Consider the following 57,671-nt stretch of genomic DNA (forward strand, 5'->3'; position numbering starts at 1 on the left):
AATTCGGTTGCTTTAGAGCCGATAAGATCTTACGAATTTTCTCATACTTCGATAAATGCTTCATATCTATCTCCCTTTAAACGGAGAAAACGCAAAAAAGCACCAGCTCACCGGTGCTTTTTTGCGTACATTAACCTAACTATACCTATACAGAAATAAGAGACTACCTATAAATAAGTCATGAACTGTATATATGCATAGAAGGATAAAGTTCCGGTATCTGATTTGTTATTTTGTGAACCTGATCAAACATCGCCTTTAATGACAGGTTCACATGTACATCTACAATTTCAGAAGCAGTCATCACTTTATCCCTCCCATTCAAATCATCATTGTAATCACATAAAAAACTTAACACAATTTATAACTTACGGTCAAGGAGTGTTATTTACGTTATATCTCTGCCTTCTTTGGTTCTGGCAATATGTAGAGACGCAATAAATGAAAGCTTCGCCTACAATTTAATCAACACTTCCGTGCCGTCCTGAGTCTGGACATCGACCAGAACCGTCCCTTTGCAACCTTGCAACTCCTTGATGAGCTGCCTGATCGCTTGCTTCGTGCTTTCGTTTTCGAGAATCGACTGCACCAGTTCAATCCCAAACCGGCTGCAGTCCGAATCGAAATCATCCTTCCGGCTCAAGTGCTCACCCGCATGTCCGTCGTGCTTGCTCAGCCAATCCTTCATTTTGCGTTGGACTAAATTGGAAGTCAGGATACCGCTCCCTATACGCAATACGGCATATGGGACTGGAATCGTAAAAGCGTGCTCCTTGCTCTTAACCTTCACAATTATCATAACCTATCACTCAATCACTACAGTGACGGTATCCTTATCACCGGAGCGGATGTCAACGATTTGCCCGTCAAGCTCATTCTCGATTGCATCGATCAGCAGATCAATATCGATATCCTTCACATATTTCGCGGCCTGCGGAATATTGGACGCAATGCTGTGCCCCGCTCCGAGAACAGCCTTTACCAGTTTAATCGGCAAATTGATGTTGACATTATCGTTCTCTTGGGAGCTTACCCGTATTTTCAACGTTTTGTCTAAATAACCGCCGGATGAAGGTGAGAATTTCTTCGAATAGTCGGGTTTCCCCAGCACCTGCACGGCATGTGATGGATGAGCCGTTTGCTTTTCCTTTAGCGCGTCGATCAACTCCGAAGCCTTGTCAGAATCAATTTTGCCTTCCTGCATCATGGACAGCACTTTACTGATTTCTTCTTTCATCGTTTCTTCCTCCTAAAAGTTTTTGTGAACGATGCTTCCTGAATCGGCTTCGTAAAAACTCGCTTCGGAAGCATAGGCTCATTCATCCTTCAACATTTTGACCGCTTCATCCGCGGTGATATCGCCATTCTCCAGCATGGAAATGACTTTCTTCTCATCAACTTCCGGCTTCTTCCGCGTATCATATCCGAGGGCTGTAATGATATCATTGAGCTTGCCCCGTACCGTCGGGTAAGATATGCCCAGCTCTTTCTCCACTTCCTTTATATTGCCTCTGTTTACTAGAAAGGTGATCACAAAATGGAGTTGTTCGGGCGAGAGTAGAGCCAGCTTTGATAATTCAAACGTGTTCTCAATCGTCGTTCGGCAATGTCCGCATTCCAGCTTAACGGCGTGCAGTTGGTGGTCACATACAGGACACTGTGTGATGATGGGATATTTCATGCTCTACTCCTTTCTTTTTTTGAATTATAAATCAATATATTCAATTTGTAAATGCATATAAAATCAATTTAATTAATTTCTAGATTAATTTTATTCATTACAAGAGCTGGAATCCCAAAAAAATTAAAATTCTTTATTAATAAAGAAAGCCTCAACGAATCCATCGGGATGGAGCCCAGTTTCAACCCGGTTCATCCCTATCAACTCGATGTGACTCTTTTTCAAAACCTCCATCACTTAAGTGGAACTATTCTTTTAACAAAAAAGCTGCGAGTTCGCGACTCCTAAAGCTACATGTTCTTATCCTCCGATAAAAAACGGATTGGTCTGCTGAATCATCTTTGATATGCTGATATCAAACATTGGATACGGGAGATGAACATGAGTGTATAAAATACTGATCGTGGACGATGAAGCGGATCTTCGAAAGCTGCTGACCGATTACTTTGAAATCAACGGGTATTTCGTCATGACGGCCAAGGACAGCCGGGAGGCCCTGCGTAAAGTGGAACAAGGACCCGATCTCGTTTTGCTGGATATCAACATGCCTGGGCAGAACGGTCTTGAAGTATGCGAAATCATCAGAGATTTTGTCTCGTGCCCAATCTTATTTTTAACCGCTCGAGTCGAAGATGCCGATAAAGTAGCCGGCTTTCGAGCAGGAGGCGATGACTATATCCTGAAACCCTTTAGTATTCGCGAGCTCGGCGCCAGGGTCGAAGCGCATTTGCGCAGGGAACAGCGAATTCAAACGAAAACCTCGGTGCGGTTTAACAATGATTTGATCCTTAACTATACGTCCCGGGAACTCTATTATCAGGATACACGCATTTCTATGGCTAAAAAAGAGTTCGAGATCATCGAATTGCTGTCCTTGAATCCCGGCACGGTGTTCGAGAAGGAGCGCATTCACGAAAAAATCTGGGGTCTTGACGATGAAGGCGATAGCAGCGTTATCGCGGAGCATATTCGGCGAATTCGCGCCAAATTAAAGGAATACAGCTGCGACGATCGAATCGAGACGGTTTGGGGCGTAGGATACAAATGGTCGAGATCATGAATAGGCTACTGCTAAAACGACTTACCTTGCTGCAATCGTTTATCCTGTTATGCGTTCTCACGATCTTGGCCGTACTGGCCATCATCACGATGGAGTTCGCCTGGGCAGAGAACCTGAGGCAGCGTTTTGGTGAGACCGATTGGATTCTGCCCTGCCTCGTCGCGGCGGTGCTGCTCACCGTGGCAGCCGGAATTGTCACCATGGCTATTCTATTTTACAGATGGAAACTAAAACGTCCGCTGGAGATATTGAAGCAAGCATCCGTGAATATTTCGGCCAACGATCTAGACTTCAGCATATCCTATGACAGCCGGGACGAGATGGGCGAGCTGATCACCATTTTTGAAATCATGCGCTCACAATTGGAAAAAAATATTAGGACAATCTGGCGATCGGTTGAGGAGCGCAAACAGCTCAATGCGATTTTCGCCCATGATCTGAGGACGCCCCTATCTGTGCTGAAAGGGTACGCGGAGTTTCTCGCCACCTATTACCCCGAAAAGAAATTGTCAGAAGAAAAGGTGCTGGACCTGATCCATACCATGAACCTTCACATCGTTCGCCTGGAAAACTATGCGGAGGCCATGAACTCGATTCAGAAGCTGGAGGACGTCCCGGTGCATCGCCAACCGATGGATATGATCCCGTTGACGGTTTTGCTGAACGACAGTGCCGAACAAATTGCTAGGCAGCTCGGCAAAAGCTTCGTCTCTTCCATCGAAAACGCAAATACCATAATAAACGTGGATGCCCATGTCGTCATGCAGGTTTTCGAGAATCTGGTAGCCAATGCGGCGCGATACGCAACCAGTCAGGTGAACGTTTGTTATGTCATCCAGGATGACTCAATCCATATTACCGTCACAGACGACGGACCCGGTTTCTCGGACGATGCCCTGGACAAGGCTGCGCTTCCTTTTTACCGCGGGGAGGTGTGGGATGCAACCGAACATCGTGGGCTAGGACTTTATGTTTGCAAGGTGCTTTGCGAAATACATGATGGGAGCCTGCAGGTCGAAAATAGACCTCACGGCGGTGGGTGCGTGACGGCACGTTTTGGAATGGAGTTGATAAATAGTTGATAATTATCCGTTAGCATTTCCTTATCACGATTGAAGGAGTGCTATGATGCCGAGAACAAAACAAAGAATGCTTATCGCAATTACCTGCTTGCTTCTGTTATGGACCGTGTTGGCGAAGTCCGTATCCGCGTTGGAAGTCCGAGAACGTACCGAAATTTTAGGGGACATTGACGAATACATGATCCAGAGCATGAAGGCCAATCACGTCGGAGGTGCGTCTGTAGCGATATCCCATAACGACGAGGTCTTCTATACAAAAGGCTACGGTACATTTGCTGATGGCCAAAGCATAACGGGCGATACGCCATTTCCCATTGCTTCGCTAAGCAAGTCCATTACCGCTTTAGCCGTGCTGCAGCTGGTAGATAAAGGTCGGATTGATCTGGATGAGGCTTACGTTTCCTATTTTCCCGAACTTTCGCCTCGGGATTCCCGAGTCCGTGACATTACGGTCCGACATTTATTGAATCAGACCAGCGGCCTTAATGACAGAACAAATCCCGATATGACGAGGACTCCGCAGTTCCACTCACTGATTGAGGCAAACCGGTTATTAAACGAGGTTGAGCTCGCACATGAACCTGGAACAACCTACAGCTACCATAATCCCAACTACATGCTGTTGGCGAACCTCGTGGAAAGCATAAGCGGAGAGCGTTTTTCGGATTACCTGGATCGTCATATTTTTAAACCTCTGGGTATGAACCATACCTTCAGTGTCAGCACTACGCAGCAAATCAATGGGAATGAAGCTATCCCGCCGGGTCATTACTCGATTCTAGGTCGTTCCTTGAGTCGCTCGGAGCCGCTGTGGTTCATTGACGGTCCCGCAGGCATCGTTTCAACCGCGGAAGACATGTCCAAGTGGATGATTGCTCAGTATAGCGGCAACCTTCTTCCCCCGGCGCTGATGAATCAATTTCATTCAGCCGGAGACATTGCTCCGTATGGCATGGGTTGGCTCGCAGATCAAGATGAATCAGGCGGTCGAACGATATCCCACAGCGGCATTTTCTGGACGTACAAGTCGGAAGAAACGGTTTATTTGGACGAGCAGATGGGGATTTCAGTGATGTTTAATTCGGGATTGAACGCTTTTGTGAATTACTCGGCGTTTATCGATGGGATCGCTAATATTATGAAGGGAGAGCAGCCCGAAATCTCTTTTTTTAACGACCGAAACATGGAGACCATCATGATTGCGCTGATCCTCGCGACGCTTATATGGGGAGCGTATGGCTATGTTCGTATCCGTCGGAGGAAGAAACGGCTAAGGACCATTCGTTTGATTCTGATCATGGTCGGAAAGCTAATTCCTATCTTAGTTCTGTTGTCCCTCTCCCCACTAGTAACGTTTATCGGCGGAGGACGCGTACTGCCTTGGTTCGGCCTCTGGACTACCCTGTCGTCACTCATCATATGGCTTGTTGTATGGTCACTTGTCAATCTTGTGCATTTGACTTCTTATATAGCATCTATGTTCAAGCACACAAAGAGTGGCCAATTGAAGGCTGACAATCGATAAAGCGACATCCAAGCCGACAACAGGTTCCATCTCCCCACTCCTCGTCTTGGGTTTCGCCGGCCTTTCCACACGCTGGTTCCAAATCCATAGCGTCGCTTGTGATATGGGGTCTACTGCTCTAGTTAGGCTTTGTGTTAAAATGCGCTGTCAAACGTACGCTCCATTGAGTCAGCCTCTGTAGAAACCGCGAAAAAGACAAATGGCCCCTTCGTCTTTAACACATGATGATCGACCAGAAAATATTCATCTGGTCGATAATCCTTGAATTTCATTTTCTGTGCTTCGATTCGTTGCTCAATATTCTCTTTGACGCTTTCTGCCTGACGCTCATCCTTTAGCTTGATGACGGCCAATTCATCAGCTTTTACATTCGATGTAGACGTATAAAAAATAAAATCATCCACGTTGTCTGTATCCATCTTATACAATTTCTGCAGCTTATTCAGATCCTGCTTTTTCATTTCTTTTAGGCTCACTGCCTGTTCGATACTTTTTCCGATTTCGGTAGCCGATAGATGTTCTGAAGTCTTGTCATCCTTGCCTGCGCATCCGGACAAAACGCCAATCACGACGACGAATGCAAGCATAACCGAGTAAAAACTTCTTTTTTCTGTACATTGTTTTTTCATTTTGATCACTCCGTTAAATTTGTTATGGATGGGTCCTCGAAAAACGTATTCGCATTATAAAGCAATAGCATGTCCTGGATCCCCTGTTCGTTCGCAAGCGACGCCAAATCCTCCTCATAATACCGAAGGTCTACCACATGTATTTCGCTATAATGCTTTAATAAGAAAGGAATCAGGCTGTTAGCATACGAATCTTTAACCACCAGCAGCTTTCTACCGCTCGGATTAGCCGTTTTAATATGGATTCGTGCATGATTACCGTTAAGAAACACCGCATATTTATCCTTCCTCTGCAGCTGCTCCATCGCATACAATGAATCCGTGGTCTTCTCTTCATCGACATACGTTACGGTATATTTCTCTTGATCCTTTGGCAAATAAAGCTGCAAGCTATCGGGCTGTATATGTCTGAAACCGCTTTTTGAATAAAGTGAGCCGTAAAATTCATCGGTTACTTGCTGGATGTTAAACTCTGCCTCTTTCTGTGGTGTCAACCCCATTTGTCTGCAAAGTTCCAGGTAAGCTATATAAGCTCCTTTCGTCGTCCAATGATGATCGGTTTTATAATATATAGCTTGATCACGCTCAGCATATAAACTTGGAAAAACATCAATAAAACGAATATTGGGATGCAGGAAGCGCCGGACCTTTTCCAGGTACGCTTCTTCATCGCCGACCATGGCATATTTCGGGAGCTTGTCTTTATACAGAGCCGCTGCCGTTGGCGCCAGCATCACATGTTTGTTCAACCCGGGCGTGGCATGGTCAAACGCATGAATGGCATCAACCTTCCCCTTCCAATCCTCTTCTGCAGGGGGAATAAAATTCTGAATCAGATACCCGTCTTTGCCGATGTAAATTCCGTTGTTCTCCTTTTTCCCCATCATGCGGTCCGTATCGGTTTTTGTCCCGATCCAAAAGTCTCTAAAAACAAATTGGTCGGACACATATTTTTCGAAATCAAGAGTGAAATCACCAGACACCAATGCTTTCAGCGAGAAATGCGGCGGCTGCTCCAGCATCCGATTCTCAGATTCCGATAATGTACGATCCGGCGCCACAAGATTGAGAGCTGTGATCGCTCCTATAAATATCAGCAGTAATAAGGCCAGCAACTTCCGGTTGATTTTGTCATATTTGTTCATAGCTGTCCCCTTTTAAAATCGAAAATATAAAAACGGATTGTAGGTTGCATTGACCAAATAAGCCGTCGACAGAACCATGAATAGAAAATAGATAACCGGTACGGCAATCATGCTGGCAATTCTCCATTTTTCCTTTATGAAGGATAACATCTTTCCCGGAAGCGGAGTCGCACAGAATGCCAATACGACTAGTAATACAACATTCGTAGACAAATCATAGAGCGCCTGCTGATCCGCAAAAACATGCCCGCCGAAACCGAACATCGCGCCAATGAAACGCCAAGCGGAAGAGAGTGTCTCCATTTCGAACAAAACCCAGCCGATGATGACGACCAGAAGCGTATAGACATGGCCGACAAAAGCAGATCTGCGTTCCAACCATTGCAGAAGCAATAGTTTCTCGATGATCACAAAGAATCCGAAATACAAGCCCCACACGATAAAGTTCCAGCTGGAGCCATGCCATAATCCGGTTAAAAACCATACAATCAGTAAATTCCGGAGCTGCTTCTTAAGCCCAGATCGATTACCGCCAAGCGGTATATAAACGTACTCCCGAAACCAGCTCCCAAGCGATATATGCCATCTGCGCCAAAATTCGGTTACACTTTTAGAGATGTAGGGATAACGGAAATTTTCCATGAAATCAAATCCGAACATTTTCCCCAGTCCCCGTGCCATATCAGAATAACCGCTGAAGTCAAAATAGATTTGCAGTGTAAATGCGGTAATGCCAAGCCAGGCGGAGAGTACGCTCAGTTCCTCGATCGGCGTCGCTTTAACACTCGCCCACAATAATCCGATATTGTTGGCCAACAGCACTTTTTTGGCAAGTCCCCTAATGAACAGTTCCGCCCCTTCGCCAAAACGGTCCAGCGACACCTTACGGGAAACAAGCTGTTCCGCAATATCGCCGTATTTGACGATGGGACCCGCTACAAGCTGCGGGAACATGGTCACATATGCCCCAAAAGAGATGAAATTTCTCTGCACCGATACTTTATCCAAGTAAACGTCAACGACATAAGACATCGTTTGAAAGGTATAGAAAGATATGCCCACAGGCAGCGGCAAATCGGCCGCTTGGATATTCATGTGAAACAACTGATTGATGTTGTCCACGACAAAATCCGCATATTTGAAAAATCCGAGAATCCCCAGACTGCCGACCATCGAGCCGATAAAAATCGATCTGGCAATCAGCTTCCGATGTCTATATTTATCGATCAGCAGCCCGTTGATATAATCGAAGACCGTGGAGAAGATCATAATAAAAATGTATAAAGGCTCTCCCCATGCATAAAAGATCAGGCTGACAACAAGGAGGACAGCATTTCGAAATTTCATCGGAGATACGTAATAGATCAGAATGGTGACCGGCAGAAAGAGGAACAGGAATATTAGGCTGCTAAAGACCAATACTCACACCCCCATGTTGATTGATCCATTGCATGCTATTCCACTTGATCTTTTAGCAGATCCAGCATTCTAGTGTAAAACTCTGGTTTGAAATGAATGCCGTCCGAGTCGTACAGATCATTTGAGCCGTTTGAAAATATTGGGGACAAGTCAACATATCCAATGTTCTCTTTCTCCGCCAACTCTTTTAAGCCTTGGTTATAATCATTGATATTTTTGTATCTTGGTTCCAGTTCTTCCGCTTTCGCCGTCACCGGAGTTACTGATAAAAGGGTTACTTTCGCTTGTGGAAGTTTTTCCTTGATCGTACCGATCAGCTTCGCATAGTTATTCATGGAATAGGCTTTGGGGTTATCCGCTGGCCATAAAATGTCATCCGAACCCAAGAGGATAAAGATTCGTTCCGGGTCCCGCTTGATCAACTCATCCATATCTTGAAGTGCAAACTCCGCTGTTTTACCTGCGCCTCCCAGAACATTCTCCTCTTTCAGCACATCATGGAAAGATAAACCCTCCGTAATGGAATCCCCAAAAAATACGCTGTTCTGGAAGAACACTTGATACGCGGTTTCTACTGAGCCTTTTGATTCCGTTGCCTGTTCTTGGCTTTGAGTGGTCGATTGCTGCGGACTCGAGCTTATGGATTCGTTTCCGCATGCTGCCAAAGCAAGTGTAATACTCCCAATTACTAGGGTTGCTACTGTTTTTTTCATGTTCATGTTCCTCTCTTTAATTTAATTTTAGAGCTTCTTTAATTCCGTCTAGAATGGAGCTTGCCATCCGGTATTGGAAATCTTCCGTCAGCATTTCATTCTCTTCTTGCGGATTCGTTAAATAACCCATTTCGATTAGAGCCGCCGGCATGTTCGATTCCTTCAAGACGAAGAAATCCTCTTTTTTTACTCCCCGGTCCCGAAATCCGCTGGTTTGGACCATATGCTTTTGCAAAATTTCCGCCAAAAACAGGGAATCTTCATGGTAATAGTAGGTTTCAGTACCAGAAACGCTAGCGTCTTCGTACGTATTCCCGTGAATGGATATAAACAAATCTGCACCCAGTTGATTGCCGATTTCCGGGCGTTCCCGGTCAATCGAAGATATAAAGCGATCTTCTGATCGAGTGAGAACCACCTCAATTTGCGGCTCCTGTTTCGCCAGTTCTTCTACCTTAAGCGCTACCTGCAGCGTAAAATCCTTCTCAAAATTTCCACTGGCTCCCGTTGCACCGTTATCCTTACCGCCATGTCCTGAATCGATCACGACCTTATAAGGGGTTTCTGGCTGGTGTTCTAGCATTCTTATCTTATCCGAGCGGACATCCATGCCGGTTTTACGGTCGCTTGCTGTCCCTTCCCCGGAAACAAGTTGATATAGCAGAACGATCACCAGCACAGACAAAAGGGTAATTATAATCGAGCTGCCTTTTTTCATACGTTCTCTCCTCCTCCTGAAAAAAGTGTAATCTTCAGAGATAAAGATAAGGTGCAGATAATATCAAACTTTCATAGAGTATTAGGCTTAGGTTGCGGCAAACAAAAGGAAGCTGTTCCTGACAGGTCCATAAGAGACCTTCAAGAACAGCTCCCTGTTCCAAAGGATGCTATTGCTGCGTCTACAAGCGATGATCCTTTTGAAAATTCAAGTGAAAATGCTCGTTATCGTCGTAAACACCAAATTGGTAGCCTTCTTCTTCGTAGAATTCGATGATCTCCGGAAGAACCTGCAGGGTTTGCGGCTTTTCGTGCATCAATACGACTTCCAAATCGACTTTTGTTGCTTGTTTGATATTCTCGACAATTTGATCCGGGTGATCCTTCAGTTGCCAATCATTCGATTCAATGGTCCAATCCCAAATCTTGATTCCTTCTTGGGCAATTTGGTCGCGCAGCATCTTATCGTCCAGTCCAGGCGCTGAACCGTATGGCGGACGCACCAAATTCGGCCGTTCACCTGTAATTTCATGGATCAACGCCAAGTTGTCTTTCATCTCAGATACGAATTGCCTCTCTTCGTACAGTTTGTTGTATTCGTGAGTCATGCTGTGACCGCCAATATAATGTCCCTCGTCTGCTGCACGCTTCACGACACTTTGCAGATCCTTGCGCTGCAGGTTGCTTCCTTGCATAAAAAAAGTCGCCTTTACGCCATATTGCTGCAAAACGTCAAGAAACTCCTCCGTCCATTCGCTCGGACCGTCGTCAAACGTTAAATAAACGATCTTCCCTTCCGGTTTAGGTTGGCTAACATTCCTTGCAATCAGTTGGTTCACAGACTGTTCTCCATGCTGACCCAAAACGGGAGCCTTATCCCATGGCAACCACTTCATCAGACAAAAACAAAGCAAACCAATCGCTGCAAGCGAAATAAGTCGCCGTCTGCGTTTTTTTGTTTTAAGCTTTCTTTTCCTCAGAAATAAACATAAGAAAAACATCGATCGACGTACTTTCTCAGTAGACATAAATTAAAAAAGCGCAGAACCGGGTTCTACGCTTTCTTATTCAAATAAAAATAGAATAGGACTCCATTGGGAGTGTTGGTTACACCATATGGGACACCATGCATTTCCAGAATCTTTTTGGAGATGGAAAGGCCAAGTCCGGTCCCTCCAGTCGACCGTTTTCGGGAAGGCTCGCCGCGATAAAACCGGTCCCAGATCTTCTCAAGCTGTTCGCCTTGAATGTGGGCTCCTTTATTTTCGATGCAAACTTTAACGGTCTCCCCATCTTCTATAATGCTGACGAGAATGGACTCCTGCTCCGGCGTATAGCGAATCGCGTTACTGAGGAAATTGACAACGACTTGCTCAATTCGCCGCTCATTTGCCAGCACTTCGACAGGTTTCAGAGACATATCAAGATGTAATTTCTTTGCCTCTAAGTCCGTAGCCAATTTTGCGCATACCCGCTCGATGACGGCGTCGATATAAAAGGAATCCTTGTTCATTTTATACGTTCCCGATTCATATTTTGCCAATTCTAGCATGTCCACGATCAGCAGATCCATCCTCTTGACTTCGTCTTCCATGGCCTCAAAATAATAATCCCGCTTATGGCTTGCAACCCCGTCCTTCAAAATCGCAAGACAGCTTTGTATGACGCTTAACGGCGTTTTCAACTCATGAGATACGCCGGATATAAATTCTTTTCTCGTATTCTCCAGCTGCTTCTCTTTCTCGATGTCCTGCTCAAGCTGGAGAATATGGGAGTGCAGCCGCTCGGAGAGCTCATTAATGTTGCGCGACAAGTCTCCGATTTCATCCTTTGTTGTGATCGGGATTTTCTCCGAGAAATCGAGGTCTGCCATTTGCCGGGTGGTGCGGTTGATGCGCAGCAGCGGCCTGGCGATCTGGCGGGAATAATAGAACGATGCCAGCATCACGAGGAGAAGCGTCGCGATAATGATGTAAGCATAATAATTTTGGATCATTCCCGCGGCTTCGTTGACCGGCTGAAGCGACGTCATCGCAAACAAGTATGCCGGATTACCGTCACCATCTTGAATGCGGTCCACGAAAATTTTATAGTCCACGCGGTATTCCTCGACATCCATAGTCCGATTCGAATTCACGGCAGGATCATAGTCGCCGTACAGCAGATCCGCTTGGAAAGCTTTGATACGGTCCAGAAACAAGTGATTCGTATAACGAGAAACTTCTGCGCCTTTCGGTATCCGGACTTTCGCAATGGTTCCTTGGACCAGAAATCCGGGATATTTTTCACGATATTGGATCACGTTCGTTCGATTGAGGACCTCGCCCTCTTTGTTCACCATCTGCCGATTTTCCAGCTGGTTTTCCTCTCTCAGATTGTATGCGTGCCTCGCCATCCGCTGGATCACCGGCTTATTGTTCATGATCAAGCCTTCGATCGCAATCGGTTCCCCTTCTTTGATCCAAGGAGTGAGGAACGGATTATTGCTGCTGAAGTCCTCTACGTTGATAAAACTGTATAGAGGTACGTTCAACGTTTTATTGGAGAACATGGCATCATCCGAATGTTCCAGCTTGATTTCCATGATGTAATCTTCGGTATATTTCAGATTCCCCCGGGCGTCCAGCGTCGCGATCCATGTGTTGTTCTTTTGATAGAAGTCTTGCTCGAGCTTGACCATCTCTTGGGTGTTCGCGGCCCGATTCAAGTCGCTTTGTTCATAAGCCTGCAGCGCCTTGTTAACGCTCTTCACTTTCTGGTGAACATAATACTGTTTGAAAAATACGGTTTGCCCTATAAAAATCACGGCAAGAATGAACAAGCATAATCCCGTCGTTAATAGGAACAGCTTAAGAACAATGCCTTTTTTCATAACTTCTCCTCGAATTTATAACCTGATCGAACAATCGTGGCAATATGCTTGGCATGCTCCCCTAGCTTGGAACGCAAATTGCGGATATGACTGTTGACAGTCCGATCGTCGCCGACAAAATCATACCCCCAGATTTTTGTAATCAGCTGTTCTCTGGTGATAATAATTCCTTTGTTTTTCATCAGATAAGCCAAAATTTCAAATTCCGTATGCGTCAAACTGCAGTTTACCCCATCCACCGTAACCGTTCGGGATGGAAAGTGGATGGAAATACCGTTGCTGGACAATGTATCGTCTTCCTGGTCCCGGGTCTGTCTGCTCTCCAAAAGCCGCTTCGCCCGGGCCAGCAGGATTGGAGGACTGTACGGTTTGGTTACGTAGTCGTCGGCTCCAAGTTCAAAACCCATCAAGGTATCATCCTCATCCGAACGGGCCGTCAGCATGATAATCGGAACGTTTGATACTTTTCGGATGCGTTTGCATACAGACCATCCATCCAATTCAGGGAGCATGATATCCAGAATGATCAGATCCAGCTCATGTTCTTGAAATAGCGCCAGAGCTTTTTTGCCATCGTCCGCTTCAAGCACTTCAAAACCTTCTTCAAGCAAATAATCTTTTATGATTTCTCGTAAAATCTGCTCATCTTCTACAATCATTATTGTTTTAGACATGTGACAACCTCTCAAGTTTTAATGAGCATGACATTAGCCCTTAGACTCACCAGTATGTGCATCATTTGGATATTAGCACTTTTCCACATGCTAGACAAACGTTGTTATCTAAATACAACTCTAATCTATTTTGGGACCAAAATCGCATATCTGGCGGCACTCCTAAACCTGCCACTTCCCTACTTTACGAATTCCATCAAGTAATCCAGAAGCAGCGGATAGAAATCCGGCTTGAAGTGAACGCCGTTGTCCGCGTAACGGATTTTGTTGGCGGCAAAGAGGGTTGACAAGTCCACGTAATCGACTTTCATTTCATCGGCCAACTGATCAAGTGCTTGGTTGTAGTCCGTAATGCTCGCATCCCGAGGCTCTTGCTTCACGGCTTCCTCGTCGACTGGCGGGATCGACAGTACGTACACGCGCGCCGTCGGCAATAGTTCCCTTATACGATCAACCAGATGGGTGTATTGCTGTATGAACGTCTTCTTCGCTTCCTCTCTCGGTTCCCCTAGATCGTTCTGCCCCAATGACAGGAACACATACGACGGTTTGCGGCTGGTGATCTCTTCGACGTTGCCCAGCGTAGATTGGACCGTTGCGCCCAATCCCCCCATAACGTTTGCCCCAGGCAGCAGGTCCTCGTTCGTCAGTCCTCCGATAATAGAGTCGCCTAGGAACAAGCTGCTGCCGAACAATTCCTGGACGCCGTTCACAGGCTCTTGCGTCGTACCGAGCTTAGACTGACCCGTGTCGTCAGCCGCACTACAGGCGACGAGGGTCGATAGTATCACTGTTGACAAAAAAATGCTTACCCAGCGTTGTATCATTTTCACACACAATAACTCCTTTCTTGCAAGGCATCCATATCATAGGATAGAGAAATCAATTTCAGGTGCAGAAAGGATCAATTCGTCTTCAATTTATTATTCGATACCATTCTAGGAAGAAAGGTAATACCGAGGGGAAAGACAACGGGTGTAAATTGGAGTGAATAATGCGGGAGGGGTGGGCCATGAATAACAAAATGAATGAATTTATGAATTGGGCTAAAGAAAGCGGCTGGACGATAAACAAAAATCCGGCTAACAATGTATATTTAAGTGGCAGCTTTATAGCTAGATATAAAGAAATTCCTAATGAATATTTAGATTTTTTAGTGTTGTAAAACAATGCATCACACTTAGGGCGTGTATGCAAACTATGAACTCAGGCATAAATTGGGTAATCTTAACCTATGAGAAGACGATACGAGATACGAGACGACCAATGGGAATTCATTAAATACTTACTGCCACAGGAGAGAAAACCGCAAGGCGGACGCCCTGCTATCGATAACCGAAAAATGTTCAACGTCATGCTCTGGGTGCTTCGCTCAGGTGCCCCGTGGTGAGACTTGCCTGAATACTACGGGGCATGGAGCACGGTCTACAGTCGTTTCCGTCGTTGGGGGAAATCCGGCATTTTCGATCGCATGCTTGCCGTGTTGGCGGCTGATCCCGATGACAAATATGTCATACTTGATTCCTCCATTGTGTGTGTTCATCAACACGGCACGGGGGCAAAAGGGGGCAGCAATTCCAAGCGATCGGTCGATCAAGAAAAATCGTCTTGGCGGATCGCGGATATGATACTGATAAAACCGTCATTCCAAGTAAGAAGAAATCGAACCACACGGACAACAGACTGGTGGTTATAAAAACAGGGTTATCTGGTGGAACCCTCCCGGTGGACGATGCGGCAATATTAAGTGTACAGCTAGCAGGATGACAAGCGTCCCGTTCCGATAAATTGGCATCTGATTCAGCCAACTATGATGTCCGAAACAGTGGCATCCTTTCGCGCCTGTTATCTTTCGTTTTCTCCAATACAGGATGGTGAATACGCCAAGCAACAAAATCGCCAAATCAATTCCCCACTACACTACCCCATAGGATAAGATTTCATAGCGAAAATTCGTTACGTTAGTTACCTTGCTACGTAGTGCCAGCAAGAAGATCGCTGAAAACAGGACATCAAGCGCATAACTAAACACGATCATGGCTCTTCACTCGCCTGTTCCTTCTACCTTGTCGCTCTCAACAGAATCAGTTAGTTTTCCGTCTTTCATACGGATTACACGATCTGTTGCTGATGCAACTATCGGGTCATGCGTGACGATAACGATGGTCACTTGCTTGTCTGTATTTATCTTGCGTAGCAAAGTTATTATCGCCTCGGATGTCACAGTATCCAGAGCTCCAGTAGGCTCATCAGCCCAGATGGCGCGAGGATTATGGACAATAGCGCGGGCAATTGCAACCCGCTGGGCTTGTCCTCCGGACAGTTCATGCGGCATGGCCTTCAACTTATCCGTTAGCATGACATCTTCAAGTGCCGCCTTTGCAGCTTTGTGGGCAACTGACCTCTGAGCGCCCTGACTGATAAGCGGCAACGCCACATTATCAATGACATTCAACACAGGAATCAAATTGTATTGCTGATAGACAAAACCCATCGACGTCAATCTGAGCGCGGAGACATCTTTTTCTCTCATTTGGTGTATTGCTTGCTTGTCGAACCAAATTTCGCCACTGTCAGCTGGCTCGATACCTGACAGCGTATAAAGCAGCGTAGACTTACCACAACCGGATGGCCCCATAATGCTCACCATCTCGCCCCTATGAATGCGTAAATCCACCCCTGATAATGCGACTGTTTGTGGAGTCGCTACCATGCCGTAGCTCTTACGAACATCTTTGGCTACAATCATGATCGAGAAACCTCCTCTACCACGGGCATAAGACCTAATTGGGCAATCGTTCCCTTCGTCGTCGTCACCTCTCCCACATGCCCCATGTAGGCAATCGTACGGTCAGCGTTAAGTACATAGGCATAGGGGGTAAATTCCGGGCGGTACACGTTATGGAATTCCTCAGCGGAAGCGGACAGTACGTCAAAGGAAAAGTCAAAGTGCTGCTGGATTGCTTGGGCTTCATTCACGTCACCATCGGTTACAAGAACAATCTCCCCATCGAATACATCGGCAACACTTTCGAGTTTTGGCAGCAACTCAACACATACTGCACAATACAAAGAGATAATGACAATTAACGTGGAGTTGCGATGTTGTATTCGTCCAGCAAACATCGGCACTTCACCCAAGTGATATTTTTCAGGCGCTTTACTACTCGGTTCTCGCAATGAATCGAACAACCGGCTGATCTTAGTCATCATGGCGAATCATCTCCTTATCAATAAAGTCTAGTACCGGTATCAGTGTCGGCAAAGACCTGAATGGAGCCGCTTGCAATATGACCCCGTTTCTGTCCAGTGCTGCCGCCCATGGAACGCCAGCAAAGTGTTTTTTCCAATTCTCCGTCTCCATATGAAACACTTCCGCATACGCAGCAAACGCTTCATAGAATAAGGGCATATTGTCCTCCAGTGTGTCCACTAGCATGACCGTATTAACCGAATGCATCTGATAGTAATCGGATAACACAGCAAGGGCATCTTGGCAAGCCGCACACCGAGTAGAAACGACAATCACTAACAGTCCGTTTCCTAAAAAATCATATAGATTTTTCGTCCCTACGGGGAAGTTAGGAAGCAACTCCCCAATCTCGGGTACAACACGTTGCTGCGCCTTTTTCAAGAATTTCCTGTAACCATTATGTTCCATCAGTCATCCTCCCCCCATGTTACTCTGTCCGACTGATCTGTTTACGTCTTAATCCGGCTGTGCTGAATCGGTTGAACAACCAGATGAAGATCAGCAATCCAAAGATGAGACCTGTCACTTCCAGATAAGGGAACGAAAACTTAACCCCCATCCACGCCAAACGCATCAGCATCTCCGAACCGAGCCTTCCGACCACAATACCGCTAATCAGCCCAATGATACCAATCAGACAACCCTCTACGATAAAAACCTGTTTCAACGACTTTTGACTTACCCCCATCTGCCATAACATGACCATATGGGGAGCCCGCTCCTGTACAGATCGAATCTGAATCACATACATGCCGAGTAAGGCCATAAGCATCATGAATGACATAATGTAAGAAAACAGCGTGAATTCAGCTTTAACAATCGTCGTAATGATTGCCTGGTCCTCACCAGGCGTTCTGACCGTAACACCAGCTGTTTTTGTAAAATGGTATTTCAGTGTCTTTATGGAATCTACCGCCGTCACACCTGTATCAGTCAACTGCAAAAGCGCATAGCCTTTGGGATCCCCAGGGTGCTTATAAGCGCCGTTTGTGCTATATTTATTGTAGAGTTCGTCAGCCACTAAAAATACGTTGCCATTGAAGCGGTTATCTTTACCAATGGCGAACGTTCCCGCTATCGTGACCACTTCCTCTCCAATCAGGTTCTCCTCTTTGCCCCCACCTTTCAGTAAACGAAGCGGAATCTGATCGCCTACTTGGTACGTGCCTTCCAATGAATCATCCACCAGAACGACAGACGCCTGATCGCTCATGGCCTGAAATACTTCTGCATCGCTCTGAAATTGCGGCGCACGGGAGGTGAGCGGTAATTGGTAACCTTCCCCTAGCCACTTTCCCCACACAACTTGCGAATATGCCCATTTGTTACCATTCGTAGGGGGTGTTAGTTCTGTAAGATCAAGTGCATTGTCAGGAGATGAAACCAATAGTCTGTACGTATCCATGTAGGCAGCACCATGCACGATTTCTTGTACTTCATTCATATTGTCTGTCAGCTTATCTTTTTCCCGCTCATCGGCATAAGACATATAAGCGTCGGTAGCCATAAAAGAATCTCTCTTGTTTGCAGCGGCATAATCTTCAACATTGGAAGCGAAACTGATCATCACAATCAAACAGCAGGATAATACCGTGAACAATAAAACGATGCCAAATGAACGATTAAACCGCATATGCGGGTACTGCGTGCCTAACGTAACAGCCAAACGATCCAACCACCGATGCGGCAAAACGGAGGATGCCCGTTTCATCCAAGGTACAATGAGAAACATAAGATAGGCAGTCGTTATAATTCCAATAAGCCAACTTATAATCGAACCGAATACTTTTGCATCAAGCCTATCGCCATCTGAAAGCCCCTCTGTGGCGACATAATTAAAATAAATGAATGCCACTGTGACAAGGAGACAACCTAAGATTTTGAGCAGACGCTTCTGTGCCGGATTCACACGATTGTCCTCCTTGCCCATAAGGTGCAGAATGGATGTGCGCTTAATGAAACGCCCGACAAAACAAGCGAGGAGTAAGAAAACGATAAACATGGCCAACACAATCCAGCATGTTGCCACCACATCCACGTGGGGTTGGATTGGATAGGCGTAAGCGGCATACCGTTCCAGTAATTGTTCGATATAAAATACATTAACAGACAGCAATCCGAAACCGAGTACATTCCCGAGAACAACTCCCGAGATGGTAATGACCGCACACAGTAACGTACACTCACTCACATAGATGACAAAGCAGTTGCGGTTACTGAGTCCAAGCGATCGGAGCACGCCAAGATAATATTTGCGCCTTTCTTTCAGAATATTAAACAACTGCGCCAACAGCAGAATTCCAGCGAACAAAGAAACAGCGACAAAAAACAAAAATGGAGGCGTGAAAATACTCTGCACCATCGACATATGAGATAGCGCTTCTTTTTTGATTGCTCTCTCCGTGAGATCCGTAAAAAAGGAAGTGCCTGGTAATGATGAATACATCATGTCCGTCGCCAGTAAAATACTTTGTGCGCTTGCTTCTGGAACGCCGAATAGCTGATGCGCAAGCCTATCCGAAAGAATAACTGTCCCTTGTGCGCGCATTGTTCCGCGAAAACCTGTTAATCCGCGTTCCTCTGCTACATCACGGATCGTTACAGGCACTTCTTGCCCGGCAAACGAGATCACCATTGTTTCACCGGCACTAAGTCCCAACCGCCGTGCCAGCGGAACGGATACAATCGCTTCTTCTGCTGTCAGGAGATCCGTAGACCACAGCGGTTGCTTCGGTTCTAATTCCCGAGCCTTTTGAAAATCAAACCCTAATGCAACGATGCTATCTTCCCTGGCTTTCTCATTATTCCCGCTGTGCACGGAAACTACCTGAGACACGTAGGGGAGACTGGTAATATTCCTGGTTTGAAGCTTCGTTTGAACATTCTTAATCTGAGCCTCGGTCAAATCAAGTCCGACACGCGAATAAATCTCTGTACCAATGACACCAAAGTGTTTTTCTTCCCATTGTGATTTGCTGTGTGTAATAGAAGAAATGACAAAATAACAAGAAAAAATCAGAACGACACCGATAGACCCTATGCATACGGTGAGTAGCGTTTGCCGTATCTGGGCCAAAAAATTTCTGGCTCCCATTTTCCAAAATATGCCCATAACATCACCAACTTTCCCTCACGGGCGCTTATAATCTTCGTCCCCTTAATACAGACACAAATAGTAAATCTAAAGATGCTCTTATGTATTCCGTAGGACTACTTGATACCTTTTCGTGAACCGATCTTTCCCTGCATAAATAGACGCTCGAATTAGTCCAACCCCTTCACTTTTTTAAATTATTTATTTTTTTCGTAATTGCCTAAAAAACGGAGTTAACAATTAATTGTATTCTATTTGAAGTACGACTGTATGGAGTTCAACTTGAGGGTTAAACCGAGGCTCATCTAACAAGTTCATTCGTGTTCCAGCACATCCTGCTTTCGGGTCAGTTGCGCCATAGACAACTCTTAGTGTTCAAGCTAGAATGATCGCCCCTCCACACATGGAAGCAAGGTTCTAATGTGACATACAATGTACAGTCAAGAAATCTCCATGCTTGAATATGAGAAGCCTCAAACCAGCCGTTGACCGGCTTTTCCACAAAATCGAGGGGGTGGATTTCTTTTTGTGCGAGTGATCCACTTGTAGATTGCTCTTTTTTCCGTTACGCACTGGATACCAGGCTTCTCATCTTATCAGCCTGATTTTCCTGGATCTGCCCCAGCGCCAGCCCGCATCGCATCTTCATCTTGACCATGCCACGAATGGTGTACAGTTTAAATCCAAACGATACATCCTACCGGCTGTTCACGTGTTCCACCGCTGTACTCTTGTTGTATTCCTTTTCCCCACTTGTAGCTGGCGCGATCAATCGGCGTAACGATGTGCCGGTCTTCCGAAAGCGGAATGCAAATGCCCTGCGCTACCGGGCATGTTGCCGCATCGGCTCAGGTGATCCCCATTATTTGGCAGACACAGCTTCTTGAGAGTGTCACGCTCCTTCTCGAAACCGGCATTACACATCTCCCGCTGTTTCCCCGTAGACATCGTGCCTTTGTAGTCTTAGACGACGTTCTCTCTGCCGCTCAGAAGCCGCATCGGCTCCCTGTCCCGCCACCTAGTGAGAAAGACGTGGTTCCTTTGTGAGAATGAATATAATCATAGCTCTGATACTGCATTTAAGTGGAATGAATTTGAAGAAGTTGGAAAAGCAGCAAATCATCTTGAGGAATTTTTTGATTTCATAATGTCGAATACAATAGAGTTCCCATGATAAAAATAGGTAAGGCACACAACCTTAGTTCGGTACTCAACCGGACTAAGGTTGTGTGCCTTCAACCCAGAAATATCAATAGTCTAGTAGACGGCCATTATCGTTCCATTGACCGTACATTTTATTCTCTCTCGTGTTGTTTATGAACTTGTCTAATCTGCTCTTAAATAATTCTGGCTGATTCTTATTGCTTTGTATCGTGTCGATCCGAACTCTTTTATAAAGACCTGGAAATGCCATGAAATTCTCATATACTTGCTTTTCCTCTTTTAGTCTTTGCTCAATAACTCCATCGAGTCTGAAAGAATCGTGATCCATCTCAGGAAGAACCATTCTGCCTTCGTCTCTCATGAACCCCAGCTTTTCAAGTCGGCGGACGCGTTCTTTATTTAATTCAGTCCATGAACTTTTCTTACTTCTAGGTGATAGTCTCTGAGCCAGCTCTCTTTCAGAAATTTTCTTCTTGACGCTATCAATCCATCCAAAGCATAATGCTTCCTCAACGACGTCTAAATATAACAATTTATCAGGGGTTGGCGTCATACTAACCAAGACCCAGCAAGACTCCTCAGTCTTGCCATGGTTCTGCAGCCAAATCCTTAAATCCTCTCTTGATGTTACTGGAATTACATGTTCGATTTCCATAACTAATCCCCATCCTCCTCCTTTCTAATGAGAATATCAAAACATGGCCCTTTCATTGGAAGGCCATGTTTTGAATGAGTTACTGTTTGTTTGAACTGACTTTATCAAGGAAGCGATCTGCGTCACTATTAAATTTCCAGGCAACTCCGAACTGATCAACCAGCATTCCAAAACACGAAGACCAAGGAGTATTAGATAACGGCATCACAACATGGCCACCAACAGATAATTGATTAAAGTATTCTTCCAAAGTTTGTTTATCGTCCATGACTAGACTAATAAGTACGTTGTTTCCTTTCACCAGCTCACCTGTCACCGCCTTCATGGAAGGCAAAATATCCGACATCATCATTTTCCCGCCTGCAAATTCTACCGAAGACTCCATGATCATATCGAGTTCATTTTCTGGCAACGGATAGTTTGGATCCTGAGGAAAATCCCTAAATTTCACTTTTTTTACCTCGTTCGCATTTAGAGCCTCCGAATAAAATTCAATTGCTCTTTCTGCGATTCCATCAAAGTTTAAATATACAATTGCTGACATAAAGTTGTACCTCCTTCTTTTGATAAATGAAGTATAATTTATTAGTGGTGACAGACGCATGTCACCATTTAAAAATTTGTACCAAAAGAGGGGCAGCTATGGAGAAAGTTGAGAGATTAATATCCATTATCATGATATTGCTGAAAAAGGATATCGTTTCAACAAAAGAATTCGCACAATTATTTAACGTTTCCAAAAGAACGATTCTTCGCGATATGGAAACACTGAGCTTATCCAACATTCCCATCTATTCAGTTCTTGGAATTCATGGTGGGTACGGTATTATGGATGAATACAAGGTGGATAAACGTCTTTTAAGCAGCTCCGACTTAGAAAATATATTGACTGCACTCGGCGGATTGGAACAAATTCTAATTAGCGAGGAAGTTGAAATCACGATTAAAAAAATGGAAGCCATGGTTCACCCCATGTCACTGAAAAGTTCAGTCCGACTTTCATTTTATGATTGGGAGGGTCGGTCCGAGATTCTTCAAACCTTGAAGACATGCCAGGAATCGATAATAGGGAGAAAGTTAATTTCATTCGATTATATAGATAAAAATGGCATGATAACGAATCGAATTGTTGAGCCGTATCAGCTTCATTTTAGCGAAACGAGTTGGTATTTAAAGGGATTCTGTTTACATCGTCAGAGCTATAGAACATTTAAATTATCCAGGATCGATAATCTCAATATGGATGAAGAAACCTTTATCCCTAGAGATTATGTATTTGAACAAAATGAAGCCGGTTATCAACCTCAACTTGTTGCTATCAAGGCGTTGATTGCGCCCAGTGTAAAAGATCAATTCATTGAAAGGTACGGTCGCAAGAGCATTGAAAACTTTAACTCTGAATATTTCTTAGCCACTATCCATATTCCTCAGAACAGTATTGGATTTCAATTTTTAGCAAGTTTCGGGACTAATCTAGAAATCGTAGAGCCCCAATCCTATGTTGAAGAATTCCGTAATTATTTGCTCAAAATGGTAAATAAATATTCCTGAAGGCTTCAAAAACGCCATGGATCTGCACAAACCCGATGTGGATATTCTGGTGGGGACGGATGTATCCCCCGTTTCTGTTCCAATCTTGGTGATCCAACAACGACGATCTCGGATTCCTTGGCAATCAAATCCGTGTGGTTCAATGGTGCGCTTCAGTTAGGTTAATATGGTCAAGGCGAATGATGAGTGAACCAACGACCCTTTTAAAGCTTATCGTCCCCCCCGATGTGTGAGGACTGTAGTTCCGCTATTTCTTTTTTTCCGCCCATTAGCGAATGTATGAGGACATGAGATCCGCTATTGTAGGTTATCACAGGCTAAATTTGTGGTTATGGGTAGATTAACGGAACATGTGTCCAGATAGACTCCCAAATGGACCGATTTTCGGAAAATAGCGGATCGTGTGTCCGCATGGACTCTCAAGCAGCACGATTGCTCTGGATTAGCCGTGGTTGAGGACTGTAGTTCCGCTATTTCTTTTTTTTGCCCATTAGCGAATGTATGAGGACATGAGATCCGCTATTGTAGGTTATCGCAGGCTAAATTTGTGGTTATGGATAGATTAACGGAACGTATGTCCGCATGGACTCTCAAGCAGCACGATTGCTCTGGATTAGCCGTGGTTGAGGACTGTAGTTCCGCTATTTGTTATTTTTCTGCTCATTAACGAATGTATGAGGACATGAGATCCGCTATTGTAGGTTATTGCGGGCTAAATTAGTGGTTATGGGTAGATTAACGGAACGTATGTCCGGATTGACTCCCAAATGGACCGATTTTCGGTAAATAGCGAATCGTGTGTCCGCATGGGCCCCAAAATCATTCGCTAAAGTAGCTAACTAATATAGCTAACTATAATAGCTAAACGGTTTTATTCTCCTCCTCTATAGCAATAACTTCCCTTGCTGCTTCTATGAAAGATAATATGATGGGTGAAAGCCACTTATCTTTATGCCATAACATCTGTGTATACACGTGCAAGTCCGGAATTTGCCATGGAAGAGCAACAAGTTCGCCCCGTTCAACTTCGGCTTTCGTTACGATTTCAGGAAGAAAGGCAATACCGATTCCCGAAATTGCACATTGTTTAATGGCTTCGGCACTTTGAAACTCTAAATAAGTAATCGTATCAATGCCCTCTTTCTCAAATTGCCGGTCAAACATGGTTCGATAGGGACATCCCTTTTCATTCGTAAGAAATACTTGTCCATGAAAGTCTTCCAGTTGCAGTACCGTTGGTTTCACAAGTGGATGGTCAGGAGCAGCGAATAAGCGGAAAGTTTCTTCCACCATCGGCTCCACTTCAAGTCCGCTCGAGCGAATGGGTTCGTCCAACATAAAGACGACATCCGCGGCTCCCTCAAAGAGAGCTTGCTTGAGTTCTTGATTGGGAACGGAGCGGAAGATGAGGCGCACTCCAGGATAGCGTGAACGAAATAGTTGAAAGACAGCTGGAAGCCGATAGGCGCAAATAACCTCATTGGCACTGATCGTTAGGGTGCCGATAAGATTTTCATTATCATGAACGACGCTGCGGGCTTCATCCAATTTGTCTAAAACACTTTGGATCTGAATTAAAAAGCGTTTACCTGCAGTTGTGAGAACGAGCTGCTTGCCCAAGCGGTCAAAGAGACGAACACCAAGCTCATCCTCCAAGGCTTTCATTTGCATCGTGACGTTGGAGGGGACGTAGTTCAGCACTTCCGCAGCCCGAGTGAAATTTAATGTTGATGCAACCGTGCGGAACGTATTCAATTGGCGCAATTCCATCGTATGATCCCCCTTCTTACTTTCAATAATATTGAATACAACTTTGAATTTCATTCACTTTTATTGAGAGTACCACGGATCTATACTTAGTACAAGAAATACACGCTACATGTGTGGTTTCATTTTGAAGGGAGAGACAAAACGATGGATTATGAGATTTTTGATTTGGGTGACGTAACCTTGCAATCAGGTGTGACGTTACCGAGCGCTTTTCTTGCCTATAAAACTTATGGAAGATTAAATGAAAAGAAAGATAATGTCATCGTCTATCCAACTGCTTTTGGCGATCAGCATGTTCAGAATGAATGGTTGATTGGAAACGGCATGGCCCTAGATCCGCAAGAATATTTCATTATCGTTCCAAATCTATTGGGCAACGGGTTATCCTCGTCTCCCAGTAACACGCCTCCCCCATTTGACCGGGCTCATTTTCCGGGGGTAACCATCTATGACAACGTTAAATTCCAGCATCGGCTGGTGACCGAAAAATTCGGTATTGAAAAGATCGCTCTCGTCGTTGGATGGTCAATGGGAGGCATTCAAGCATTCCAATGGGGGGCAAGTTATCCCGACATGGTGGAACGAATTGCACCTTTCGCCGGAGTTGCAAAGACCTGGCCCCAGACGTATGTGGTCCTGGAAGGAATGAGAGCTCCACTCATGGCTGCAGTCCGCTTCGATTCAAGTGAACTAAATCAGTTGACTTCTGCAGACATGCGCGCGGTTGGTCGTGTCTATGCCGGATGGGGCGTATCACACGCGTTTTACAGAGAGGAACTTTATCGTGAGTTGGGATTTGACTCATTGGCAGATTTTATGGTGGGCGTCTGGGAAGATAGTTTCATGAAGATGGATCCGCACAATGTCTTAGCCATGTTATGGACAGGACAAAATGCAGATATTAGCGCAAACTCTTCCTACAACGGAGATTTCGATAAGGCGCTCAAGAGCATTAAAGCACTTGCCTGCGTCATGCCAGGGAGCACGGATCTCTTCTGCTCTGCGGATGATAACGAATACGAGGCTAAGCTTATGCCTAATGCTGTTTTCAATCCGATCAAGTCGATCTGGGGACATTTTGCCGGTCGCGGAATCAACATTGCCGATAACAAATTTATTGATGATAACCTAAAACGCTTGTTGACGCTTCGTACAGACGGATAGATCATAACTGAGGTCACCAGAACTTACTGGTTGACCTCCTTTATGTGAAATCCTCATAAATGCAGAGTGTCTTGGATACACGTTAAATCACGCCTTTCTGTATTTAGTTCATGCACGCTTCATGACTGCACTTGATGATCAGACAGCTACTGAATTTACGATATTTGCAATCGGTTAGAGTCATTGAGTACTGTTGAGAAAACATCGTTTTGTGTTTCTTCACATTATTGTAGATAAGCAAAGCAAAAAAAGGCCAACCTATGGGCGGCCTTTCATTACTTGTAGATCGTTAATTATCTGCTGATAGGTTGACCTGCAAAAGCTTGAACATGTAACGGGGCTGTCAAGTAGTTTGGAGCTTTAGCTACAAACGCCTGAAAATGGATGTTCGCATTGTGAGCCACCCCCTTAAATTCCTTTGATTTTTGTCAGATCCCCGCTGCATAGAGTTTCAAGATTATCAAATATCTTACGAACAGGCCAATCCCACCATTTAATGAGAAGGAGATAATCGATGAGTTCATCGTCAAATCTTTGCTTAATGACTTTGCAAGGATTCCCGCCTGCAATATGGTAAGGGGGAACATCCTTTACAACAACAGAGTTGGCTGCAATAATTGCTCCATCTCCAATATGTACACCGGGCATTACGGTCACATTTTGACCGATCCATACATCGTTTCCAATTACAGTATCACCTTTAAGGGGTAAGTCGGCCAGGGTCGGAGTCGCTTTCTCCCAACCATGGCCCATAATGTTAAATGGATAGGTAGTGACACTGCACATTCTATGGTTTGCACCATTCATTACAAATTCAATACCCTTTGCTATTGCGCAAAATTTTCCGATAATCAGCTTATCTCCAATAAATTCATAGTGATGTGTGACACGCTCTTCAAACTTTTCAGCCCCGTTGATATCGTCATAATATGTGTAGTCACCGACAACAATATTTGAGCGAGTTACAACGTTTTTAATATAACATATACTTTTAATTGCCTCATTTGGGTAGATTGCATTAGGATCAGGTCCATATTGCATATAAAATTCCCTCCTTCGTGTTTTATAAATAACGAGAATATCGCGTTGTACTTGATTATTTCTATTATTTTATTATACCTCTTTCTATATCAAAATATCTCGATGAGGGCCGATATCAAAGACAAACTTTATACGCCAAAATCCATTTATATTGCCGAATGGTTCATTGAACAAGTCATCATCTTTGATGGGTTATTCTATAATCATCGTAATGACCACGATGATAAGTAACCATAAATAAATTCTAAAAAACAAAGTATCTGGAATTTTCTGAGCCCACCTTCTCCCGATTGGTACTCCTATCAGCCCCCCAAGCGAAAATCCAATCAATGCAGGTATATAAATAAATCCAATGGTCGAATCTGGCATGCCAGCTACCCGTAATCCTGAAGCAAGATAAGTGGATGCACCGACAATAGCGACAGGCAGACCTAGTGGTGTAGCTAGAGCGACCGCATGCAGCATCCGCATCCCATATTTTCTAAGGTATGGGATCGTCATAACGCTACCGCCAATCCCTAGCAACGTTGAAATAATGCCAATGAACGATCCAATAACGAAACGGGACATGCGTCCTGGCAGAGGAGAGATCGGAAATTCATCGTTACTATTCGCTGTTTTCTTGTACAAATTAGATATAATGACATAACAAAGTAGCATAATAAATGCACATTTGAGCAATCCACCATCGATATAGCGGGCCAACAGCCCGCCGATTAGAGCGCCTGATGCGATAAAACCGGCTAATTGTCTAAATACCATCCAATTGATATTACCTTGCTTCGAATGATTATAGGTGGAATTCGTTGAATTTATAATCATGACAGCCAGTGATGTCCCCACAGCTGTATGCATAACATATTCCGCAGGAACAACGTGAGGAAGGAAAACATATAGAATTGGGACGACAACGAAGCCGCCACCTAGGCCGAAAAGGCTGGATAATACGCCGATAAACACCCCGATGAAAGTAAACACAATCAATGCCATATGATACTACTTCCTCCTTTAATTCAGCCCGCACTCATCGCTGAATGACCCGCTCTCACCTAGGTCCGACGGACATAATCGTAATCGGTACCCTATCTCCGACTCGATTTGTTCAACAAAATCCCTTGCAGCTTACAGTTATGACTCCTATTTGGATTTGCTTATAAAATAAATGATAATGGAATAGAGCATATTATAATAATTGATATTTGTTATACTCGATATAAATAAAGGTAATGGTTATGCAAGCAAAATCTGGAGTAGTATCGTATCTTTTATGAGATTGCGAGACTTGAGTCAGCTGAACCAGCGAAAAGCAGCCGATCACATTAATCGGCTGCTTTCCTTTATTTTTGCAAAGTTCATCACTAATTCTCTTTTTAGAGCCCGCTTGGCTAATCAACTGTAGTCTTCAATTAATGATATTTTTCCTTCTTTAAATTCTGAATACTGACTTTCCTTTCAGTTGGATCTTATCTCCATAATCAATTATCACTTCTATTTCTGACGGCGACCAAAGAACCCGTTGAATTATATTGTAAACCCAGCAACCTCAAAACAAAAAATTCGAATATGGTTATCCCCGCTAAAAAATCAGAACAATAACTAAAGGAATAAACATTATTTTTATTTTATTTATTCTTACCACCCCTTACCGCCGGGTAGTTGGATGTTAGTCCAACTGCTTACATCGCATTGGCCATATTCATTATCACCCGCAGCAATCACCGTGCCGTCTGATTTAAGGCCGATGGTATGAGCGCAGCCTGCCGCAACTGCTACAATATCGCACCAGTCACTTACATTGCATTGACCATACTCATTCCAGCCCACAGCTGCCACCGTACCGTCCGATTTAAGCCCGATGGTATGATGACTACCCACCGCTATCGCGACAATACCGCGCCACCCGCTCACATCGCATTGGCCTACCTTGTTTTGACCCACAGCAACCGCCGTGCCATGCGATTCAAGCCCAACAGTATGAAGATAATCCGCCGCAACTGCCACGATGCCGCGCCAGTCGCTTACATTGCATTGGCGATACCTATTATTACCCACAGCCATCACCGTACCGTCCAATTTAAGACCGATGGTATGCCAGTCACCCACCGCGACCGCCACCATATCACACCAGCCACTTACATTGCATTGGCCTTCATTATTTCGACCCACAGCCACCACTGTGCCATCCGATTTAAGACCGACGGTACGACGCCAACCCGCCGCAACCGCAACCATATCACGCCAGCTGCTTACATCGCATTGGTCATACTTATTCCAACCCACAGCCGCCACTGTGCCGTCCGATTTAAGCCCGACGGTATGAGCATTACCCGTGTTCGCCGCCATATGAACATTACCAGCCGCAACCGCAACCATATCGCGCCAGCCACTTACATCACATTGGCCATATTTATTATCACCCACAGCCGTCACCGTGCCATCCGATTTAAGTCCAACCGTATGACGACGACCTGCTGCTATGGTATCTTTGGGAATTGCCCATATCTTGCTGAAAAGATTCCCCTTTTCCATAAGGTTCTCCCCCTTGTTTTTTCTTTTCAACTTAAATCATACAACATTCATGCAAGTGCTAAGGCAAAGCCTGCACACCTTTGATTTTTCGTAATCTCAAAACTAGAAAGCTTATCTAGCCCATAGAGTTAAAGAAACTGCGCGACAGACGTTCCGACATCTCATTCCTATCAAAAAAAACGACCGGGGTTCGATCGGTCGTTTTCCATTAAATAATATTGCAGTATAATAATACCGAATTATTTCCCGAAACAAATAGAACGGTAACCAAAGGTGGATTATCTAATATACCGGAAACCTCCTGAAATGCTTTGTATCCAATTCGCGGGTCACTTCCATGAACTAAATAGATATTTAGTTTAACCAGATTGGCGAAACTTGCATTTTCAGACGCTAAAATCGTTGCGTTATTATGAAGCGCCTGCTTTGACTGCATTTCCAAATCGCCAGCTCCAATTAGCTCACCTGTTGAGTTAATAGCATTTTGTCCGCCGATATAAATTGTTTTTGCTCCATTTTAAAGTTAGACCTTGGTTTTCCTTCTTATGATTCAGTGTTTTTATTTCACTGGTGTATAAAGACCGACTATACTCTCATCATTGGGAGATCGAGTCTTTTAAATAATCCGTAAAATTCACTGGGGATCTGCCAATCAGGTTTTCCAAAGTCGGATTGGTTTGCGAGAAATCTCCTTGTCGACTTGCCTGAAACATACCCGTAAGCATGCCGACCATCGCTTCCGGCAGTCCTCGGGACATCAAGTGGTTTCGATATTCATCATCCGACACGACAATTCGCCGAATCGGTCGATCCAAGACCTTGGAAGCAATCGATGCAATTCTACCCATATCAATCGCTTCGGAAGCCGTAAGGTGAGGGGTCATACCGTCATATCTCTGCTCTGTCAAGATGACCGCTGTGGCTTCAGCCAGGTCGGAATGGCTGGTCCAGGCAACAGGACCATCTTCCGGAGCAATCAATTCCCCTGTTTTCAATGCATCACCCATCCACATCATTGCTGATGCGGCATAAAAGCCGTTTCGCAGCGACGTGAATGCCATTCCCGAAGATTTTAGCATCTCTTCTGTAGCAGCATGAACGTTCATGGGAGGAAAATGCGACGTTGCAGATGAAAACATTTGGCTAGTATACAGCAGTCGACCAACACCCGCTTTCTTAGCCGCGTCGATTGCGGTTTGATGCTGGCGAACAGCAACTTCTCCCAAGGAGTGGGACGAGATAATAAGAACTTGAGACGCTCCCTCAAAGGCGTGTAGAAGACTTTCGGAATCATCGAAATTTCCTTGCCGGACACGAACTCCTCGTTCTTTTAGATCCTGTGCCGTGTTCACATCACGGACACTTACACCAATATCCCCGGCAGGAACACGCTTGAGAAGTTCCTCTACGACCTTCCGGCCTAATTTTCCATTCGCTCCTGTAACAACAATCATTTCTATACTCATCCTTTCGTTTGCAAATCAGATAAAGAGTTTGCCATACGATTTTGTTTGTGCAATCATAATCGTATAGGTGCGTGTAAACAAAAGTCGCTGAATCAGACACAAACAGCTCAATGGATTTTAAGTGACTTTTTGAACAACCTCTTAAGTAAAAGATAAAAGGATTGAGTTATGCAAACAACCTGCAAAAAGCTGTTTTTGTTGTGTTCCCAACATTTTTGCCCTTTTGTCTGTTATTGAATTTGAGAGAAAGAGGGGGATAAAATGTCGGTAAATCCCGAGGATCCGCGTGTTAAAAGAACCCGTCAATTGTTCGTGCAGGCTTTTAACGATTTGGTTGGGAAAAAGAGAAACATCTATTCCATTTCTGTGCACGATATCACGAATCAAGCAACCGTAAATCGAACAACATTTTATGCTCATTTTCAGGATAAATATGACTTTCTTGAATATTGGATGACGGAAAAGTTCCAAAGGACTATAAAGGATAGACTGCCGGAACAAACAAGATGCAATGCGGACAATTTGCGCATCCTTTTTCAAACCATATTCGATTTTCTTTTGCGGTTTCGACAATGTAGTACGCCAGGAGACAAGCAGTTTGAAGCGATGTTTGAAAATGCCATGCGTCAGGATCTTCATCGACTTCTGCTTAAACGGGTAAATGAAATGGACACACAGGGCTTTTCGCAAGAAAAATTGGAAGCTGCGGCACTCGTTATCAGTTGGGGCATATTCGGATCCGCTTTGCAATGGAGCTGGAACCCTCAAGATCGTTCAGTGGAAACGATGTTTGAAGAAGTCATTGAGGTTATATCGGTCAATTTGGCCCCTTTCTGGGAGCAAACAACCAGCTAAAGGTATGCTCTCGTTCAATAAAAAAAAAGCCGCGATTTACGCGGCATCATCACCATATCTCCGGAGCGATGTATCCTGACCGTCCAGACGTTATCAGCCTATATACTTTTTGCGGCTTCCATTAGTCGCTCTTTTGTCATCGCAGGCGAATCGCTGCCTAACCGATATATGATCGCCTGCCCCTCTTTTTCGATCATCCAGCTGATTTCTTGGTAGATATGGCTATCGGTATATACATATGAATCGTTTATTAAATAATGGGCGTCGTGTCCATTCAGCTCCATTTCTTCATATTTAGCTGATGATGGGGCTAACGTCTGTATTTTCACTTTGGAATCGCGAGGTGTTTCCATGACCAAATACAGCCTCTCTTGATCTGAATTGCGATATACGGTGGTGTACGATAACAACGGAAACGAGGTTAGAATGGAAGTTTTTCTCCATATAAAATCTTTTCCCGACTCTTCGCTCTCGGCCTTCATCTCTTCAAGCAAAGCTGCGATATCCGTCTCGGAGCCCCCATAAGCGCCGAATGGAGACAGCTCCATTCCTCCCGTGAACCTATACGTTCCAAGCAAGGAGTCTGGAGGCAACACATCAAAATGTCGGTACGTTAATGCCTTTCTCCAAGTATCCAAGTCCTCGTTCACGTCCGGCTGCGAGACAGGAATGAACGGCAAGCTCTTGACGTTGCCCAAATCGGATAAATAGACGACGGCGGACTCTCCCGGGTTCAATGTCAAAGAAAAAACGCAGCTTTCCGGCTGCGTTTCATCTAATTATGCTAGGACCTTACAGTATGACGATTAAATAGAAGAGCGCTGCTAAGACAAAACGATACAGAGCAAACCATTCCAATCGAAGTCGCTTAATCAGTTTGATGAACGTCACTACTGCAATCATGGCCACAATAAAGGATGTCGTAAAGCCAATTAACATTAGAAAGAGATCGTCAGCATTCAGCAAATCGCGACTAACGTATAAATCTAACAAGCTTGCGCCAAACATAACAGGCACGGAAATAAGGAATGTGAAATCTGCGGCGGCTTTTTGACTAGTACCAAGCAAAAGTCCACCGGAAATCGTGGACCCCGATCTTGAAAATCCCGGCCACAAAGCCAAACATTGGAACAGGCCAATCCCGAAAGCTTGTTTGTAATTAATCCCATCCATCGTATCAGCGGTTTTAGTTCTTCTGCTCCGTGCTGCGACGATCATCAACAAGCCACCGGCAACTAGACCGATCAAGACAGGGGTTGGGCCGAATAATTGACTTTTTATTGTGTCTTTGAAGACAAGATACAGGATTAATGCTGGTAACATAGCCAAAATCATATGAATAACATTTAATCCTTTACTTTGGGAAAAATCCATTTTAATCAGATTAGCCCCAATCTGCAAATACCTTTTCCAATAAAGAATTAGAACTGCCATGACTGCACCCAACTGGATCACAATTTTAAAAGTTATTGCAGCGTCTCCCTCAAAGCTAAGTAGATGGCCTGCTAAAATAAGATGTCCAGTAGACGATACCGGTAAAAATTCAGTTAAGCCCTCTATTATGCCAAGTATTATTGCTTTAACTACATCAGTCATCAATGGATGTCCTCCTTCGGAAAAAACTCGTTCAAGCCTTTTCCAGTATAAGATAGACGTCTATATATTCCCATCGATTAACCTAACAATATTCCATTCCGTATGACATTCTTGTCACATTGCTCAAAAGGATAGAAGAACAACAGAAAGAAGCCGATATACCATAGCTTACGGCTCCTTATCCAAGTCTAACTATGAACAATTACGTTATCCAGTCACACGATTCACAATTTTTAGAACAGTATCCCGCGTTAATTTGCTTCCGCCCGCAGAAATGAGTTTGACGGTAGCATGAGCTAACGCTAGTGGAATCTTGCAAAATTTTAGCGCTGGACCATCCTTTAGGTCTGCGACATAAGAATCGGCGATTTGTAAATTACGGCATGTGTACTGGTGCATTTCATTAAATCCCCAACCATCAGGAAAGAAGTCAACACCACGTTTAAGATCCTCATCTCTATTTCGGAGTATATTTACTGCTTGTAGTCCTCTTCCGAAGGCAATCGCTTTTGTTAGATCAGATTGCGTCCCGTCATGCCATAACCAAAGTTCTGATAACATCTCTCCAACCATACCAGCCACGCTATAGGTATATCTGTCCAGATCCTCTTCTGTATGAATATTCCACCCGTTCTGAACCCAATCAGACATATGTAACGACATCTTTGCGATGTAATGATTTACGATGGCGACTCCGGAAGACGGACAAAGAAGCACCCATTTATCTAGCTGCATCGTAACTTCCGGTAATACCGCCCGATAAGGTGATAGTAATCTTCGTGTTGCTTCCATAACTTCCATAACATCCTGGGATTTAAATATTTCAGAAATCCCAAAAAGTAATTCAACTTTCAATTCGTCAGTGAGTTCATGATGATCTTCGATTTCGTCTATTGCTCGCATACATAGATAGGCAGATGCAACTGCCTCCCTTATTCCTAATTCCAAATAGCTTATGGGTATATAAAAAGTACGGCTCGTCTTCTTTAACATGGACATTGCTTCATTCAGGTCGACGTTATTAATGAGTACTCCCTCCAAGTATTCGTTCAGTTTTAAAATTACTCATTGCTTTACTATGATAACATACGTTGATATGGTCAATCCAAATACAATAATCTAGATTTGTGTTTTGATCCGATTCGACGATAAATTTGACGAATTTATATACTTAAAGCAAAAAAAGCCGCAATTTATGCGACTTTCAAAATCTATTTAGTCATCACTTCTTAAAAGAGGTTGAGTGCTACATCTGAAAGATCCACCGAAACTTCTTGATATTTTAAAATCTACATATTCTACTTTAACCCCTCTTTTTTCTAACTCATCTCCCAAAACATTTTCGATGGAAATACAACTTCAGATTGAGCCATAACGACTCTTTTTAAAGGTGCAAACTCACTTTTCACAAAAACATTACTCATACAAATTTCTCCTTTACAAAAAAACTCAAGGGAACGGTTGTAGTGTTCTTCCGCTGCTCCATTGAAGTTTTTTCCATTTTCTACAAAAACCCTACTCGATGAGCTCCGGTTTCACATTGAGGACGATCCCCATCAAACCAGGGAATAGTTGTTCTAGATCCTCCATTCTTAATGAATAGAAATGTTGTGTCCCATCGAAACGCATTTAGGATCTTATTTCTTGATTTCCATATGGGCAGAACACTCCAGCTTACTGGACGTTCAACAATCGTTTGGGATATTAGTGAGGAAGAAAAATTGAGGTTTCCCGGGGCACAGCGTTTAGTCGAATTCCGACTCGATGGAGTCATCCAAACAGAACAGGTCATCCCATTTGACGGGAACTTATTGGGCTACTCTCCTCACAACCCAAGGTGATGATTTTCTGAAGAAGAAGCAATTCTGACGGTGGAAAAGGTTTAAGAGGCGGTTTACTCCAAGTAATACTACTGGGGATAAATCGCCTCTTACTTCACCTATTCAGTCATCACAATATTTCGATCTTCTGTTCCATGCACGCGAATTCGTTGCCCATCTTTTATCAGCTTAGTGGCATTTTCCACCCCGACAACGGCGGGTAAGCCATATTCACGCGCGATAACGGCTCCATGGGTCATCAATCCACCCACTTCGGTGACCAGGCCTTTTATGGATACAAATAAAGGTGTCCAGCTGGGATCAGTAAAGGAGGTGACTAATATATCTCCATCATCCAGATCCGCATCTTCCATGTTTAAGATGACACGTGCTCGCCCTTCTATAACACCGGAAGAAACAGCTAGACCTACAATCGCTTCAGCTGGAAGATTTTCTCGTTTGTACTTACCTGCAATGATTTCGCCATCCGACGTGATAACACGTGGAGGAGTTAGTTTTTCATACAATTTGTACTCGTCTTTTCGTTTGCTGATGATCTGTCTGGTTTGCAAGATTCGCTTGCTGCTCGACCATGCAACCCGGGTCATCCAGTTTATTGGTGCATACGACTTCGTGAAGTTCTTCAAACGTGAGATAATATATATCTTCTCTTTCATGAATAACGCCCGCTTGTACGAGTTGTTCGGCTTCTTTGAGTAAAGCCTGCTTATAAACGAAGTAGCGATTCACCATGCCGTATTTTGGATATTCCCGATAACCGATGAAATTCCGGATAAGGTCGATCATTCGTTTGGTTTCTTTGGCTTTTTGTTCACCATCTGGCAATTGCTTCAATCGCTCTAATAGTTCTTTTTCTTTTTTTAAAGCCTCCTGATGCCCCTTCTCAAATTTCCGACCGCTTTCATTAGGTTCAAAGTTTTTGATGTTACCCAGAATCAACGGTGATGTACTCCAGAATGCCGATATCGAGCATCGAAGCCGTTAGTGTGCCATCATTTCATGGGCAATGCTATGGCCATCCATTGCGGACGGGTAATAGGTAGGCCAATTCGCAACCTCTTGAAGTAAAGCCTCGCGGTCGTCTCCCCAATATAAATGGAAATGATCAGACTTGCTTGGCGAGATGCGATGGTCGCTAAATTGAATGTAGCGAGGCAGTCCCTCGATGTCTTCAACCGACTTAAATATGTAACGGACCCCGCGGTTACCTGCTTCGTAAGTCAGTATTTCGTATCCATCGGCTTGGTATTCGACCGACTGCTCCTGACCGTTCGTGAAAAACGTGACGGTGTCACCTTCGATGACAATACGTTCCGTATCTGTCTTGTAGCCGACTTCATAATATTCCTTGTACGCTGCCGCCGTCATTTTTCCGGTATCCTCCGCTTTGTGCACAAACACCTCATCCAGTGTTCCATCCAGCAAGTATGGATAAACCGATTGCCAGTCTCCTTCCCAATCTGACAGTGTGCGATGCTGGATTTGGCTGTCATCAAAGACCCCCTTGTAGATCGCTTCTGTTTTCTGATCATGATTGTGGTTGTGGTTGTGGTTGTGGTTGTGGTCGTCCTCATCATCATGATTATGATTGTTGCTGCTTTCATGAGTACCGCTGTCTGCCTCAGTCTCATTGATAGGACGATTCTCATTAGGATCAGCGTTTTGACACCCTGCAAACAATAACCCCAATGCTACTAAAATTACTCCCATCCCAAGTTTAAGTTTCATACTTAATCCCTCCATTTAATAGTAATCATTACGATTAAGGATTATACGGCGGGGATTATCCTTTGTCAATATAAATCGTAATAATTACGAAATAGAAACAACTCAAAAAAAGGACCATCCCACACAGAATGGCCCTTCTGGTTATAAACGATGCTTAGCATCTTGCTGCTTATTTACCTCCCTACGATTTTCAAACTTTCTGAATCCAAACCATAGTTGCTTTGCTGCACTGCTTCTTTAAGCCGGTGGAATGCTCTGCGGATTGTTAAATACATTTTTCGGATCGTATTTGGCTTTTACTTTTCTTAATCTGGCAAAGTTCTTTCCATAATAAACCGGCCCTGAACATTTTATGCCTTGGTCTGGAACGTTAATATAGGACCCTACAATATAAGGCTGCAGTTTCTTCCTGGTGTTTCTGGCTAAGGCAATATTTCTAGCCGCATGAGATGGCTTCACCCATGAGCTGTTCCATTCGACATAGAATTTAGCTTTTCGCCAATAGAATGCTGTAGCTTTTGGTGCGATCCGACTTACAGCCCCACCCCAGTTAAGGAAGTAGAAACCGGCTGGGGTCCCTCCCTCTGCTTTTTCTAAAAACTCTCGCATAACTTTAAAGGCTTTATCCGGAAATGGGCGTCTGCCGAAGCCGCTGGAGAACTGATTGCTAAACCTTTGGGTAAGAATCGGATCCGGTGCCAGCAAAAACTTCGTGGCTTCTATATATGGTAGCAACCGGATGGTTTTTTGAGTAGGCGTCCCCACGCTAAGAATAGGTTTTAACTGGCGGATGGCCTCGCTTTTTGATCCCAGGTACACCCCCAACATACTGACATTCCCGCCTTTTTTGGGACCGATGCTTAATTCGCTGCCCAACTTGGTGCTGGCGTTAGGTGCCCATACTTGCCACTTTTTTACGACTTTTTCGAACTGCTCCCATGGCCAGGTGATGCGGAATACGGTAGCGTGGGCTGGAGCGCGCAGTGCTTTTAATTTATATTTGGTATATATACCGAAGTTACCGCCACCGCCGCCGCGGGTAGCCCACAGGAGGTCGGAGTTTTGTTTTTTGTTCGCCCGTATGACTCTCCCTTTAGCATCAACCATTTCGAGTTCGACCAGATTATCGCAGATGAGACCTGTCGTTCTTTGCAGCGGCCCAATTCCCCCGCCAGGTGTGATTCCGCCGATACCAACCGTTGGACTGTCACCAAATGGAGCCATATAGCCTTGCCGCGCCAACGTATCTACAATTCTTCCTACCCGATTACCTGTCTCAATTACAGCAGTGCCACTTTTTTTATTCAACTTAATGTTCTTCATTTTGCTAACGTCGATGACAATGCCTCCATTAACCTGTGAAAGGTTGGTCTCTAGAGCATGCCTTCCGCTTCTCGGACGAATAGGGACATTATTTTTACGTGCCCATCTTATGGCATTGGAAACATCCTGTGTTTTTTGAGCGAAGACAAAAACTTTAGGGAATCTGTCCGTATGTGGATCCCAATTCTTACGAGCGGCTTCATAACCAGGATCACCCTTAAAAATCACTCGCCCTGTAAGCTTAATTTCTGATTTCACGATCTATCCAACTCCTTATTAATAACTGATCATACTTTTCATCCACCAATTAGGCAGGTTACATATAACGTATGAAGGAGTTCGATGTCGTGTATGGGCTGAAGCTGATAAGGTTTTATATTGTTTTGGGTATAAAACAAAAAAAGCCGCGGATTCCGCGACTTCTTATGTGTGTTACTTTTGCACAATCTGAATAAGGTTGCCACATGTATCGTCGAATACAGCTATTGCGAGTTCGCCCATTTTTGTCGGCTCCATCGTAAACTTCACGCCTTTTTCCACTAATCGTTTATACTCTTGTTGAATATCCGCGACACCAAACATTGTCGCTGGGATCCCATCGGCAAATATCTTCTTTTGATAATCCTTGGCAGCAGGATGGTCATTCGGTTCGAGTAAAAGTTCGGTACCGTCTTGCTCATCGGTAGAAACAAGCGTTATCCACCTGAATTCTCCGACGGGAACGTCCTCCTTTTTTAGAAACCCCAGCTTTTCTGTATAAAACTCCAGTGCCTTGTCTTGATCTTGTACGAATATACTGGTAACAATGATCTTCATTTACTCTATCCATCCTTTCAGCAAATTTTTAAGTGGTTCGTTGTTGAATATAACTACTCGATATTTTCCCTTTCGTTTTGATTTTACGAGCCCTGCATCTTCTAATGTAGAAAGATGTTTGGCTATCGCTTGTCGCGAAATGGACAGGTCGTGCTTCATAATGAGACGTACCGTTAGTTCATACAACGTAAGCGCGTTGCGTTCGGATAGTTCGTCTAAAATAAGCTGCCGAGTCGAGTCTCCTAGTGCTTTGAATATTCGTCTTTGTCCCAATTCATATATCCAGTATAAGCAACTGTAGGGTTGCTTAACCAGCGATCGCGAGGTCGGACTATGCACATCATGAGCGATTGGATGAAATGCTGCAAAAAGCAAAAAACACGCCGCAAGGCGTGTTTGCTTTTCGAGTTACTACTGATGAAGACTTTAATATTCTCCCTTAATGACGAAAAATGAGCCTCGAATCGTTCCGGCTAATTTAGACTTCTGCCTGGCAAACTTAAACTTTCCTTCTAACTCCGGTGGTACCTCCATCCCCTCAGAAAGCTTGAAACCAACGGCCCGCTTCTTAGGGTCATCAATCGTATACATGACGTTGAGTCCAAGACCATCCTCATAAAAGACGTAGGCAAATTGGATATTCTCCACTTGAAAACGCGACGTTTCTAATGGTTTGGCCGCAAACTCAATATCACGTTCTTCTTTTAAAATTCGATTTACATAATCCAGGGTCTCCTGGCTTTCGCTTGCTGGTACAACCGTAAATTCATGCTTGTATTTGTTCATAAAGTAACGGGCTTCATTCGCTCGTAAACCAGCAAGCGCTTCTGCTACGGGGGAAGATTCTAAACCAACCGTAGACACATTTTTAAAATCAACGATATAGGACATATTCATCCCTCCTAAAAAATTTTGTGAGCGTTACTACTTAGAACCTGCTTCGAGCAAAGCTTGCATCGGAAGTGTTCACTTATTTCCTAACAACGGGAATCCATACTTCACCAAATACTAGCCCGTTTCGCTGCCCCATCTCAACCGTTGCATTTGGCCCACCAACATAGGCAAAATTCTGTGCTTCCGGCAAAACTTGTCCGAAGGCAATGCCAGTAAGTGTATTACTCAACTCTTCAGCCGTCTTCCCTTCCCCTTTAACAACAAGGTATTCCCCCTTAGGAAACTGAATAACCCTGGTTGCTTCGGGTAGAGATGCCTCTGTCATAACACCAGCATAATACATCATCTTATTATTAACCGCTTCGTTCACGGCAAAAATGTAGTCATTTGCGGCGATGGTCTTCAGAGTATCAAGCCTACCATCTTGTTTCACAGCCTCCCAAAAGTCTGCTTTCTCTTGGTTTATGCCAGCATAGTCTGTGTAATCGCTCTGCAGCTCAGTTCCAATTCCTAAAACGATAAAGCTGTCTTTTTCCTCAAGCGTAAAATTTGTCATATTCAAAACCTTCCTCTTTTTTAAATTTATCAAATGATTTGTCTTTTCACTTGATGGGTTTATAATATCCTTAAATCGTGTCAAAAAATGATACTGTTTAGTGGAGGCCCTATGAAAAAAGTTGAACGAATTAATATCATCATGCGCTATATCAATAATCGTGCCCACTTTACTATATCTGAAATCATGCAGGAATTTAATATCTCTCGCTCGACAGCGATTCGAGATATCAGAGAAATTGAAGCGATGGGGATGCCACTTGTCGCTGAAGTTGGGAGGGATGGGGGGTATTTTGTCATGAACAACTCTGTCCTGCCCACAGTCCGCTTTACCGATAATGAAATTAAAGCTTTGTTTATTGCCTTTATGGCGACAAGAAATCAACAACTCCCTTATCTAAAGAGTCGTCAGTCTTTAGCTGAAAAATTACTAGGCCTCATCTCGGAAAACCAGCAAGATGACCTTGTTCTGTTAAATCAGATATTGCTTTTTGAAGGAACCAACCCTCATAACCCCGACCTTCTTGATCTGTCTGACCTGCCCCACCCGATGTTAGATAAACTCATTCAGGTCCTGCTTCTGGACAGATGTTTATGGCTTTCCATCAAAGAAGAGAAGGTAATCAAGTCTTATCCCATGTATCTCTTGCATCTTTATCGTGAAAAAAGCTTATGGCTAATTGAAGGTTTTGACTTGGACGAAGAGAAGAGGCGAATTGTACCTGTCGACAATCTCACCCATGTAGAACCATACCCTACGAAAAAAAGAGTAAGTAAGAAAAAGATATTAGAACAACTAAGTAAGCAGGAAGAAGAAATCAACCTTGTCCTTGATCTCGGTCCAAAGGCGATTGCCCAGTTCAAAAAATACCATCCTTTAAAGTTTTCAGTTTCATATACGAATCCGTACCAAACCACAGCCACCTTAAAGACTTTTATCAATGTTCATCATTCAGAAGAATTAACCGAAATAACCAATTGGCTGCTTTTCCTAGGTGAAGATATCAAGGTCAGGGAGATACCCGAAGAAGTCGTAAAAGGTTTACAAGAGCGATTAAACTTATACTGCCCATAAGCAGTACCAGTTAAACCCATATGATTATGAGCTTGGCCAGTTCCAGCTCCCCCCTATTTTCGCATATCCAGACAAGCATAGATTCAACTTTCAAATTAAAACATCCCATTTCTCTTTTGGTGAGAATGGGATGTTTATTAGTATCTTCAAATGGAAGTCTTCCAATTCATTTGTTGCTATTTTCATGATTGGTTTGATCGTGTATTGGAGCTGCCTTGCCAACCCCAAAAGCGTAATAACTCATCACAACAATACCTAAGAAAATAATGCCGGAAATCAGGGAAATGCGAGTTTCATCGTTCATCCACATACCGACCAGTACCATAAGCAAAAAGGCAGTGGTCACATAGTTTGTCACCGGGGCGAAAGGCATTTTGAACGGATGATGCTGCAAGGCATCCCCCTTGATTTTTCTGAAATTGATTTGACTGATTAGAATGACAAACCACGGTACCATACCGGGAAGTACGCTGGCGCTGTACACGTGCACAAACAGGTTTTCGGGTGAAATATAACTTAAGATCACGCCAATGCCCAATCCCACGAGTACGCCAATCGTTCCAAGCAAGGGCACGCCGTTTCGGGACAGTTTCGTGAATATTTTCGGTGCCTGTCCATTGACTCCCAATGTATAAAGCATGCGTCCTGCGCTAAAAATCCCGCTATTACAACCTGACATGGCAGCTGTGATGACAACAAAATTGATCAGCCCCGCCGCTGCAGTAATGCCGATTTTCGCAAATGTAGCAACGAACGGGCTGCCGATGGCTTGCAATTGATTCCAAGGGTAGACCGTAACAATCACAAAAATCGCGCCAATATAGAAGATCAAAATCCGCCAGATAATACTTTGCGTCGCGCGCATTAACGTTTTTTGCGGGTTTTTTGCCTCACCTGCTGTAATCCCGATCAGTTCGACTCCTTGATAGGCCCCGATCACTAACGAGAGAGCAAAGAAAAACCCCGACCACCCGCCAGTAAAAAAGCCCCCATGCTGCCACAAGTTCGAAAATCCAATCGCATGCCCACCGTTGCCTATTCCGAACAAAATCAGACCAAACCCTGCAACAATCATCAGGACGATGGTAACGATTTTAATCATCGCAAACCAAAACTCAAATTCACCAAATGATTTCACAGAGAATAGGTTGGCTGCACCGAGAATCAGGATTGCGACGAGCCCTGGTATCCAGGCTGGTAAATCCGGAAACCAGTACTTCATATACGTCCCAACAGCAATGATCTCCGCCATCCCGACAATAACCCATTGGAACCAGTTGCTCCAAGCCGTCACATACCCTGCCAAAGGATGAATGTACTTATGTCCAAAGGTCGCAAATGACCCCGTGTTCGGTTCTACATACTGCATTTCCCCCATTGCGCGCATGATGAAAAATATAAATACCCCTACAATTGCATACGCAAGCATCACCGAAGGACCTGTCCATTTGATCGTGCTTGCAGAGCCCATAAATAATCCGACACCGATTGTGCCGCCTAAAGCAATCATCTGAATATGACGAGCTTCGAGCCCTCTCTTTAATTCATTGTTTTTCATTGCAGTTTCCCCCTCTGCTGCTCTCTTTGCTGTTCATTTGGACAAGTTGCAAAATCTCATAAGAAGTAGACGCCAATTTTGTTTTATACACGCTAATCCAATTGTAGTAGCTTGTTCCTATGAAAACAATTATATTCATTTGGTAAACCTACAAGGGGCCCTACTATTCTAGAATGACATCAATCTCATTTAAATGTATCGTCGAAGACAGCTATTGTGAGTTCGCCCATTTTTGTCGGCTCCATCGTAAACTTCACGCCGTTTTCCAACAATCGATGATACTCTTTATTAATATCTGCAACCCCAAACATCGTTGCTGGGATGCCATCGGCAAGTATCTTCTTCTGATATTCTTTGGCGGCAGGATGGTCATTCGGTTCGAGTAAAAGCTTGGTACCCTCTTGCTCATCGGGAGAAACAAGCGTTATCCACCTAAATTCTCCGACGAGAACGTCCTCCTTTTTGACAAACCCCAGCTTTTCTGAATAAAACTCAAGTGCCTTGTCTTGATCTTGAACAAATATACTGGTCACAATGATTTTCATAATGTTTTTAAGGGAAACCGCAATGAACTGTCAACACCCATCATTGTGAACTTACGATTCCATCGATCAAGCCAGACACCAATCAACGGGCAAATATCAGATCACTGAAAACTGGACCATAGAAGACGTTAAAAATACAACGCCGCTAAATACCGCAAGCTCTTTGCGAACATCCTGCTGCGTGAACCCCATGGACCCAAGTGTTCTTTGAAGGAAAACAAATGGTAAAACAAAATGGTAACCATACTTTTTCTGAATGAAGAGTTAAAAACCTACCCATAATACGATAGTTCGAAGCCCGAACAAATATCCCAGAAAAAGGAGTGAAATGGTATGCAGCGGATGATCCCTTTCAAAATCAATAATCAGAAAACCGTCATGTCTTTATTAGCTGTAGGTGTCGGTGCCACACTCATTGGAATGGCATATAGACGCAGGTCGAATAGAAATGCATGGGGTCGAATGATGAGGTCTATTCAATAATTTTCTTGAACAGTAAAAAGAATAAAGCAGTCGGATTCAAAGCTCCGGCTGCTTTGTTTATACAAACGGTTTGCTTTTCTTAAAACGAAGGAAACCGGTTATGTTTTCTAAGTATATCGAATGCCATAATGAGTTAAATTAACTTTTGAGTTACATAAAATAAGGTGGTGACTTGTTTACACTATGCCTCTATCCCCGCGCCTGTATCACTGGTTTGTCCGTCCCCAATGGATTACAAAAAAATACATCCATGACCATATCCAAAACCATTTCCAATTGGAGAATAAGTTCATTCTTGATTTTGGGTCGGGTACTGGAGCCAATTGCTCTCTTTGTCATTCAGATCGGTATCTTGGCATTGAACCCAATATGGATCGGGTTCGTCTCGCCAAAAGGCTGTACCCCAACCATAAATTTGAAATATTTGATGAATACCAGATCCCTGTAGAGAATAATACCATTGACTATATCTTTGTCGTTGCCGTTCTTCATCATATATCAGATGATCAGATTCGTTCATATTTGATCGAGTTTGAGCGAGTTTTGAAACCAGGTGGGAAGGTTATCGTCATGGAGCCGTATTTTTGTATGAACAGAACATTTAACAATCGATTTATGAACTGGTACGATGATGGGAAATACATCCGCAGCGAGATTAGTTACCTAAATTTATTTCAAAAAGGGCAATACGAATGTGAGGTCATAAAGAAGTTTACAAAGTGCATGTTATATAACGAAATTTACTTTACGGCGGAGCCAACCAAGCAGCTAAATTAGTAAGCTCCTGTGAATTTAATTCTCCATCCCATTTAGTTTCTGACTTAATATCAGATTCAATCGTCACCCGCATATTATCAAAGGCTGCTAAAAGACTAAATCTTTCGTTCCTCATACTCAAATGGTTCTTCACAAGAGTAAATGTCATGAAAAAATCCTTCATACGGGATATCGTCTTCCATGCATTTTATAAGATACGACAGTCCTTCGTCACACTCCGGCTCCTCACCGTTGTTCTGCATTACCTCGAATGCATCAACAATATTTTCCATGACACCCACACCCACCTGAATAAATAAAGACAACTGATCCAACATCGAATCTTCGATCGTGGTCTCGGACCTGTATCCCGCGAGGACGGTTTCAAAATAATCATCCATAAACTTTTTACGTTTACCGGCGTCTGGTTCAAATTGGATCCAGCCCACTCCGTTTCCCCAGACACTGGCCAAGTCAAACATATACCAACCGAAACATGAATTATCGAAATCATATACGCTGATTTGCCCTGTATCAAAATCTATTGAATAATTCCCATCGTTGTAATCAAAATGGATCATACCAAAAGTCTCTTGGTTCCTGTCCAATCCTTGTAGAGTATTAAGGAGCTCTACCAGCTTCTCCTTAAGCTGAGGTAAGGACTCAGGAATCAGTTTATCGATATATTCGGCATTGAATTTGTCAAAAAAATGATGCCGGCGATGGACAGGTGTATACCCTTTCGATATGTGGTGCAGTTTCCCCAGGACTTTACCGCAGTTATAAAAATATTCGGTAATTGGAGCTCCATCCCGGTACCGATAATGATTTTCTACCAGCATTTTTCCCGTAGCCTTTTCAAACAGGCAGATAAAGAAGGTATGATTATTATAGGTAATCTCCTCTAGCAGCTTCTTCTTCCGGGAGCTGATTACATTGGAGACACTGCCTCCATGCTCGAACAGATACCGAACATATTCTACTTCACCCAGAAAATCCTCCCGGCTTCTGTCAGGTAAAAAAGCGATTCGGAGTATTTTTGCGTTGGCTCCTTCTTTCTCACATGTATATACGACATTCCGCCCTCCATCATGGGGTGGAATCAGCTGGATTTCATAACCCTCCAACCCGTACAATTCGGATATTAACGGAAGCAAATATGTATCACCGATTGAAACAACCTCATTAAAATTCATAGCATCTCTCCTTTAACTATTTCATACATTCGATTTGGGAAACATAACCGGATTATTCAATTTATTTACATGCTATCTTACCGAATTATATCATCTGTAATACATAATTGAAGGTAGATTACAGTTATAGTTAATCCTTCCCATTCGCTTAACAAGTTTTTGACGCAACAAGACATTAATCGATAAAAACTAAAGATGAGGTGTCTTCGGCTCGGTGCAAAACTTAAATGGTCCTATTTTACCTTAACACCTTATCTCATCCGTTTTACCCATCAAGCAAAGACAGCAGTCCCGGAGCGTCATGTCTACAATATTATATTTTCGAATATGTTATTTGTTAGCACTGAAGCATCAGGTTCCTCTAGTTGACACTCTCAAACTAGTACTATATAGTACTAGTATGGAAAAACAAAGAAAAAGAAAATCGAATCGTGATACCGTGCTACAAGTTGCCGCACATTTGTTCCTAACAAAAGGCTATCAGCTAACAAGCATGGATGATATCGTTGACCATTGTAAAGTTTCAAAAACTAACATTTATTATCACTTCAAAAGTAAGGAGGATTTGTTGCTACAAATTATGAGCCAGTTTATCATTCATTATCAAGAGCGGATCGACACCGTTCTAGGCCGATCGGACTTGTCCGTAACTGAAAAGTTAGAAAGTCTCTTGAAAGCTATAACTGAAGATAATGCTGGAACTGATTACTTAGGAGGATGCCCGTTTATTACCTTCTTTACTCAAGTTTCTAATGACTTGATCAAAGTCCAAGAAATGGTTAAGGATTTCTTCGAGCATCAAACCAATCTACTCGAAAAACTGTTATCGGAAGCCATTCGAAATAAAGAATTACCGGAACAAACACCTATTAAACAAACAGCAGCACTGATTATCTCTTCAATAGAAGGCGGACTGTTCCTCACCAAAGCCACAAACAACCCCTTATTATTAAATAATATCCTTACTTCTATAGCATTTTTGCTAAAGAAGTAATTTTTTGTCCATTATTAGTACTGAACAGTACTAGATCGAAGGAGTAAATTTCAACTATGAATATTTTTTTGACAGGCGGGACTGGTTTTATCGGCAAACAGATCATAAAGCTTATGCCAAAACATCATCGCACCATTGTCTTGGTTCGTTCCATGAACAAATTCAACAACATGGTAAACTCATTAGTGCCTTCTGGACATCAAAATGTGGTTCCCGTCCTGGGCGACCTAACCCAGCCAAATCTGGGGTTAAAGGGGAATGACCTACGGCTAGTCATGGATTCCGATATCATTATTCATGCAGGTGGCCCTATGAACATAGAACTGGATCAAAGCGCAGCAGAACGGGTCTTTCTTCAAGCCTCCAAGGAAATTGCCTCAATTGCTCGATCGGTTCATCAAAAGAAAGCTTTGAAGCAATTCATTCACGTAGTCGGATTTATGAGTCCATATAACGAGGAGAATTTCTCAGATGATCAGACGGGCTTCCATCTAGAGAAAGCCCCGCCCTATGAACAAATGAAATTTAAAGCGGATATGTATATTCGACAAACCATGCATGATCTAGGCATACCTTTGTCTGTCGTTAACCCCAGCGTCGTAATTGGAGATTCCATAACTGGAAAGACAGAGCAGCTCGGTGGTTTAAGTATTTTGGTCGATTCCACTAGGAGAAAACTAATGCCTTTTGTCCCTGGAGGAAAAGAACACTGGATTCCTATGGTTCATGTGGATCATGTTGCCTCTTTGGTATCTGCCTTAGTTGAGGAGGAGCAACCGCTAAACAACACATATTTTTTGCTGGATGAGAAATATAATACTCCTAACATGAAGGAGCTCGTTACAGCAATCGCAAAAGAAGTTCGTGTAAAAGCTCCTGTAGGCACAGTTTCGCTAAAATTAATGAAAAGTTTACTTCGTATGGGAGTAGGAAAATTAGTAAAAATCCCTGAAGCCTCTATGGAATTTATTGTGAAGCCTGATTTCCCTACAACATCAATAAAAGAAATGGGATATAAACACAATTTGAATATATCGCTTCAACAAACTACCTTGCCTTTTGTTATTACTGACTTGGACTATCGTTTGTCCCATAAGGATTCAATCTATTCCGATAATTTTCACAATAGCCGGGTTGGGAACTTGACTGCACTGGTTAGGGAAGGAAACGGAATACCGATCATCATGCTCCATGGTACATTTGCTGGTGCGGATTGCTTTATTCCATTGGCAAACTCCTTGCCTCACCAACCGATTTGGCTTGTAGATCTGCCTGGTTTCGGACGGTCACCTTATCATCACAATCCCCAAACGATGGCTGGATACATCAATTCCGTTGTTGATTTGATCCTTAGCTTTCAATCACCGGTTATCTTAATAGGACATTCTTTTGGAGGATTGGTCGCAGCGCACGCAGCAGAACAACTTCAAGAGCGAATTAAAAAGTTAATTTTATTGCAACCTGTTTTACATCCCGCACATTACAAATATCGCTCTTCCCATGTAACAAAGTTCTTTTTATCACTGATGAATAAATCGATGTTCAAAAGAAGGCTCTTGGCAAACGGAAGCTTTTTGAATGAGAAGGAGATCCCTGATTCCTATTTAGATTACGTGATGGAAGATTTGCAGTCGCCTCGAGTTAGAACATCTAATTCGGAAGTAATGTCAGCTATTTCTAACCCCCATTCGATTCAAGCGAATCCTGACGGGATTGATTTGAACAAGCTAAACATCCTTTGGGGAGATAAAGATTTGGAGTATTCTGTTCCGAATGAATGGAGCCGCAATCCAATCACTTACTTACCGTTAGGACATCAGTTCCCCATTTCCCATCCGGAAATAACTGCACAATGGATTCAAAAGTGGATCCAATAACCTGCTACTAACTATCAAGAAAATGAGATAACCTTTGATAGCCTTGGGGATGAACCCATACATCTTATTCTTAACTCTATGCGAAACTGGACTTTAGTCGAGGTACGCTACCTTCCGCGGCCTGTTCCGAATCAAGGAAATATTCGTTACAATATAGCCAAGACTTTTGGAGGAGCGATTGATCATGGATTACAAACATAAAATACAGAGGGAAATTGCCGACTGGGAACAAAAAATGTTCAAACCGCCGGGATGGCTGGAAAAAACATCGAAAACCATCGGCAATCGGATCAATCATTTGATTCCCCCGAAGGTGCACAGCATCATTACGACCACCATTCGATCAATCGTTCGCACGGCATTGTTCGGTGCGGAATATACGCCAAGTCGCGCGGTGGAGCGTACACTGGAATTGGAGGCTGCCGATCAAGAAGCGAAAGAGTTGTTTGCCCTGTACCAAAAAATCGCTGTTGCCGAGGGCGCTGGAACAGGGGCTGGCGGCATTATGCTTAGCATGGTGGACTTTCCAGCTTTAATTGCGATCAAGATGAAATATTTGTTTGAGCTGGCCCATGTTTACGGTTATGATACGAAACACTTCTCCGAGCGGGTATTCATTCTCAAGGTATTTCAAATGACATTTTCCGGGCCAGAAAACCGTGCAAGGTTGCTCGATTCCATCAAGCATTGGCATATAGAAAAGGAACAATGGCGCTCCGATGCCGATTACGCCAAGAATATGGACTGGGAGACATTTCAGATCGAGTATCGCGACGCCATGGACTTTCGGAAAATGCTGCAGATGGTGCCTGGGATCGGCGCTATTGCAGGCGCATGGGCAAATTACAGCATCCTTGAGGAATTGCGTGAATTCGCTATGAACGCTTACCGCCTCCGCAGATTGCATGATGATTTCGTGGTTGTGGATTGATCCTCTCTGTCGTCATATACATCCAAGGAACATCATTGCTTGGGAAACAACAAAGACAGCTAATCCATATGATTAGCTGTCTTTTGGTTTGCCTTCAATTGTCATTACTTCGCGATGAATGCGCCCACATCCGAAATTGCGAACCCCAGCCCGAAATTCCAACACTACTATATTTTGGTAAAACAAATTATAATCCTTTTTGTGATCACATTAATTCTAAGTCAGACAGCCATATTCCACCGCCATACAAAGGAGGGATGCCGTTTCAAACCCAATTGCGAAGTTGATTTTATGCCCATACTAAAGGAGGAACTCTGATGATGCGAAAGAGAATACCTTACCTGCTGATCCTGTCGTTGCTGCTGACCTCTTGTTTCATCTTCGGTACGAAAGCCGAAGCTGCAGACTATACGCAGGGCGTCGATTTATCCGGAAGTACAGCTACCGTATGGTTCAAATCCGCCGTCAATACGAGTTGGGTCGATGTGCATTATAAAGTAAACAGCGGAGAACAGCAAAATCTCAGAATGGCTTACAACGCTAGCAAATCCCGATATGAACAGGCCATCTCTGGCATGGCCACCGGCCACGTGATTGCGTATTCTTTTACTTACAATAACGGAACTCCAGCCTACGACACCGGTGTCTTTACTTACACCGCCGGATCCATTCCACCTCCCTCTACTTCCGGCTCCATTTATGACATTCATCCGTCCTCAATTCCCATGCCTCCAAACGGCTCCGTCTCGGTGAAGATCATGAACGGGACCAATGGCGCTTATACCGACTCACAAATATACTGGGGCGTTCTCGGCATCAATCCCGTTAACAATCAGTGGAGCTATCTGGACCTCAATGGCAATCTGATCCCCATCTCCAGCGCCTTGAATGATGCACCAGAACATCTAACCAAGAACGGCATCAACTACGCCAACATTTATCACAAGGTCAGCGATGCTTCCTGGGTCACCTTGCCCCGGATCACGTCAGGTCGAATGTTCCTTAGCGTTGGCACTCCAATGTACCTGAAGACCTATAACGATGGATTCGCCGGCCCCGATCTGAACAATCCGACCGATCCAAACCGCGATATCTATTTCGATTTCGTCGAATTCACGATTGACGCGGCTGGCTATCACGGCAATACGACACGTGTAGACGGATTCGGTTTTCCAATCCAGCATCGACTGATCAACAAAACCGGTTCCTTCGATCAAACCGTAGGTGAGTTCGAAAACGAAACCCGAAACGGAATCTTCGCCAAATTCCAGGCCGAAGTTCCTGCCGCCTTCAAATCGCTGGCCACGATTCAAGCGCCTTATCGCATCGTCGCACCGATTCATGGTTCTTTTGCACAAGGTGGCGCTAATGCCAACTATTTCGGCGGGTACGCTCCATACAGTACACAGGATATTTTCCGATGTGACGGCGCTTTAACGGATGCGGCAACCTGTGCAGCCATCAATCGCCATGTTTATACGACTAATGACTGGAATAACGTGTCGAATTACTATCAGGCTGCGCCTGCCAATTATTACGCTAAATTCTGGCACGACCACAGCATTAACCGTTTGGCCTACGGGTTTCCATATGACGATGTCAACGGTCAGGCCGCTTACCTTGAAGTGGGCGATCCGAAAGGCCTGATCATCCGCATAGGCTGGTAAATCTTCCGTGATCGCTAAAGCGTTGAAAATCGCCGATAGGCAAAAAGAAACGCCGTCTTGGTATGAATGAAGTTTCATTTCCTCTCTAATAGACCAATGTTGATCAACATCAAGCATCCATCTAATCGGCAAGTATATATGTTTTTGTCTACCGACAGTTGATAAATTGAATCTTCAATTATAAACAAAAACGATGCCACAAAGTCATCGTTTTTGTTTTTTAACTATCAATAGATTGCATGAATCCCACTGTTTACGCTTGAGTTGCAAAACAGCAGTCATTACTCTGGTTAGCCATCCCTTCAGTTTTGTTGCTCAACGATTACATCGCTTTCGGAACGTTTGATGAATCTGTCTGTTTAGGAGAACGGATAAACATCAAGGCTAATATCGCACCCGCAAAAGCAACGATTCCAGACCAAAGGAAAGCTTGCTGAAAACCATTATTAAGAGCTGCCACAGGATTAGAATCTGATATGGAAGCCGTTGTTGATGCAGCGATCGCTACCATGATAGCAAGGCTTATAGCAGATCCTATCTGATAGCTTGTATTAGCGAGTCCAGATGCAAGCCCCGCTTCTTCAGGCTTGGCTCCCGACATAGCAGCCATCATCGAAGGAATATAGGCTAGAGACATTCCGAGAGCACCTAAAAGTGAAGCTGGAAGTACATTGATAAGGAAACTGCCATCCACAGGCGTATTGGTTGAGAATAAGAGCATTGAGCCTCCAAGTGCAATCAATCCAATCACAATGTTTGCTTTTATACCGAATTTACCGATCAATTTGCCCGTAATAACGATCATGAAGATAGCAATCAAAATCGTCATCGGAAGCAGACCAATCCCTCCAGCAAAAGCTGAGAACTTTAGTACCTGCTGCATATAAAGGTTCAGGAAGTACCATAATGGTATCCAACCACCAGATAACATGATAAGCGCGATATTGCCGGCAGCCAGGTTAGGCGCCTTAAAGATTCGAAGGGGTACAAGCGGTTCCTTTTTGATTAGCTGAATGATGAGGAAAAGAATAAACAATATCACTCCTGCGATAAGTGTCCACACGGTGATCGGTGCTCCCCATCCATTATGTTCTGCAGTCACGATGCCGTAAACGATTAAAACCAATGATGCTGTGACCGATATGGATCCTGCTATATCGATGCTTCCTTTTCTACGTATACCTTTTGCTAAAAGACCAGGAGATAAGAGTAAGGCGACAATCCCAACAGGTACATTAATTAAGAAGGTCCATTGCCAACTTAACCACTCCGTTATAACACCACCCAGAAATACCCCTGCTGATCCTCCAGCAGCTGCCGAAGCACCCCAGAACCCCAGCGCTTTACCCAATTCTTTAGGATTACCGCTGAACAACATCATCACGATGGTTAGAGCTGAAGGTGCTATTAAAGCGGAACCGAATCCTTGCAGTGCACGACCGATGTTTAGTGACTCTTCGTTCCATGCAAAACCAGCGAGTAAAGATGCTACTGTGAGAATCATGAAACCCCACATGAACATGCGCCGTTGTCCAAAGAGGTCTGATAATCGGCCACCGAGTAGTAAGAGCCCCCCGAAGAAAATCACATAAGCGTTAAAGACCCATTGTAAACTTTCCTGAGTATATCCAAGCGCTTCTTTGATTGCTGGCAATGCAACTCCGATAATCGATGTATCCATAATCACCATAAAATTCGCAAGGCATAACAATGCTAGTGCCATCCATCGTTTTGGATCTGCTTGTAAAAGAACCTGCTCTTGTTTTGACATTATAAATCCAACCTCCTTTAGCTACTTATCACCAGGTTCTTTTGATTCAATAAATTAACGCTCGCGGCGGCCGCCTTAGAAAGTGAGTTAATTTCAAACCATTATTTACCGGTGAGATTTGTAATTATAGTATACCCCCCTATCCTATACTGTCAATAAATTTTTTATTCAATAATAAAATTTTAGGCAGCCCTCAACAGAGTTCTCCCCTTCCTTCTGCTGCTAATGTAAATACTTAAATGGAACAAAATTCGCCTATATTTTTCACACAAAAAGATACAGAAATAATAAAAAGCGCAGAACATGAAGTTCTACGCTTACAAATTGAAGAGGAGCAATAGCGTCGTCGAGTGGAATTCGAAATTCTCAACCTTGTCTAAAAATGAGCGTGGTTCCATGAAGTGAGGCACCCGGTACAAAAACATCACCTCTCGCTGTCTCGAGCACAGAAAAGCCATTCGATTCAAGGTACAGCCTCGTGACAGAAAGATCGCGCACTTTTACCACGTATCCAACGAATCCAGGTAAAGAAGGGAGCGCTTCTCCAGGAAGAAAATCGGTTAAATGGGACTTGGAAATGATCATAATGCGTCCACCACCGAGATCAAATATAAATTCCCTCCCTTCTGTTTGCGGCTCGACTCCCAAATAAAGTTGATAACGCTCCACACATGCTATAAGCTCCGGATCCTCGACACACAAAATCGTTTCGACTAACTCGATTGCCCCATTCGGATGATCCGTATGAATCTTTGTCTTCAATATGTTCGAAGGTGGATTTTCGGCAAATGCCAACCGTCCTTCGGACACTTGGTCGTCATCGACTTCCAATAAACGTACAGGTACCATTTGAGTACCAGTCTTCGTCTCCACGGGACGTTGTACGGTACTTACACCTCCATGTCCGACTTTTCCCTGTTCCAGACGAGCTGCAGAAGTGATTGCATCAAAAGTAGAGAAGACCAATATATGCGTCCCCTCAAAGCGGGCAAGACATCCAGAGATCGTCGCAACCGTACGTTTGATCGAAGCAATGATTCGAGATCTTACAGCTGGAGGAGCCGAAAGTGGAATAAGATGGGCATCGTCGGGAATTCTCCCCCCTTCCTTCACGATCGTTACGATTTCAATAAAATTTTCGACGAAGTCGATGTGAGCATTAGCTGCTCCCAACGGTTTAGGGGTCTCCCCCTCTTGTTCCGCCATCGTCGGATACGCCGGCGGCGTGGATACGAAGCCTAGCTTACGATACAGCTCCAATGCCGTCTCCATATCTTGGACAACATGCCCGACATGATGAATTTTGTCAATTTCAGTACCCATCGTACAACCTCCTCATTATCTAACCATATTAATAGCTGAAAGCCATTTCAGTGCTCTATGAATGTTTTGGTCATGATAAAGTCTTTCTGTTCTTCATCCCCCATATAGAAAGAATGGGTTCCTGTTTGAACAAACCCCTTTTTCTTATAAAAAGCAATAGCATTTTCATTTCGTTCCCATACGCCTAGCCAAACGCTCTTTTTATTACGTTCCATCGCGATTTCCATAGCTTTATTCAGCAGAAACTTGCCTAGCCCATGTTTTTGATATTGGCCCTTAATATAAATCCTCTCGATTTCAAGCGAATCAATGCCCATCCATTCAGTTTGAGCATCATGGCTGTTGACCTTTAAATACCCGGCGATTTCTCCATTAGAATAAACAAAATAGAACTCCGAAGAGTTATTGCATATCTCTTTTTCTAATTGGTTTAAGTTAAATGCTCTTTCTAAATAGGCATTCATATTTTCAGGTGAATTTTGATCTTTAAATGTCTCATAAAACGTCTCAACACTGATGTCTTGAAGTAAGCCTAGGTCCTCTAACGTGCACTTTCTTATTTTTAGAGTCAATTGGTTTCTCCTCCATTTAGTAATTCAATACAATCTCTTGTTGCCCTTTTTTACAAACTCCCAGTCTTTTTCAACGTTTTTTCTGACTCTTTGCAGCAGATTAAACATGACTTCTACTTCACTTTCGGAAAGTCCCTCTAATGCAACCGTATTGGAGTAATCATGTTCTCTTTTTATAAAAGGATATACATGTTTCCCCTTCACTGTTGGAAAGAGTTTTTTGATTTTTCTATTATGTTGATCTTCTTTCTTTTCAATAAAGCCATGAAGTTCAAGCTTTTTGATAGCACGGGCTGCAGTTGTTCGATCTACTTTTATCATCTCAGCTAACTTCTCTTGAATGATTCCTGGGTTTTCACATACTCGAACAAGGTACAGATACTGTCCTTTCGTCAGGTCATATTCTTTAAATTCTATATTGCTTATCGAATCTAATGCCCTTGCGATCATTCCAATTTCACGAAGAATTCCTTTCATACTTTGACTCCCTCGTTTTCATTCATGTTGTAAATGCAATAAAAATATAGATGTAGTTTAATCTATTTATGTTGCATTTGCAACAAATAAGATGATAAATAGATCGCGTGCGTAAAATGACCAGTATAAATTGATTCACTCGACTTATAATGCGTATTAACCTCGGATTGGGAAGGACACGGCACTTTCAGGCGGCGTTCCATGAACAAAGACCACTTCAATGAATTGTCCTTATTCATCGAAATGGTCATTAGATTCAAGCTGCACTCGTATTCTTGACGGCACCGTACCAGAAGAAGAAATCCATGAACTGATCAAACAGAACTATGTTTTAACTATGGCGTCTTCTCAAGGTTAACATGGTTCACTTCATTCCCATCCGAATGATAGATGAGCTGTACAACCCCAGTGGAGAACGTTTTTGCATTTACCAGCTTTAAATTCAACCTTTGCTTGATATCCATAAACAACGGTTTTCCTTCTCCCAAAATGACAGGGTGAACCGATAATCTGAATTCATCAACCAGCCCTAACTGGATAAAGGTTGTAATAAGGCTTGCTCCCCCATATAACCAGATGTCTTTACCTGGCTTATTCTTTAATGCATGTACTTCCTCAAGGATATGATTGTTGATGTAAGTTGCTTTATGGTCGCTCCCTTTTTGCGTCCTTGAAAACACATATTTTTCTTTACTGTGAACGATTGACCATAATTCTTGTTCAGTTTCCGGATGATCCGTTTCAGGTGTAAATTGCCCCCATAAATCATAACTTTTTCTGCCATACAAAATCGTATCGATTTGATTTAAGAAATCCATAAACCCCATCTCCGGGTCCATAATGCACCAATCTACTTCCCCATTTTTCCCTTCAATAAAACCATCTAACGTAACTGCTAAATCTAAAATGATTCTTCGGCTCATGATTTATTACTCCTTTCGGGATTTACCACTCAGTGTATCCCATCATTATGTCATCTAATGTCTTATTTAATAAGAACGGGAAGACTTTTCATTCTTGTGTCCATTGACCCAGTGCAAGTATAGACCTATTTCCTAAAAAATTGATTGCAAGCCGTGAACCTCGGCATATATGATAAGATCACGAATCCGTTAAGGATTCCATAATCCGGCATTGATTCTGCCATTTCATGAGGGGGATTTTATCTGAAACGCAAACTCATCGTCAAAGCAATGACCACAGCCGCGCTGCTGAGCGCATGCGCGTATCCCGTCCACGCGAATTCCATTTCGCTGAGCGATATCAATCAATCCTATGCCAAGGATGCGATTCTGGAATTAGTGGAACAGGGCATTATCAATGGAAAGGGCAACGGCAAGTTCGATCCGACCGGCAAAATCGAGCGCCAGGACTTTGCCATTATCTTGGCGAAGGCATTAAACCTTGATGTGTCGCCGAAGCCGGCGGATTCAACGTTCAGCGACGTCCCGCAGGACCACTACTCCTACTCATTCGTAGAGGCTGCGGTTAAAGCCGGCTTAATCAAAGGCCAGGGCAATGGGGAGTTTGGCATGGGACAGAACCTAACTCGACAAGACATGGCGGTGTTGTTTGTTCGAGCATTGGGCGTTGAGGTTGAGGGCATGGGCAGCCAGCTGAAACTCTCCGATGCG

55 protein-coding genes and 2 pseudogenes (2 of these 57 only partly in view) are annotated in these 57,671 nt (G+C 43.7%); 14 read left to right on the top strand and 43 right to left on the bottom strand.

Annotated elements, in window-relative coordinates; all coding sequences use genetic code 11:
* The 4 genes from MKY48_RS17890 to MKY48_RS17905 form a co-directional block, all read right to left on the bottom strand.
* On the bottom strand, positions 1–64 hold the 5' portion of the coding sequence (locus MKY48_RS17890) for a Cfr family 23S rRNA (adenine(2503)-C(8))-methyltransferase (protein WP_339290162.1). It extends 977 nt beyond the left edge of the window; only the first 64 of its 1,041 coding nucleotides appear in the window; its start codon is at positions 62–64; its stop codon lies beyond the left edge, outside the window.
* Positions 65–454: 390 nt separating this feature from the next.
* On the bottom strand, positions 455–799 hold the full coding sequence (locus tag MKY48_RS17895; protein WP_083659587.1) for a hypothetical protein: 345 nt from the start codon (positions 797–799) through the stop codon (positions 455–457).
* 6 nt (positions 800–805) lie between these two features.
* Positions 806–1,237, bottom strand: coding sequence for a hypothetical protein (locus tag MKY48_RS17900; protein ID WP_339290164.1), 432 nt, complete (start codon positions 1,235–1,237; stop codon positions 806–808).
* A 78-nt stretch (positions 1,238–1,315) separates the two neighbouring features.
* Entirely contained in the window at positions 1,316–1,681 is a 366-nt protein-coding gene (locus tag MKY48_RS17905; protein WP_076321497.1) for a DUF2089 domain-containing protein, read from the bottom strand.
* Positions 1,682–2,066: 385 nt separating this feature from the next.
* Between MKY48_RS17905 and MKY48_RS17910 the strand changes: the two genes are divergently transcribed.
* Genes MKY48_RS17910 through MKY48_RS17920 form a run of 3 tightly spaced genes read left to right on the top strand, consistent with a single transcriptional unit; the run spans position 2,067 to position 5,348 of the window.
* Positions 2,067–2,741, top strand: coding sequence for a response regulator transcription factor (locus MKY48_RS17910; protein ID WP_339290167.1), 675 nt, complete (start codon positions 2,067–2,069; stop codon positions 2,739–2,741).
* A complete protein-coding gene (locus MKY48_RS17915) occupies positions 2,738–3,823 on the top strand; it encodes an ATP-binding protein (RefSeq protein ID WP_339290168.1) in 1,086 nt (361 codons plus the stop codon). Before MKY48_RS17910 ends, MKY48_RS17915 begins: the two co-directional genes overlap by 4 nt.
* Positions 3,824–3,869: 46 nt before the next feature.
* Complete coding sequence (locus MKY48_RS17920) at positions 3,870–5,348, top strand: serine hydrolase domain-containing protein (RefSeq protein WP_339290170.1); 1,479 nt, start codon at positions 3,870–3,872, stop codon at positions 5,346–5,348.
* 134 nt (positions 5,349–5,482) lie between these two features.
* Here the strand turns inward: MKY48_RS17920 and MKY48_RS17925 are convergent, their stop codons facing one another.
* The 9 genes from MKY48_RS17925 to MKY48_RS17965 all read right to left on the bottom strand — a co-directional run bounded on the left by MKY48_RS17925 (position 5,483) and on the right by MKY48_RS17965 (position 14,344).
* Positions 5,483–5,977 carry a DUF4358 domain-containing protein gene (locus MKY48_RS17925; protein WP_339265129.1) on the bottom strand — a complete coding sequence of 165 codons (495 nt, stop codon included), beginning with the start codon at positions 5,975–5,977 and terminating at the stop codon, positions 5,483–5,485.
* A gap of 5 nt (positions 5,978–5,982) precedes the next feature.
* A complete protein-coding gene (locus MKY48_RS17930; protein WP_339265131.1) occupies positions 5,983–7,122 on the bottom strand; it encodes a DHHW family protein in 1,140 nt (379 codons plus the stop codon).
* A gap of 12 nt (positions 7,123–7,134) precedes the next feature.
* Positions 7,135–8,541, bottom strand: a complete 1,407-nt coding sequence (locus tag MKY48_RS17935) for an MBOAT family protein (RefSeq protein WP_339265132.1) — start codon at positions 8,539–8,541, stop codon at positions 7,135–7,137.
* A gap of 35 nt (positions 8,542–8,576) precedes the next feature.
* Complete coding sequence (locus MKY48_RS17940) at positions 8,577–9,260, bottom strand: GDSL-type esterase/lipase family protein (protein WP_339265133.1); 684 nt, start codon at positions 9,258–9,260, stop codon at positions 8,577–8,579.
* 10 nt (positions 9,261–9,270) lie between these two features.
* On the bottom strand, positions 9,271–9,972 hold the full coding sequence (locus MKY48_RS17945) for an N-acetylmuramoyl-L-alanine amidase (RefSeq protein WP_339265135.1): 702 nt from the start codon (positions 9,970–9,972) through the stop codon (positions 9,271–9,273).
* 181 nt (positions 9,973–10,153) lie between these two features.
* Positions 10,154–10,972 (bottom strand): polysaccharide deacetylase family protein, encoded by an 819-nt coding sequence (locus MKY48_RS17950; protein ID WP_339265136.1) that lies wholly within the window; start codon positions 10,970–10,972, stop codon positions 10,154–10,156.
* 53 nt (positions 10,973–11,025) lie between these two features.
* Entirely contained in the window at positions 11,026–12,843 is a 1,818-nt protein-coding gene (locus tag MKY48_RS17955) for a HAMP domain-containing sensor histidine kinase (RefSeq protein ID WP_339290173.1), read from the bottom strand.
* Positions 12,840–13,517, bottom strand: coding sequence for a response regulator transcription factor (locus MKY48_RS17960; protein WP_339290175.1), 678 nt, complete (start codon positions 13,515–13,517; stop codon positions 12,840–12,842). The genes MKY48_RS17955 and MKY48_RS17960 overlap by 4 nt, the downstream gene beginning before the upstream one ends.
* 179 nt (positions 13,518–13,696) lie before the next feature.
* Entirely contained in the window at positions 13,697–14,344 is a 648-nt protein-coding gene (locus MKY48_RS17965; RefSeq protein WP_339293524.1) for a GDSL-type esterase/lipase family protein, read from the bottom strand.
* Positions 14,345–14,529: 185 nt separating this feature from the next.
* Between MKY48_RS17965 and MKY48_RS17970 the strand changes: the two genes are divergently transcribed.
* Both MKY48_RS17970 and MKY48_RS17975 read left to right on the top strand, forming a co-directional pair.
* On the top strand, positions 14,530–14,682 hold the full coding sequence (locus MKY48_RS17970; protein ID WP_339265142.1) for a hypothetical protein: 153 nt from the start codon (positions 14,530–14,532) through the stop codon (positions 14,680–14,682).
* Between the two features lie 228 nt (positions 14,683–14,910).
* On the top strand, positions 14,911–15,213 hold the full coding sequence (locus MKY48_RS17975) for a hypothetical protein (RefSeq protein ID WP_339265144.1): 303 nt from the start codon (positions 14,911–14,913) through the stop codon (positions 15,211–15,213).
* 348 nt (positions 15,214–15,561) lie between these two features.
* On the opposite strand, the gene MKY48_RS17980 is transcribed toward MKY48_RS17975, so the two are convergent.
* The 7 genes and pseudogenes from MKY48_RS17980 to MKY48_RS18010 all read right to left on the bottom strand — a co-directional run bounded on the left by MKY48_RS17980 (position 15,562) and on the right by MKY48_RS18010 (position 22,227).
* Positions 15,562–16,266 (bottom strand): ABC transporter ATP-binding protein, encoded by a 705-nt coding sequence (locus MKY48_RS17980; RefSeq protein ID WP_339265145.1) that lies wholly within the window; start codon positions 16,264–16,266, stop codon positions 15,562–15,564.
* Complete coding sequence (locus MKY48_RS17985; protein ID WP_339265147.1) at positions 16,263–16,730, bottom strand: hypothetical protein; 468 nt, start codon at positions 16,728–16,730, stop codon at positions 16,263–16,265. Before MKY48_RS17985 ends, MKY48_RS17980 begins: the two co-directional genes overlap by 4 nt.
* Entirely contained in the window at positions 16,720–17,178 is a 459-nt protein-coding gene (locus MKY48_RS17990; protein WP_339265148.1) for a hypothetical protein, read from the bottom strand. Before MKY48_RS17990 ends, MKY48_RS17985 begins: the two co-directional genes overlap by 11 nt.
* A 19-nt stretch (positions 17,179–17,197) precedes the next feature.
* Entirely contained in the window at positions 17,198–19,846 is a 2,649-nt protein-coding gene (locus MKY48_RS17995) for an FtsX-like permease family protein (protein ID WP_339290178.1), read from the bottom strand.
* A gap of 258 nt (positions 19,847–20,104) precedes the next feature.
* Positions 20,105–20,336, bottom strand: a pseudogene (locus MKY48_RS18000) (nucleoside deaminase); the annotation flags it as partial.
* 777 nt (positions 20,337–21,113) lie between these two features.
* Positions 21,114–21,683, bottom strand: coding sequence for a YdeI/OmpD-associated family protein (locus tag MKY48_RS18005; protein WP_339265152.1), 570 nt, complete (start codon positions 21,681–21,683; stop codon positions 21,114–21,116).
* 79 nt (positions 21,684–21,762) lie between these two features.
* Positions 21,763–22,227, bottom strand: a complete 465-nt coding sequence (locus MKY48_RS18010; RefSeq protein ID WP_339290180.1) for a VOC family protein — start codon at positions 22,225–22,227, stop codon at positions 21,763–21,765.
* Positions 22,228–22,325: 98 nt separating this feature from the next.
* Here MKY48_RS18010 and MKY48_RS18015 point away from each other — a divergent pair, with 98 nt between their 5' ends.
* The gene (locus tag MKY48_RS18015; protein ID WP_339290182.1) at positions 22,326–23,234 is read left to right on the top strand and encodes a YafY family protein; all 909 of its coding nucleotides are present in this window, start codon (positions 22,326–22,328) and stop codon (positions 23,232–23,234) included.
* Between the two features lie 861 nt (positions 23,235–24,095).
* On the opposite strand, the gene MKY48_RS18020 is transcribed toward MKY48_RS18015, so the two are convergent.
* On the bottom strand, positions 24,096–25,004 hold the full coding sequence (locus MKY48_RS18020) for a LysR family transcriptional regulator (protein ID WP_339290184.1): 909 nt from the start codon (positions 25,002–25,004) through the stop codon (positions 24,096–24,098).
* Between the two features lie 144 nt (positions 25,005–25,148).
* On the opposite strand from MKY48_RS18020, the gene MKY48_RS18025 reads away from it, so the two are divergent.
* Positions 25,149–26,168 carry an alpha/beta fold hydrolase gene (locus MKY48_RS18025; RefSeq protein ID WP_339290185.1) on the top strand — a complete coding sequence of 340 codons (1,020 nt, stop codon included), beginning with the start codon at positions 25,149–25,151 and terminating at the stop codon, positions 26,166–26,168.
* A gap of 408 nt (positions 26,169–26,576) precedes the next feature.
* Here the strand turns inward: MKY48_RS18025 and MKY48_RS18030 are convergent, their stop codons facing one another.
* From MKY48_RS18030 to MKY48_RS18045, 4 genes are all read right to left on the bottom strand, one after another.
* Entirely contained in the window at positions 26,577–27,209 is a 633-nt protein-coding gene (locus MKY48_RS18030; protein ID WP_339290187.1) for a Vat family streptogramin A O-acetyltransferase, read from the bottom strand.
* Positions 27,210–27,401: 192 nt separating this feature from the next.
* On the bottom strand, positions 27,402–28,199 hold the full coding sequence (locus tag MKY48_RS18035; protein WP_339265160.1) for a sulfite exporter TauE/SafE family protein: 798 nt from the start codon (positions 28,197–28,199) through the stop codon (positions 27,402–27,404).
* Between the two features lie 642 nt (positions 28,200–28,841).
* Complete coding sequence (locus tag MKY48_RS18040) at positions 28,842–29,738, bottom strand: chromosome condensation regulator (RefSeq protein ID WP_339290189.1); 897 nt, start codon at positions 29,736–29,738, stop codon at positions 28,842–28,844.
* A gap of 596 nt (positions 29,739–30,334) precedes the next feature.
* A complete protein-coding gene (locus tag MKY48_RS18045; RefSeq protein WP_339265164.1) occupies positions 30,335–31,192 on the bottom strand; it encodes an SDR family oxidoreductase in 858 nt (285 codons plus the stop codon).
* A 273-nt stretch (positions 31,193–31,465) separates the two neighbouring features.
* Between MKY48_RS18045 and MKY48_RS18050 the strand changes: the two genes are divergently transcribed.
* Positions 31,466–32,059, top strand: a complete 594-nt coding sequence (locus MKY48_RS18050; protein WP_339290191.1) for a TetR/AcrR family transcriptional regulator — start codon at positions 31,466–31,468, stop codon at positions 32,057–32,059.
* A gap of 98 nt (positions 32,060–32,157) precedes the next feature.
* Here the strand turns inward: MKY48_RS18050 and MKY48_RS18055 are convergent, their stop codons facing one another.
* From MKY48_RS18055 to MKY48_RS18100, 10 genes and pseudogenes are all read right to left on the bottom strand, one after another.
* Complete coding sequence (locus MKY48_RS18055; protein WP_339290193.1) at positions 32,158–32,802, bottom strand: hypothetical protein; 645 nt, start codon at positions 32,800–32,802, stop codon at positions 32,158–32,160.
* 49 nt (positions 32,803–32,851) lie between these two features.
* Positions 32,852–33,655, bottom strand: a complete 804-nt coding sequence (locus MKY48_RS18060) for an undecaprenyl-diphosphate phosphatase (protein WP_339290195.1) — start codon at positions 33,653–33,655, stop codon at positions 32,852–32,854.
* A 207-nt stretch (positions 33,656–33,862) separates the two neighbouring features.
* Positions 33,863–34,654 (bottom strand): squalene/phytoene synthase family protein, encoded by a 792-nt coding sequence (locus MKY48_RS18065; RefSeq protein ID WP_076321522.1) that lies wholly within the window; start codon positions 34,652–34,654, stop codon positions 33,863–33,865.
* Positions 34,655–35,594: 940 nt separating this feature from the next.
* Positions 35,595–36,438: pseudogene (locus MKY48_RS18070) on the bottom strand (PEP-utilizing enzyme); the annotation flags it as partial.
* A gap of 39 nt (positions 36,439–36,477) precedes the next feature.
* A complete protein-coding gene (locus MKY48_RS18075) occupies positions 36,478–37,224 on the bottom strand; it encodes a metal-binding protein ZinT (RefSeq protein ID WP_339290197.1) in 747 nt (248 codons plus the stop codon).
* 237 nt (positions 37,225–37,461) lie between these two features.
* Positions 37,462–38,805 (bottom strand): FAD-binding oxidoreductase, encoded by a 1,344-nt coding sequence (locus MKY48_RS18080; RefSeq protein ID WP_339290199.1) that lies wholly within the window; start codon positions 38,803–38,805, stop codon positions 37,462–37,464.
* Between the two features lie 174 nt (positions 38,806–38,979).
* The gene (locus MKY48_RS18085; RefSeq protein ID WP_339290201.1) at positions 38,980–39,363 is read right to left on the bottom strand and encodes a VOC family protein; all 384 of its coding nucleotides are present in this window, start codon (positions 39,361–39,363) and stop codon (positions 38,980–38,982) included.
* The gene (locus MKY48_RS18090; RefSeq protein ID WP_339290202.1) at positions 39,364–39,636 is read right to left on the bottom strand and encodes a transcriptional regulator; all 273 of its coding nucleotides are present in this window, start codon (positions 39,634–39,636) and stop codon (positions 39,364–39,366) included.
* A gap of 153 nt (positions 39,637–39,789) precedes the next feature.
* Positions 39,790–40,254 (bottom strand): phage tail protein, encoded by a 465-nt coding sequence (locus tag MKY48_RS18095; protein WP_076321528.1) that lies wholly within the window; start codon positions 40,252–40,254, stop codon positions 39,790–39,792.
* 79 nt (positions 40,255–40,333) lie between these two features.
* Positions 40,334–40,813 (bottom strand): GyrI-like domain-containing protein, encoded by a 480-nt coding sequence (locus MKY48_RS18100; RefSeq protein WP_339290205.1) that lies wholly within the window; start codon positions 40,811–40,813, stop codon positions 40,334–40,336.
* A 111-nt stretch (positions 40,814–40,924) separates the two neighbouring features.
* Between MKY48_RS18100 and MKY48_RS18105 the strand changes: the two genes are divergently transcribed.
* The gene (locus MKY48_RS18105; RefSeq protein ID WP_339290207.1) at positions 40,925–41,887 is read left to right on the top strand and encodes an HTH domain-containing protein; all 963 of its coding nucleotides are present in this window, start codon (positions 40,925–40,927) and stop codon (positions 41,885–41,887) included.
* Between the two features lie 166 nt (positions 41,888–42,053).
* Here MKY48_RS18105 and MKY48_RS18110 read toward each other — a convergent pair whose 3' ends face one another.
* The 3 genes from MKY48_RS18110 to MKY48_RS18120 all read right to left on the bottom strand — a co-directional run bounded on the left by MKY48_RS18110 (position 42,054) and on the right by MKY48_RS18120 (position 46,425).
* The gene (locus MKY48_RS18110; protein WP_339290209.1) at positions 42,054–43,445 is read right to left on the bottom strand and encodes an amino acid permease; all 1,392 of its coding nucleotides are present in this window, start codon (positions 43,443–43,445) and stop codon (positions 42,054–42,056) included.
* Between the two features lie 185 nt (positions 43,446–43,630).
* Positions 43,631–43,990, bottom strand: a complete 360-nt coding sequence (locus tag MKY48_RS18115) for a VOC family protein (RefSeq protein ID WP_339290211.1) — start codon at positions 43,988–43,990, stop codon at positions 43,631–43,633.
* A 1,355-nt stretch (positions 43,991–45,345) separates the two neighbouring features.
* Positions 45,346–46,425 (bottom strand): phosphotransferase, encoded by a 1,080-nt coding sequence (locus tag MKY48_RS18120; protein WP_339290213.1) that lies wholly within the window; start codon positions 46,423–46,425, stop codon positions 45,346–45,348.
* Positions 46,426–46,825: 400 nt separating this feature from the next.
* Here MKY48_RS18120 and MKY48_RS18125 point away from each other — a divergent pair, with 400 nt between their 5' ends.
* From MKY48_RS18125 to MKY48_RS18140, 4 genes are all read left to right on the top strand, one after another.
* A complete protein-coding gene (locus tag MKY48_RS18125; protein ID WP_339290215.1) occupies positions 46,826–47,419 on the top strand; it encodes a TetR/AcrR family transcriptional regulator in 594 nt (197 codons plus the stop codon).
* A 56-nt stretch (positions 47,420–47,475) separates the two neighbouring features.
* Positions 47,476–49,296 carry an alpha/beta fold hydrolase gene (locus MKY48_RS18130; RefSeq protein WP_339265196.1) on the top strand — a complete coding sequence of 607 codons (1,821 nt, stop codon included), beginning with the start codon at positions 47,476–47,478 and terminating at the stop codon, positions 49,294–49,296.
* A 184-nt stretch (positions 49,297–49,480) separates the two neighbouring features.
* On the top strand, positions 49,481–50,227 hold the full coding sequence (locus MKY48_RS18135; RefSeq protein ID WP_339265198.1) for an EcsC family protein: 747 nt from the start codon (positions 49,481–49,483) through the stop codon (positions 50,225–50,227).
* Between the two features lie 317 nt (positions 50,228–50,544).
* The gene (locus MKY48_RS18140; protein ID WP_339290218.1) at positions 50,545–51,894 is read left to right on the top strand and encodes a glycoside hydrolase family 64 protein; all 1,350 of its coding nucleotides are present in this window, start codon (positions 50,545–50,547) and stop codon (positions 51,892–51,894) included.
* A gap of 322 nt (positions 51,895–52,216) precedes the next feature.
* On the opposite strand, the gene MKY48_RS18145 is transcribed toward MKY48_RS18140, so the two are convergent.
* The 5 genes from MKY48_RS18145 to MKY48_RS18165 form a co-directional block, all read right to left on the bottom strand.
* Positions 52,217–53,665 carry an MFS transporter gene (locus tag MKY48_RS18145; protein WP_339290220.1) on the bottom strand — a complete coding sequence of 483 codons (1,449 nt, stop codon included), beginning with the start codon at positions 53,663–53,665 and terminating at the stop codon, positions 52,217–52,219.
* Between the two features lie 366 nt (positions 53,666–54,031).
* The gene (locus tag MKY48_RS18150; RefSeq protein WP_339265204.1) at positions 54,032–54,988 is read right to left on the bottom strand and encodes a VOC family protein; all 957 of its coding nucleotides are present in this window, start codon (positions 54,986–54,988) and stop codon (positions 54,032–54,034) included.
* Positions 54,989–55,035: 47 nt separating this feature from the next.
* Positions 55,036–55,560, bottom strand: a complete 525-nt coding sequence (locus tag MKY48_RS18155) for a GNAT family N-acetyltransferase (RefSeq protein WP_339265206.1) — start codon at positions 55,558–55,560, stop codon at positions 55,036–55,038.
* Between the two features lie 24 nt (positions 55,561–55,584).
* Complete coding sequence (locus MKY48_RS18160) at positions 55,585–56,037, bottom strand: MarR family winged helix-turn-helix transcriptional regulator (protein WP_339265207.1); 453 nt, start codon at positions 56,035–56,037, stop codon at positions 55,585–55,587.
* Between the two features lie 335 nt (positions 56,038–56,372).
* Positions 56,373–56,960, bottom strand: a complete 588-nt coding sequence (locus MKY48_RS18165) for a dihydrofolate reductase family protein (protein WP_339265208.1) — start codon at positions 56,958–56,960, stop codon at positions 56,373–56,375.
* A gap of 270 nt (positions 56,961–57,230) precedes the next feature.
* Here MKY48_RS18165 and MKY48_RS18170 point away from each other — a divergent pair, with 270 nt between their 5' ends.
* On the top strand, positions 57,231–57,671 hold the beginning of the coding sequence (locus MKY48_RS18170) for an S-layer homology domain-containing protein (RefSeq protein WP_339265210.1). The gene runs 1,962 nt beyond the window's last position; 441 of the gene's 2,403 nt are visible here — the first part of the coding sequence; it begins with the start codon at positions 57,231–57,233; the stop codon falls past the right edge of the window.

Source organism: Paenibacillus sp. FSL W8-0187 (assembly GCF_037969755.1).
Lineage (GTDB): Bacteria > Bacillota > Bacilli > Paenibacillales > Paenibacillaceae > Paenibacillus_AQ.

Excerpts from the sequence above, each read along its gene's own strand:
- MKY48_RS17895 (WP_083659587.1), bottom strand. The coding sequence starts at position 799 with ATGATAATTGTGAAGGTTAAGAGCAAGGAGCACGCTTTTACGATTCCA.
- MKY48_RS17900 (WP_339290164.1), bottom strand. The coding sequence starts at position 1,237 with ATGAAAGAAGAAATCAGTAAAGTGCTGTCCATGATGCAGGAAGGCAAA.
- MKY48_RS17905 (WP_076321497.1), bottom strand. The coding sequence starts at position 1,681 with ATGAAATATCCCATCATCACACAGTGTCCTGTATGTGACCACCAACTG.
- MKY48_RS17915 (WP_339290168.1), top strand. The coding sequence starts at position 2,738 with ATGAATAGGCTACTGCTAAAACGACTTACCTTGCTGCAATCGTTTATC.
- MKY48_RS17920 (WP_339290170.1), top strand. The coding sequence starts at position 3,870 with ATGCCGAGAACAAAACAAAGAATGCTTATCGCAATTACCTGCTTGCTT.
- MKY48_RS17925 (WP_339265129.1), bottom strand. The coding sequence starts at position 5,977 with ATGAAAAAACAATGTACAGAAAAAAGAAGTTTTTACTCGGTTATGCTT.
- MKY48_RS17930 (WP_339265131.1), bottom strand. The coding sequence starts at position 7,122 with ATGAACAAATATGACAAAATCAACCGGAAGTTGCTGGCCTTATTACTG.
- MKY48_RS17940 (WP_339265133.1), bottom strand. The coding sequence starts at position 9,260 with ATGAACATGAAAAAAACAGTAGCAACCCTAGTAATTGGGAGTATTACA.
- MKY48_RS17945 (WP_339265135.1), bottom strand. The coding sequence starts at position 9,972 with ATGAAAAAAGGCAGCTCGATTATAATTACCCTTTTGTCTGTGCTGGTG.
- MKY48_RS17950 (WP_339265136.1), bottom strand. The coding sequence starts at position 10,972 with ATGTTTTTCTTATGTTTATTTCTGAGGAAAAGAAAGCTTAAAACAAAA.
- MKY48_RS17955 (WP_339290173.1), bottom strand. The coding sequence starts at position 12,843 with ATGAAAAAAGGCATTGTTCTTAAGCTGTTCCTATTAACGACGGGATTA.
- MKY48_RS17960 (WP_339290175.1), bottom strand. The coding sequence starts at position 13,517 with ATGTCTAAAACAATAATGATTGTAGAAGATGAGCAGATTTTACGAGAA.
- MKY48_RS17965 (WP_339293524.1), bottom strand. The coding sequence starts at position 14,344 with ATGATACAACGCTGGGTAAGCATTTTTTTGTCAACAGTGATACTATCG.
- MKY48_RS17970 (WP_339265142.1), top strand. The coding sequence starts at position 14,530 with ATGAATAACAAAATGAATGAATTTATGAATTGGGCTAAAGAAAGCGGC.
- MKY48_RS17980 (WP_339265145.1), bottom strand. The coding sequence starts at position 16,266 with ATGATTGTAGCCAAAGATGTTCGTAAGAGCTACGGCATGGTAGCGACT.
- MKY48_RS17985 (WP_339265147.1), bottom strand. The coding sequence starts at position 16,730 with ATGATGACTAAGATCAGCCGGTTGTTCGATTCATTGCGAGAACCGAGT.
- MKY48_RS17990 (WP_339265148.1), bottom strand. The coding sequence starts at position 17,178 with ATGGAACATAATGGTTACAGGAAATTCTTGAAAAAGGCGCAGCAACGT.
- MKY48_RS18005 (WP_339265152.1), bottom strand. The coding sequence starts at position 21,683 with ATGGAAATCGAACATGTAATTCCAGTAACATCAAGAGAGGATTTAAGG.
- MKY48_RS18010 (WP_339290180.1), bottom strand. The coding sequence starts at position 22,227 with ATGTCAGCAATTGTATATTTAAACTTTGATGGAATCGCAGAAAGAGCA.
- MKY48_RS18015 (WP_339290182.1), top strand. The coding sequence starts at position 22,326 with ATGGAGAAAGTTGAGAGATTAATATCCATTATCATGATATTGCTGAAA.
- MKY48_RS18020 (WP_339290184.1), bottom strand. The coding sequence starts at position 25,004 with ATGGAATTGCGCCAATTGAATACGTTCCGCACGGTTGCATCAACATTA.
- MKY48_RS18025 (WP_339290185.1), top strand. The coding sequence starts at position 25,149 with ATGGATTATGAGATTTTTGATTTGGGTGACGTAACCTTGCAATCAGGT.
- MKY48_RS18030 (WP_339290187.1), bottom strand. The coding sequence starts at position 27,209 with ATGCAATATGGACCTGATCCTAATGCAATCTACCCAAATGAGGCAATT.
- MKY48_RS18035 (WP_339265160.1), bottom strand. The coding sequence starts at position 28,199 with ATGGCATTGATTGTGTTTACTTTCATCGGGGTGTTTATCGGCGTATTA.
- MKY48_RS18040 (WP_339290189.1), bottom strand. The coding sequence starts at position 29,738 with ATGGAAAAGGGGAATCTTTTCAGCAAGATATGGGCAATTCCCAAAGAT.
- MKY48_RS18045 (WP_339265164.1), bottom strand. The coding sequence starts at position 31,192 with ATGATTGTTGTTACAGGAGCGAATGGAAAATTAGGCCGGAAGGTCGTA.
- MKY48_RS18050 (WP_339290191.1), top strand. The coding sequence starts at position 31,466 with ATGTCGGTAAATCCCGAGGATCCGCGTGTTAAAAGAACCCGTCAATTG.
- MKY48_RS18060 (WP_339290195.1), bottom strand. The coding sequence starts at position 33,655 with ATGACTGATGTAGTTAAAGCAATAATACTTGGCATAATAGAGGGCTTA.
- MKY48_RS18065 (WP_076321522.1), bottom strand. The coding sequence starts at position 34,654 with ATGTCCATGTTAAAGAAGACGAGCCGTACTTTTTATATACCCATAAGC.
- MKY48_RS18075 (WP_339290197.1), bottom strand. The coding sequence starts at position 37,224 with ATGAAACTTAAACTTGGGATGGGAGTAATTTTAGTAGCATTGGGGTTA.
- MKY48_RS18085 (WP_339290201.1), bottom strand. The coding sequence starts at position 39,363 with ATGAAGATCATTGTTACCAGTATATTCGTACAAGATCAAGACAAGGCA.
- MKY48_RS18095 (WP_076321528.1), bottom strand. The coding sequence starts at position 40,254 with ATGTCCTATATCGTTGATTTTAAAAATGTGTCTACGGTTGGTTTAGAA.
- MKY48_RS18100 (WP_339290205.1), bottom strand. The coding sequence starts at position 40,813 with ATGACAAATTTTACGCTTGAGGAAAAAGACAGCTTTATCGTTTTAGGA.
- MKY48_RS18105 (WP_339290207.1), top strand. The coding sequence starts at position 40,925 with ATGAAAAAAGTTGAACGAATTAATATCATCATGCGCTATATCAATAAT.
- MKY48_RS18110 (WP_339290209.1), bottom strand. The coding sequence starts at position 43,445 with ATGAAAAACAATGAATTAAAGAGAGGGCTCGAAGCTCGTCATATTCAG.
- MKY48_RS18115 (WP_339290211.1), bottom strand. The coding sequence starts at position 43,990 with ATGAAAATCATTGTGACCAGTATATTTGTTCAAGATCAAGACAAGGCA.
- MKY48_RS18120 (WP_339290213.1), bottom strand. The coding sequence starts at position 46,425 with ATGAATTTTAATGAGGTTGTTTCAATCGGTGATACATATTTGCTTCCG.
- MKY48_RS18125 (WP_339290215.1), top strand. The coding sequence starts at position 46,826 with ATGGAAAAACAAAGAAAAAGAAAATCGAATCGTGATACCGTGCTACAA.
- MKY48_RS18130 (WP_339265196.1), top strand. The coding sequence starts at position 47,476 with ATGAATATTTTTTTGACAGGCGGGACTGGTTTTATCGGCAAACAGATC.
- MKY48_RS18135 (WP_339265198.1), top strand. The coding sequence starts at position 49,481 with ATGGATTACAAACATAAAATACAGAGGGAAATTGCCGACTGGGAACAA.
- MKY48_RS18140 (WP_339290218.1), top strand. The coding sequence starts at position 50,545 with ATGATGCGAAAGAGAATACCTTACCTGCTGATCCTGTCGTTGCTGCTG.
- MKY48_RS18145 (WP_339290220.1), bottom strand. The coding sequence starts at position 53,665 with ATGTCAAAACAAGAGCAGGTTCTTTTACAAGCAGATCCAAAACGATGG.
- MKY48_RS18150 (WP_339265204.1), bottom strand. The coding sequence starts at position 54,988 with ATGGGTACTGAAATTGACAAAATTCATCATGTCGGGCATGTTGTCCAA.
- MKY48_RS18160 (WP_339265207.1), bottom strand. The coding sequence starts at position 56,037 with ATGAAAGGAATTCTTCGTGAAATTGGAATGATCGCAAGGGCATTAGAT.
- MKY48_RS18165 (WP_339265208.1), bottom strand. The coding sequence starts at position 56,960 with ATGAGCCGAAGAATCATTTTAGATTTAGCAGTTACGTTAGATGGTTTT.